The following is a 56,029-nucleotide window of genomic DNA, read 5'->3' on the forward strand; positions in this document are numbered from 1 at the left end:
CCGCGACGCGGCTCGGGAGTCCCGAACTCTTCGACAAACCTAGAGCAATTCCAGGAAAAGTGTGAGCGGTTTTCCGCCCGGAATTGCGTAAAAACAAAGAGATAGAGCAGTTCGCCGTTTCCGTGAAACGGTGAAATGCTCTAGAATTTGAGATCGGCGCCGGCCCGCAGCAACAGCCAGTAGAACAGCCCGGTCGCGCCTCCCGCCAAGAGCATCGCCAGCAGGAAGCCGCCATGCGTGTGCGTCAGCGGCAGTCCCTCGGTGTTCATGCCGAAAATGCCGACGATCAGCGTTCCCGGCAAAAGCAGCGCGCTCATCACCGCCAGCGCCTTCAGGCTGCGGTTGGATTCGTCCGCGAGTTCCGCCGCCACCTCTTCCTGCAGCAGCCTTGCCCGGTCATTGACCATGACAACTTCGCGGTCGAGCCTTTTGAGGCGGGCCGACAGTTGCGAAAGGATGTCATGCGCGCCTGCCGACAGCTCCCACCCGGCCCGGTTCTCCTCCAGGAACAGCGCGGCCTGCGCCGAGATCGGCCGGTGCAGCGAGACTCCCAGGCGGCGCACTTGCTTGATCCGCCTTCGTTCGTCGGCGAGGCGTTCAGTGACGAGGTGGTCCTCGACCTCATCCAGCTGCTTCGTCGCCAGCGCCAGCCGTGCGCTCGCGCTTTTGCAGAATGCCTGCACGATCGCACCGAACAGCTCGAACCCTGTCGACGGCCCAAAACCTTCCGAAAGCGCCTTGTTCACCGCTTCCACGGCTGCCAGCGGGTGGCGCCGGCCTGTCACCAGCAACCGGTCCGTCACGGCGAAATGCAGCCTGCCGATAGTGGTTGACCTGCGCCCGATCTCGCCATGCAGATCGGCGGCGATACCGTGCACGACGCCCCTCTCATGCGCCAGCGCCATGCTGTCCTCATGGCCTTCGAGGATGGCATGCGCCGATTGCGGCAGCGCGCAGGTGTGGCTGATCCAGGAATGCGCCCGCTGGTCGATCAGGTCGACATGCAGCCACACCCAACCGTCCGGCTCGCCAAGCGCTGCCTCGATATCCTTCGGAGCGATCGGCTCGGTCGGCATGCCGACGCCGCCGCGATAAGCCCAGATCAGTCCCGGCGCATGATGGCGGCTGTCGTCCCAGGCAAGCAATGCCGGATGTGATGCGTCATTCATCGCCGCCGCCCCTGCTCATGCCGAAAAAGCAGACGGCGCCAGAACAGGCGCCGTCATCGTTGTTACCGGTGCATCGACCGCCGCTCAGAACACCTGGCGGAAGATGATGAACAGCACGAAAGCCAAGGCGATCGAGCAAGGCAGCGTCAGCACCCAGGCCAGCAGCAGGTTGCGCACGGTCGACCACTGCAGGCCGGAGCCGTTGGCCGCCATCGTGCCGGCGACGCCCGAAGACAGCACATGGGTGGTTGACACCGGCAAGCCGAAACGATCGGCCATGCCGATGGTGACCATCGCCACCAGCTCTGCCGCGGCGCCCTGGCCGTAGGTGAGGTGGCTCTTGCCGATCTTCTCGCCGACGGTGACGACGATGCGCTTCCAGCCGACCATGGTGCCGAGCCCCAGCGCCAGCGCCACGGCAACCTTCACCCAGAGCGGGATGAACTTTGTCGCGTTGTCGACCGCCTTGTGGTAGTCGGTCACGGCCTTGAGGTCGTCGGGCTGCATCGGCAGCAGCTGCTTCTTGTCGATCAGCTTCAGCGCCTCGCCGATCAGGTAGATGTCGTTGCGCGCGTTGCTGACCAGGTCGGTCGGCACCTTCTCGACCGTGGGGTAAGGCCCCAGTTCGGCGGTGGTGTTGTGGATGTAGGTCTGCAGCGCGATCGTCGTCTGATCGTTCCACGTCTTGGTGCGCACGGCTTCCTGCACGGCAGCCTTTGCGGCATTGGCGTCCGCGACGGTGACGCCGGGCTTGGCGTATTTGGCCAAAGCCGTCTCCACCCCGACCGAAGCCGTCTTGTAGGCGTCGAGATAGTTGATGTCGGGCGTGCGGTTGAGCGCGTAAGCCGTCGGCACGACGCCGATCAGGATCAGCATGATCAGGCCCATGCCCTTCTGGCCGTCATTGGAGCCGTGCGCGAAGCTGACGCCGGTGCAGGTGAAGATCAGCAGCGCGCGGATCCACCATGGCGGCGGCGTGTTGCCCTTCGGCGCCTCGTAGAGAGCCTTGTTGCGAACCAGGAGCTTCATCGCATAAAGCAGGATGAAGGCGGCGAAGAAACCGACGATCGGCGACACCAGCAAGGTGATGCCGACATTGGTCGCCTGCCCCCATTCGACGCCGCTGGTGGCGCTGCCGGCCGGCGCCATGAACTGGTTGGCGAGGCCGACGCCGATGATCGAGCCGACCATGGTATGCGAGCTCGAAGCCGGCAGGCCGAGGAACCAGGTGCCGAGGTTCCACAGGATGGCGGCGACCAGCAGGGCGAACACCATGGCGAAACCGGAGGACGAGCCGACCTGCAGGATGAGCTCGACCGGCAGCAGCGACAGGATGCCGAACGCCACCGCGCCGCTCGAGGTCAAGACGCCGAGGAAGTTGAAGAGACCCGACCACATGACGGCGAATTCGGCCGGCAGCGACCGCGTGTAGATGACGGTGGCGACCGCGTTGGCGGTGTCGTGGAAACCGTTGACGAACTCGAAGCCCAGCGCAATCAGAAGGGCGATGCCGAGCAGGATCCACGGCACCGTCTTGGCGATGGCCAGATCCTGGCTGAGCGCATAGCCGACATAGATGATGCCGACGAGCACCAGCACGCCGAAAGCCGGCAGGAACCACTTGGCCCCGCCTGATTGTTCTAGGGGATGATCCGGTCTCGGGATCCCCGCCTCACTGGAAACTACGTCTACCATTGTCCCACTCCGTTTGCATTGCAGCAAAGAACCGGGAGGGACGCTATGTCGCCAGGATGAAGCTGGTGTGACGCTCTTAACCGTTTGGTCACTACCAAACCGTTTGGTCACCACCAAACCGTTTGGTGGCTTATCCCGCTATCTTCAGCAGGGAGGACACCAGAAGCTTACGCTCGTCTTCGGACAGCACGTCTGAATCAAACAGATTCATGCTGCGCATCCCCTCGATGGCGAGAAAGCAGACCAGCAGCGAGCCGAGGTCGTCCGTCTCTGCCTTCAGCCGTTCGAACAGCTGGTGCTTGAAGGCCTTTATCGGCGTCAGGAAATCGGGATCTTCGGCGATCGCCGAGAACATCCATGACGCCGAGGGTTTCGGCTGCTCGCAGTCGTCGGCCGACAGCTTGATATAGGCCGAGAGCACGCTTTCGTGGCCGGCCTCGGCGGCGCGTGCTTCCAGCGCCTTCTGGAAATCGCTGAGATAGTTTTCGACCAACCCCTGCATCAGCTTGGCCTTGGTCGGGAAATTATAGAGCAGGCCGCCTTTCGATACTCCGGCGCGGCTGGCGACGGCATCGAGCGACAGGCTTCCCGGGCCTGCCTCGCGCGCCACATCGGCGGCGGCGGCTAGTATCTTCTCGCGTGAGTTCGCCCTGGGTACTCTCATCGCGCTTCCTCCTGCATCAGCCTAGGCGGAATTGACAAGACCGTCCAGCCGGTACAGTAAGGCGCGCCATTTGAAATCGGGGCCTATCGTCGATATGTGTCCCGGCATCGATTGATTTGCCGGTTGCCGGCTCGAGGGGACCATCCGTGAAGCGCTTTTTCATCATCGCCGGATTCTTGCTGCTGCTCGCCCTCGTGTGCGTCGGCATCGTTGGTTTCAACTTCATGCGCGACGCCGGCATCAAGCAGTATTTCGCCACCATGAAGCCGCCGGCCGCGACGGTCTCGACCGTGACCGTCAAGCCGTCGGAATGGACCCCTGGCATCGAGGCGATCGGCACCGTCAATGCCGTGCGCGGCGTCGACCTTACCGTCGAGACCAGCGGCATCGTCAAGGACATCCTGTTCCACGCCAACCAGAAGGTCGCCGCCGACGCGGTGCTTTTGCAGCTCGACGACGCGGTCGAGAAAGCCGATCTGGTGGCGCAGAAGGCGCAGGCCGCCTCGGACCAGGCGGCGCTGACCCGCGCGATCGAATTGCAGCGGCGCGGCGTCGGCACGGACGCGACGCTCGACGCCGCGCGCGCCGCGGCGGACGCCTCGGCCGCGCAGGTCAACAAGATGCAGGCCGTGCTCGACCAGAAGCAATTGTCCGCGCCCTTCGGCGGCACGGTCGGTATCCCGAAGATCGACGTCGGCCAGTATCTGGCCCCGGGCAACTCGGTGGTGACGATCCAGGACCTCGACACGATGCGGGTCGATTTCACGGTTCCCGAACAACAGCTGCCGCTGCTCAAGATCGGCCAGACCGTCAAGCTCGGCACCAGCCTTGCGGACATGTCCTTTGCCGGCTCCATCCGCGGCATCGACCCCAAGATCGACCCGGCAAGCCGGCTGGTCTCGATCCGCGGCGAGGTGGCCAATCCGGAAGGCAAGCTGACGCCTGGCCAGTTCGTCCAGATCCGTGTCGAGCTGCCGCAGGAAAACAACGTCATTTCCGTGCCGCAGACGGCGGTGACGACCAGCCTCTATGGCGATTACGTCTTCGTGGTCGAGCCGGCGAAGTCCGCCGAAGGCGTGGCTCCGGCTCCGGCAAAGCCGGACGAGCAGAAGGCCGACGCCGCCAAGCCCGCCGACGGCGCTGCGAAACCGGCTGACGCGAAGCCGGCCGACAAGGCGGCTGGCGACGCCGCCAAGCCGGCCGAGGCCGCGCAGCAGCCGGCGCTCACCATCTCGCAGGTCTTCGTGAAGCTCGGCCGCCGCAACAACGGCATGGTCGAGATCGCCGAGGGCCTCAAGGACGGCGACCAGGTCGTCACCGCCGGCCAGAACCGGCTCTTCAATGGCATGTCGGTTGCCGTCGACAACACGATCGACCCCAGCAAATCGGCGAACAAGCAGGTTCAGCAATGAGCTTTTCCGACCTCTTCATTCGCCGGCCAGTGCTCTCGACGGTGCTGGCCTGCATGATCCTGCTCCTGGGTTTCCAGGGCATCTTCGGCCTGTCGATCCGACAGTATCCCAAGGTTGACGAGACGGCGATCACCATCACCACGGCCTATCCCGGCGCCAGCGCCGACCTGATCCAGGGCTTCATATCGGCCCCGATCGCGCGCGCCGTCGCCTCGACCGAAAACATCGACTACGTGACCTCGTCCAGCCGTCCGTCCTCGAGCACGGTCACGGTGCAGATGAAGCTCGGCTCCAATCCGGACGTCGCGCTCGCCGAGGTGCTGTCCAAGGTCCAGGGCGTGCGCGGCACCCTGCCGGACGCCTCCAAGGATCCGGTGATCGTCAAGGGCACCGGACAGCAGTTCGCGATGATGTACATCTCGATGCAGAATCCGAACATGACGAAGGAGCAGCTCACCGAATATATCGAGCGCGTCATCCGGCCCCGCATCTCGACCGTGGAAGGCGTCGCCGACGTCCAGATCTTCGGCGCCCAGGAATATTCCATGCGCATCTGGATCGATCCGATCCGGCTCGCCGCGCGAGGCGCCACGGCCGTGGACGTGCTGACCGCGATCAACAACTCGAACTTCCTGTCGGCGCCCGGCAACACCCAGAACGAGTATGTGGTCTCCTCGATCAGCGTGCACTCGACCCTGCAGACGCCGGAGGCCTTCGCCCAGCTGCCGATCCGCTCGACGGATGGCCAGGTGGTGCGCCTGCGCGATGTCGCGCGTGTCGAGCTCGGCGCGGAGAACACCGACACCAGGGTGAGCTTCAACGGCAAGCCGGGAACCTTCCTGGCCATCTTCCCGACGCCGGCGGCCAACCCGCTGACGACGGCGGCGGCGCTGACCAAGCTTGTGCCGCAGGTCCAGGACACACTGCCGAAAGGCATGACGATCGAGATCGTCTACGACGCCACCGGCCAGATCAGCGCCTCGATCGAGGAGGTGTTCAAGACCATCGGCGAGGCCGTCGCCATCGTCGTCGTGGTCATCCTCCTGTTCCTGGGATCGTTCCGCTCGGTGATGATGCCGATCGTCACCATCCCGCTGTCGCTGATCGGCGTCTGCTTCATCCTGTTCGCGGTCGGCTACTCGATCAACCTCCTGTCCTTGCTGGCCATGGTGCTGGCGATCGGCCTTGTCGTCGACGACGCCATCGTGGTGGTGGAGAACATCCACCGCCACATGGAGGAGGATCACATGTCGCCGATGCAGGCGGCATTCAACGGCATGCGCGAGATCGCGACCGCCATCATCGCCATGACCATGACGCTGGCGGCAGTCTTCGCGCCGCTCGCCTTCACCGGCGGCCTGACCGGCGCGCTGTTCCGCGAATTCGCGGTCACCCTGGCGGGCTCCGTCGTGCTGTCGGGCCTTATCGCCATCACCATTACGCCGATGATGTCGGCGCGCTTGCTGAAGGCGGGCCAGCACGGCCGCTTCCAGCGGATCGTCGACGGCACGTTCACCCGCGTCGAGCACGTCTATGAGCGGGCCGTCACCGCTTCGCTCAGGAACAGGCCGGTGACGCTGATCATCGTCATCGCGCTGGTCGCCCTTACCGGCTTCATGTTCACCAAGACCTCGACCGAGCTCGCGCCGGAAGAAGATCAGGGCTTCCTGCTCTCGATCGTGACCGCGCCGCGCTATGCGACGTCGGATTACACCGAGACCTACGTCAACCAGATCCTCGGCCTGGTGAAGGACATCCCCGAGACCAGGGCGCAGTTCTCGGCCGTTGCCTTTGGGGGCGCCACCAACAGCGCCTTTGTCGGCTTCGCCTTCAAGGACTGGGCGGAACGCAAGCGCAATTCGAAGGCGCTTCAGGCCGACATCCAGGGACGCATCTCCAAGGTCGCCGGCGTCGAGGCCTTCGTCTTCGCGCCGCCGACGCTGCCCGGTTCCGGCGGCGGCCTGCCGATTTCCATGGTCGTGCGCTCCACCGGCGACCCCTCGGAAGTCTTCGAGCAGGCGGAAAAGATCAAGAACAAGGCGCAAGCCTCGGGCCGCTTCATCGTCGTGCAGAACTCGATGGCTTACGATGCGCCCCAGGTGACCGTCACCATCGACCGCGAGCGCGCGGCGGCGTTGAACCTGCCGATCGCCGATATCGGCAACACGTTGACGCTGCTTGTCGGCGGCGCCGAGGTGGCGCAGTTCGACCGGGATTCCAACAGCTACGACATCATCCCGCAGGTGCCGCAGGAATTCCGCGACAATCCCGAGAAGCTCGGCGAATATTTCGTCCGCAGCGTCGACGGCAAGATGGTGCCGCTGTCGGCGGTCGTGAAGATCTCGACCAACGCCTCGCCCGCGGCCATCGAGCAGTTCAATCAGTTGAACTCCTCGACGATCTCGGCCTTGCCTTTGCCCGGCGTGACCACCGGCGACGGCCTGAAGGTGCTGGAAGACCTCGCCAAGGAGACCCTGCCCGATACCTTCTTCGTCGACTATTCGGGCCAGTCGCGGCAGGAGAAGGAGCAGGGCAACACCATCCTGATCGCCTTCGCGGCGGCAGTGATCGTGATCTACCTGGTGCTGGCGGCGCAGTTCGAGAGCTTCCGCGACCCGCTGATCATCATGATGGCGGTGCCGCTGTCGATCTTCGGCGCGATCGTGCCTCTCAACATCGGCCTGGGAACGCTCAACATCTACACCCAGGTCGGTCTGATCACGCTGATCGGCCTGATCACCAAGCACGGCATTCTGCTGGTGGAGTTCGCCAACCAGCAGCGTGAAATGCATGGCATGCGGCGCCGCGACGCCATCATCGCTTCGGCCAAGGTGCGCCTGCGGCCGATCCTGATGACCACGGCCGCCATGGCGCTCGGCGTCGTGCCGCTGATCGTCTCCAGCGGCGCGGGCGCGGCCGCGCGCTATTCGATGGGCCTGGTCATCTTCACCGGCATCCTCGTCGGCACCATGTTCACGCTCTTCGTCGTGCCGATGTTCTACACCTTCATCGCCAGCAAGGACCTGCCGCATCTCGCCGAGAAGCCCGATCCGAAGCTGATGCCGGCGCTGCCGAGCTGAAGCAATAGCGAGTAGCGAATAGGGAGTAGCGAATAGTAGAGAATGGCGTTCGCGCCACGGCACGTCTCCTACTCGCTATTCGCTACTCCCTACTCGCTCCGGAACGAAAAAGAGGCCGGAAATTCCGGCCTCTTTTTTTGGCGGCTGTCCCCACGGCTTCGGCGCTATTCCGAAGGCGGCAATCCGCCCGCTACTTTGTCCAGCTCGTTACTTGACGATCACGATGCTGGTGTTGCCGGGACCGAAGGCCTCGACGAGCTGGTAGAAGTCGGCCGCGGCATCGGGATGCAGCCGCACGCAGCCATGCGAGGCAGGGCGGCCGAGACGGTTGATGGCGTAGGTGGCGTGAACGGCGTAGCCGCCGCTGAAGAAGACCGAATGCGGCATCGGCGCGTTGTCGTATTTCTTCGAATACCACATCTCATGCATGCGGGTCGGCTTGAACGAGCCGGTCGGCGTGATGTGCCCCCTGTCGCCGGTCGACACCTTCCAGGTGTAGGTCGGGCGGCCGTCGACCGTGACTTCCATGACCTGCTGCGACAGCGAAACCTTGGCGACGATCTGATTGGCATAGGCGGCTTTGCCGGCGCCGAAGAGCAGCGCAGCACCCGCGAGCGCGACGGCGGTGATGTTGATGAGCTTGGCGGAAATGGCGGTGTGCATGACGATCCCTCTGTTTTTGCCATTGTGTCCGGCTTCAATTTCAATGGGGCTCTTATCGTGCTCGTCCGTTTCAGATCTATTTCGCTTGATGCTCGTTTCTGTTTCGAATTCGTTTCTAAAAATTAACAGGACATCCCCGGTGGCGGATGGCGCCAGACCTTCGACGAGTAACCGATCGAGCGTTGGACAATGGGCTCAGACCGGAAACGAAAGTTCATTTCACACATATATGAAAGAGACGGGGCCGTTTTCGAAACCTATCTGCAACAAAGTGCGGCCACGGCGGCATGATGCGGATACAGGCCGGCGTCAGATTTGACGCAACGGGAACAGACATCTGCAAACGAAAATGGACAGGAAATTGAAACTCCGCTCCTGGTTTCTCAGGATCAGCGTCGCGGCGATCGTGCTCGGCGGCGCCGGCTCGGTGGCCGGCAACCCGGCGACGACGCTGGCGGCGATGAATTCCGGCGAGGTTTCGACGCTGCACATGGCTCTGTTCATCGCCACGGTCTGGATTGTTTCCAACCTGCGTGTCCACCGGCTGAAGGCCCTCTGGCGGGTCGGCCTCCGGCTGATGAGGACACGCGGCCCCTCCGGCTACTTGCTGCCGAGAGGACCGAAGGCCCGCGCCGCCGCGGGGGGCTCCGTCAGCGGCGCGGGCGCTTCGGGAGTTTCCTGAGGCGCCGACGATATCGAGATTGGGGATAAGACATGAACACGAAACTTGCCGCCTCGGTGCTTTCCGCGCTGCTTTACGCGCAGGGCTTGCTCGGTTTCGCGGCGCTGGCGACGGTGCTGCTGAAGGAGCGCGCCCAGGCCGAGATCACCGTCAGCGCGAACGTTCCAACTGGACCCTCGGTCATCGTGGTGCGCTGAGCGCCCGGCGTCGGACCCAAAATGACCAACGCTCGGGGGATCCGATGCTCGACGGGCTTGCTGACCTGAACTCACTCGTTCCGCGAGGCCGGCGGATCGAAGCGATAACCGGCGCCTCGGACGGTCGTGATGGTCTCGGTATCAAGCTTGCGGCGCAACCGCACGATGCGCGAGTCGATCGAACGGTCGAAGGCGTCGGCATTCTCGGCCGGGGCCGCAGCAATGATGTCGTCGCGCGTCAGCACCTTGCGCGGGCTCGCCAGGAACAGCTTGAGCAGCGCCACCTGGCCAGGAGAGAGCTGATCCTCAGTGCCCGAGCGGTGCATGACCATGGCCGACCGCAGGTCGACGGTGGCGTTTTCCAGCACGATCAGTTCCCCGGCGGCCCTGCCGCGTCGCATCAGCAGGCCGCCGATGCGCGCGGCAAGCTCGCGCACGTTGAGCGGGCTTTCGATGACGTCGGCGGCGCCCAGCTCGAGCGCCAGCACCTTGTCGACAAGGTCGCGCGGCCGGCAGATCAGGATGAAATCCGGGCCTCCCTCGCCGCCCTGGCCGCCATAACGCCGGAGCAGTTCGCGGCCCTCGGCCTGGGTGACGTCGTCGCCGACCACCGCGACATCGATGCCGCCCGCCGAAAGCAGCGTCTCCGCCTCCCAGGGCTGGCGCGCCTGCCGCACGTCGTGGCCGCGCCGTTCGAGATGATCGGCGAGATCGCCCGCCACCACCTCGGCGACGGACACAAGCGCAATGACGGACCGTGCGGCCATTTTCTCCACCCCGCCACAGACAACTCGAGATGAGTGCTGGACATCATGTTTATACCCAATCTACTTTCCGCTGAAAGCGGGAGCGAGCGCGTCGTGAAGGCACGCATCATCGTCGTCGAGGACGAACCGGATCTGAGGGAGGCCGTGGCCGAGTATCTCGGCGCCAGCGGCTATGACGTCGTGACGGCCGAGAATGCCGCGGCCGCGCGCGCTCTGTTCGAGGCGCAGTCCTTCCACCTCGCCATCCTCGACATCGCCATGCCCGGCGAGGACGGGCTGTCGCTCGGCCGCTGGCTGCGCTCGAAAACGCCAATCGGCGTCATCTACGCCACCGCCGCCGGCACCGCGCTCGACCGCATCGTCGGACTGGAGCTCGGCGCCGACGACTACATCGTCAAGCCGTACGAGTTGCGCGAGGTGCTTGCGCGGGTGCGCAGCGTGCTGCGCCGCGTGCCGCAGCCGGCCGAGCCGCAGGTGCAGAAGGCCGAAACCGGCAATCGCCGCTTCATGAATTTCGGCGGTTTCCAGGCCGATTTCGACGGCCGCCTGGTCATCGGCGCCAATGGCGCGGTGATCGAGATGGCCAAGAGCGAGTTCGACGTGCTCGAGGTTTTCCTCACCCGCGCCAACCGGCTTCTGACAAGAGCGGCGATTTCGGAAGCCATCGGTTTCGTCGAGGATCCGGAATCGTCTCGCGCGGTCGACATCCGCATCATGCGGTTGCGGAAGAAGATCGAGGCCGACCCCGCCAATCCGAAATTCCTGCGCACGGTGCGCGGCGAAGGCTATATCTTCTCGTTGCCGAGCGGCGACGCCAACTAAAGCATGTATCCCGAAAGTGGGAACCGGTTTCGGGGCAAAGACATGCGCAAAATCAAAAGCCTAAAGCGCAAGGAGCGAATCTGAAAGATCGCGACGCGCTTTAGAGCAGTTCCAGGAAAAGTGTGAGCGGTTGGGCTCGGCGGTTTCGCCGTAGCCTTCCGTCCGGAATTGCGCCAAAACAAAGCTATGGAGCGGTTTGCCGTTTCCCGCGGAGCGGAGGGACGCTCTGAACGACCGACGTCCGGGCCTGGAATAAACCATGACTGCTGATACAGCACGCGCCGACATGCATGGCTCGCGCCCGGGCGGCGCCGCGATGGCGGCTGTCCATGTCGTGCGCCGCCGGCGCGAGGCAGGCGACTGGCGGCGCGAGATGGACGACATACTGGGGACGATGTGCCGCAAGATGGATTGCCAGCGCGGCATCCTCTTCCGGCTGCGTGAACTGCCGGGCGAAGGCTTCGCCCAGTCCGTCGCCGCCTACTGGATCGACCCTGGCTTCGGCGGCGAGCTGGCCTCGCCCACCGTGATCATGCAGTCGATCATCAACTCGGACTCGCTCCTGGAACGGCTGCAGGAAGACGAACGGCAAGGCAAGATCTTCTCCGGCCACACGCGCGACCTCGACGGTTTTCTGCGCGCCGACTTCGAGAAGCAGAGCATCAAATCGTTCCTGTCCGTCTCCGTTTTCGCGCATGGCCACCTTTGGGGCACGCTGGCCGTCAACGATTGCGCCGCCGAGCGTGAGTGGACGGATGAGGAAGAAGCGACGCTGCACATCATCGCCTTGGCCATCGGCGACGCCATCGAGCGCTCGCCATCCGAGGCGCATGCCAGCGAAGTGATCCGCCGCACCATGCTGCAGGCCTCGCTCGACGCCATCATCGTCATCGACGAGACGGGTTCGATCATCGAGTTCAATCCGGCCGCCGAGAAGATGTTCGGCTTCCAGCGCAGCGCCATCCTCGGCAAGGACCTGCTCGATACCATCGTTCCGGTATACTACCGCAAGGGCTATGCCTCGGGCGCCGAATACATGGCCGGCCGCGGCGCGCCGATGGTCGGCCAGCGGCTGGAGACCGTCACTCAGAACGCCGCGGGCGAGATTTTCCCGATCGAGCTGACGGCGACCGAGATGCGTGTTGCCGACCGCCGCCTGATCTTCGGTTCGATCCGTGACCTGCGCGAGAAGCTGCAGGCCGAGGAGGAGATCAACCGGCAGCGCGAGAAGCTGCACCAGAACGAGAAGATGGCGGCGATGGGCTCGCTGCTTGCCGGCGTCTCGCACGAGCTCAACAACCCGCTGGCGGTGGTGGTGGCGCAGTCGACGCTGCTGCACGAATTCGCCGGCGACCCGCAGACCAAGGTGCGTGCCGAGAAGGTGCGCGCCGCCGCCGAGCGATGCGGCCGCATCGTCAAGAGCTTCCTGTCGATGGTGCGGCTGCACCCGACCGAGCAAGCCGAGACGGATCTCAACCAGGTGATGCGCTCTGCGCTCGAGGTGACCGCCTATGGCGCTCGCTCCAGTGGCATCATCATCGACACCGACTTCGCCAGCGGGCCGCTGCTTGCCATGGCCGACGCCGACCACATCACGCAGGTGGTGGCCAACTTCCTCATCAACAGCCAGCATGCGCTGGCCGGCGTCACCGGCGAGCGGCACATCAAGGCGCGGACGTTCCGCAACGAGGACGGCAATCCGGGCTTCTCCGTCGAGGACAACGGCCCGGGCATTCCCGAGGCGATCCGCGCGCGCATCTTCGAATCCTATTTCACCACCAAGCCGGTCGGCGTCGGCACCGGCATCGGCCTGTCGATCTCGAAATCGATCGTCGAGCGCCATCACGGCAGCATCCGGTTCGAGGAAGTGCAGCCGAGCGGCGCGCGCTTCGTCGTGCAATTGCCGGCGATCGCGGGCAGCAGCGCCGCGCCCGGCGAAGGCCCGGCGCGTCCGAGCGGGCTGCGCCATGCGCTGGTGATCGACGATGAGCCAGACGTTGCCGCCTCGTTGTCCGACATACTCGAACTGATGGGCGTGAAGTCACGCGTCGTGGCGAGCTGGACATCGGCCGCCGACGTCCTGAACGGCTACATGCCGCCCGACATCGTCTTTTCCGACCTACGCATGCCGGGCATAAGCGGCATTGCGATCTACCGCGAGTTGCTTTCCAAGCAGCCTCCGCTCGCCAAGCGCTTCGTGCTGGTGACCGGCGACATGATCGGCGCCAAGGCCGAGATCGAAGCGCTGCCGCCGCAACAGCGCCCGCATATCCTGGAAAAACCTTTCTCGACGCTCGACGTCCGCGGCATCCTATCGACCGTCGCCGACGAAGCCGCAGCCGACAACGGCGCCCACATCTGAGCCCGAGATCGCGACAAGAGGCATCGCCGATTTGAAGCTCGCGCCCATAGGCTCGGCCGAGAATCAGGTCAGGCTGAGCTGGAGAAAGGCGCCTGCGCGGGGTCTATTCAGATTCAGGTCAGGCCGAGTCGAAAATGGCGGGTTCCGAGCACCGGAGCGGAGCGTACTTGAAGTACGCGAGCACCGGAGCGCAGGAAGCCGCCATTTGCAGACCGGCCTCACCTGAATATGGATAGACCCAAAAAAAAGAGGCTCCCGACCGACTTTAGCGGCGGGAGCCTGACTGGAGCGCAGGAGGGTGCGCTCAGGGGAGGTCTTAAAAAACGTTCGGCGTGTTGGCGAGCGGCGCCGCGTTGGCGATCATGCGTATCGCACGCTCCCGGTGCTGGCCGGACTGCTCGGCGATGGCGCGCAGGCAGTCGACGCTCTCGGCGCCCCAGTTCTGGCCCTTGCAGGCAAAGTCGATCGAGGGTTCCGGCAGGCGGGCGGTCTTGAGCGTGGTCTGCGCGCCCTCGACGACATTGGCCGGCGGATTGACAGAAGCGAAAGCCGGGCCTGAAGCAGGTGCCGCCAGCATGCCGACAAAGGCGCAGGCGCCGATCAGCATGAACATCGCCATCGGATGGTCGCTGGCGCGCTGGCGCAGCGCCAGCTTCGGCCGGCGATCATTGCGTTCCGGCCCATCAAGGCGGCGATTGGCGTCGGCGGCGCGAGCTTTCGCAAACATCGTTGTTCCCTTCGTTATCTTTCTTTTTTGCTATGAAACGAACATAATCGCACCAGGTAACGGCCGGATGATCGGCGGTGGTTGCCTGTGTAACAGGATTGAAACAGACGCTGGACGCGGCAGCATCCCAATCCGCGGCAACCATTCGGCCGGCCATTGAAGCGGTCGGCGCAGATGTGCGCCTGTCGCGCCCGGCCGACTGTAAGCAGCCTCACACAGCAGTACCTGAACAGAACCAGCCACCGCCGTCTGCCGCACGCTCGACATCAATCGAGACATGCTCTCTTCGAGGCAGTCTTCAGCGCTCGGAATCGCTGTTCCGCTTCCTCGATTAAGACCCGGATTTTCCGGGATTTTTCCGGCTCAGGCGAAGTCGGGCTCGCCGCCACGGAACTTCCATATTTCCGCAAGCCGTTGCATTTCAATGAAAAATATGCGTATATTGAATGAGTATTCAACAAAAAGAAGAGCATGCCCATGAACCCGCACCTCCGTGACGTGGCGATCCCCAACGATTGGGACCGGCGGGGTTTGCCGGGGTGGAGCTACCATTCCAACGCCCTTCTCGAGCTCGAGAAGGAACACGTCTTCCGCAATCACTGGCAGATCGCCGGCCATGTCTCCGACGTGCCTAACACCGGCGACTATCTGACCATGGATGTCATCGGCGAACGCGCGCTGATCGTGCGCGGCAAGGACGGCGTCGTGCGCGCCTTCAACAACATGTGCCGCCACCGCGGCAGCCGCGTCGTCGCCGACAGCCAGGGCACCTGCAAGAACGCGCTGGTCTGCCCATTCCACGGCTGGGTCTACAATCTCGACGGCACGCTGCGCGGCGCCGCCCGTCCGCTCTCCTTCCCCGAGCTCGACAAGACCGAGTTCGGCCTGATGCCGCTCGACCTCGAAATCTGGATGGGCTTCATCTTCATCCGCTTCCGCAAGGGCGGTCCGCAGCCTTCGGTGGCCGAGCTCTTGAAGCCGATCGAAGCCGAGATGGCGCATTACAATATCGCCGACATGGTGCCGTCCTGGGGGATCTGGACACAGAAATCGCCGGTCAACTGGAAGTCGGTGCGCGACGTCGACAACGAAGGCTATCACGTCGCCATGGCCCATCCGGCGCTGCAGGACCTCTATGGCGCGACCTATTTCGATGAGCCCTTCATCAACGGCGTGTCGCGCTCCTTCGCGACCTACAATCCGCATGCTGGACGGCGCTGGAGCGTCAACCAGTATATCAAGCTCTCGCCCGAGCCGACCCACCTGCCCGAGCACTTGCGCGAGGCCTGGATCTATTACGGCATCTTCCCCAACAACGCGCTGTCGATCATGCCGGAATCCGTCCAGTTCTATCAGGAGTTCCCGCTGTCGACCGGCGAGACGCTGCTGCGCGGCGCGATCTACCGTTACAAGGACGAGACCAGGGAGCAGGCGGCGGCGCGCTACCTCGCCTATCGCATCGACCGCGACACGATGAACGAGGACGTGCAGCTTTCCGTGTGGTCGAACGAATCCATGCTGTCGGAAGCTTTCGAGGGCTTCTATCTCTCCGACCTCGAATACGGCGTGCGCACCCACCACGACCATCTGCGCAAGCAGGTGCCGGTGCTGAACCTCGAGACCGCGCCCGAGGAAAAGGACATGTGGGGATTGAACGACGCGCTGCGGTCGAGGGGTTAGAACCTTTTTCCTTCTCCCTGTTCAATGTTTGGACTGGGGACATCGCGAACAGGTGTGCGAGGACATCGCGAACAGTTTTGCATGCTATCGAGCGAGTGCATTGAGGTCGATGGTTTCTATTTTCTGATGTCTGAACCAGGCGTCGAAGACGCCGTCTAAGTTGGTAGGCCTGAAGGCGACGGACTTTCCCGCGAAGGCTCTGCACAAGCGCATTGAGCGGCCAAGGATTGAGACGAAGCCGTGCTGCTGAACGCGGCGGATGAGATCGTCCTTGGCATATTCGAATGGCTCGACAGTTTCGCGATACTGGCGCGGCGAGGCCTGGTAGCGATCGAGCGGCACGCCGCCGCCCAGCGCGTCGTGGGGACGCTGGGCGTTGTAGACGTGACGCCACTGGTCGAATGCATCCTGGGCCTCGGCGAGATTGGCGAAGGGCGGCCCCTGCAGCGCCTCGGCCTTGAGCGAACGATGGAAGCGCTCGTCCTTGCCGAGCGTTTGCGGATGGCAAGGCCTGGAGTGGCTGACGGCGATGCCAGTCTCGATCAGCCAGACGGTGAGTAGCGTGAAGTCGTTGCGGCCGCCATCGCCCCAAGGCGGACCATTGTCGGTGGCGATGCGCCACGGCAGGCCGTAGCGACGGAAGGCTGTGATCAGCCGGGCTTTTACGGTCTCGGTGGTCTGGTCGGCGCAGGCCGACAGCGCGATCGAGAAGCGCGAATGGTCGTCGAGCACGGTAAGCGGATGCAGCCGGCCGACGCGCAAGGCAACGTGGCCCTTGAAGTCCATCTGCCACAGGTGGTTGGGGGCGGCATGCTCGAAGCGAATGAAAGGCTGGGCTGCGCCGCCCAAAGCCCCCAACTCGATACCGTTGCGGCGCAGGATGCCGGTGATCGTCGAGGCCGCCGGCGCGCCGATGCCTTCGCGGGCAAGCACGCGCGCGATCTTGCGCCCGCCCCAGGCCGGATGCGCCACGCGCACCGAAACGGCTGCTGCTTCCATCTCCGGCGCACTGCGTGCCGGGCTCGACAGCGGTCGCCGAGACTGCTCCGCCAGGCCGGCCGCGCCTTCCAGCCGATAGCGCGAAAGCAACTTGTAACCACAGGTCCGGCCAATGCCGAAGCGCCGGCACAACGCGCTCACATTGGCGCCAGGCGCCAGCGCCAATCTCACGAACTCTTCTTTCTGGCTCATCACGCTTCTGGCCTCGAATGGCATCCCGAACCCCCTCGCGCAAAACGCGCAAAACTGTTCGCGATGTCCTCGCACACCTGTTCGCGATGTCCCCAGTCCAAACATTCAACGGGGAGAAGGAAAGAGGCGCTCACCCCCGCCACACCCCTTCCTTCCTCAAATCATCCATAGTGCGCGAAATCCCTTCGCGCAGGATCGCCACCATATCGTCGACCTGCTCGCGGCTGATGATCAGCGGCGGCGACATCACGCACATGTTGATCAACGGCCGCACCAGAAGGCCGAGCTCGTGGCAATGCGCGTCGATGCGTTTTCCGACATCCTTGTCGAGCTGCAGCGGATCCTTGCTTTCGCGGTCGGCGACGCACTCGACGCAAGCCATCAGGCCGAGGCCGCGCACCTCGCCGACCAGCGGCAGCTCTTCCAGCGTCTTCAGCTGCGCCTGGAAATAGGGCGCGATCTCGCGCGTGTGGGCAAGCACACCCTCTTCCAGCAGGTCGAGATTCTTCAGCGCCACCGCGCAGCCGATCGGATGGCTGGTGTAGGTCAGCCCATGGCCGAACAGCGCATCCGGGTGGTTGGAGCGGCGCAGCTCTTCCAGCAGCCGCTCGGAGATGATCACGCCGCCGAGCGGGAAATAGCCTGACGTCACGCCCTTGGCGAAAGTGATCATGTCCGGATCGATGCCGAACACGTCGCCGGAGGCAATGACATGGCCGAGCCGCCCGAAGCCGGTCACCACCTCGTCCGAGACATAGAGGATATCGTTCTCGCGGCAGATCTCGCGGATGCGCTTCAGATACCCATCCGGCGGCACGATGACGCCGCCGGAAGCCTGCACCGGTTCGCCGACAAAGGCGCCGATGCGCTCCGCGCCGACGCGCGCGACGGTGTCGCGGAACTGGTCGACCAGGAAATCGGTGAAGGCGGCGACATCCGTGCCTTTCGGGCGCCGGAAGGGATCGGGCGAGGACAGCTTCACCACCAGCTCGTCGGCGCCGTCCATCCAGTCGCGGTCGCGCGGCCGGCCGTTGAGCGAGGCCGACAGATAGGTCGAGCCGTGATAGGCGCCGCCGCGGCTGAGGATCAGCTTCTTCTCCGGCCGGCCGCGCACATTGTTGTAGAACTGCATGAAGCGCAGCGCCGTCTCCACCGCCGACGAGCCGCCGGTGGTGAAGAAGGTATGGCTGAGGTCGCCAGGGGCCACATCGGCGATGCGCTTGGCAAGCTCGGCCGAGGGGGCGTTCATCGTATACCAAGGCGTGTTGTAGGACAGCGCCATCGCCTGGTCGTACATGACCTTGGCCAGCTCCTCGCGGCGATGGCCGACATTGATGCACCACATGCCGGCCGGGCCGTCGATCAGGCGCTTGCCGGAGCCGTCGGTGATGTAGATGCCGTCGCCTTCGCCGATCAGCGCACGGGCCTCGTTGCCGACCGAGCCGGCATAGGGCCAGGGCTGCACGAGATGGCGCTTGGCGAGCTCGACCGCGTCGTCGTCGCCGGGCTCGATGAGTTCGTTTGCCTTGATCTTGCTTTGAGCCGCCATTTTCGCCTCGCATCGCCAGGGTTATCGAATTTTCGCCGGGCATCAAATGACGTTGAAAACCATGGAAATTCGGCTTTTCATCACTTCATTTTGAATATCCGTTCAATCAATATCGCAGAAATAGCGCTTGATTTCAATCGGCGGATGCGCTCATGATGAAAGAAAGTCGGCAAGCCAGGGAGCGATCGCGCTCCGAGCATAAATCGGGAACAGGCGGCCGGCGCCAAGGCATGATCCCGAAAAGTGGGAACCGGTTTTCGGATAAGATCATGCTTCAACGAGGAGTTAGGCCAGGATAACGATCCAACGGAACGTTATCATGGTCTAGCGAATGGGAAGGCCGCATGGCGGGACAGTCCGAGCCAGCTACTGAAATCACGCCCGGAGCGCTGCAATGACGGCGGCGGCGGAAGGGTCGCCCCCGCTGCGCGTGGCGGGATCGAGACGAAGTCCCCTTCTGCAATCGGAAGCCGCCCAGGGCTTTGCCCTGATCAGTCCCACCTTCGTTTACGCCCTCATTCTCCTCGTCCTGCCGATCCTGGTCGTCATCGCGCATTCCTTCTGGACGCAGAACTATCTCACCATCGACCACACATTCACGCTGGAGAACTACCGGATCGCGCTGACCGAGCCGATCTACCGCGACCTGCTCTGGCGCTCGCTCTACATCTCGCTGACGGTCAGCCTGCTGACGGTGGCGCTTGCCTACCCGATCGCCTATTTCATTTCCTTCCATGGCGGCCGGCACAAGAGCCTGTGGCTGTTCCTCATCACCATCCCGTTCTGGACCAGCTACCTGCTGCGCGTGATGTCGTGGAAGGTGATCCTCGGCTATAATGGCGTGCTCAATTCCGGCCTGATGGGCCTCGGCATCATTCAAGAGCCGTCGGACGCGCTGCTCTACAATTCCACCGCCGTCATCATCACGTTGACCCATGCCTGGGCGACCTTCGCCATCCTGCCGATCTTCGTTTCGCTGGAGAAGGTCGACCGCACCCTGGTGGAAGCGGCGACCGATCTCGGCGACGGGCCGCTGCGCTCCTTCCTGCGCGTCACCCTGCCCTTGTCGGCGCCCGGCGTCATCTCGGCCGCGCTGATCGTCATGATCCCGACCGTCGGCGACTATGTCACGCCGAAACTCGTCGGCGGCAAGGACGGCGTCATGATCGCCAACGCCATCCAGGCGCAATTCGGCAAGGCGTCGAACTGGCCGCTGGGGGCCGCGCTCTCCGTCACCACCATGATCATCGTCTCGCTGATGGCCGGCGCCACCGTGCTGGTCTTCCGCGCCCTGCAGAGGCTGGCACGATGACGGCGATAAGACGTTTCCTGCCCGGCTGGCTCTCGAGCTACGCCGTCCTCTATCTGCTGTTCCTTTATCTGCCGGTGATCTTCCTGCCGATCTTCTCGATCAACACGGCGGCGACGCCGAAATTCCCGCTCTCAGGCGTCACGCTGCATTGGTACGAGGACCTGCCCCGCACGCCGGCGCTGATCGACGCCACCTGGAACAGCCTGATCGTCGGCGTCTCCGCCGCGATCCTGTCGACGGTGCTGGGCATCCTCGCCGCCCGCTCGATCACCCGCTACCGTTACCCGGGCCGCCGCGCCATCAACGGGCTGATCATGGCGCCGCTGGTGCTGCCGGAGGTGATCGTCGCCATTTCGATGCTTTTGGTCATGCTGCAGCTGGGCCTGAGCCTGTCGCTGTTCACCGTCGTGCTCGGCCATGTGCTCGTCTGCATCCCCTATTCGATGACCGTGCTGACCTCCGGCTTCGAAGGTTTCGACCGCAGCCTGGAGGAGGCTTCCGCCGATCTCGGCGAGAGCGCCTTCGGCACCTTCCGGCGCGTGACGCTGCCGATGGTCGCGCCGGCGATCATCTCCAGCCTGCTCGTCTGCTTCACCATCTCGCTCGATGAATTCATCATCGCCTTCTTCCTCACCGGCACCGAGGCGACGCTGCCGATCTACATCTGGGGCCAGCTGCGTTTCGCGGCCAAGCTTCCCGGCGTGCTGGCGCTCGGCACCTTGCTGCTTTTTGCGTCCTTCCTGCTGATGACCGTCGCCGAAATCCTGCGCCGCCGCGCGGCGAGACGCACCCAGAACGAGGGAGGCCTCTATGCTTGAGCGGGTCCAATCCGAGCGCACGCAACCCGATCGCACCATGATCGAGATCCGCGACGTCACGCGCAGCTACGGCGCCTTCAAGGCGCTGGACAATGCCTCGCTCTCGATCAGGGAGGGCGAGTTCTTCTCCCTGCTCGGGCCTTCCGGCTGCGGCAAGACCACACTCTTGCGCATGATCGCCGGCTTCGACACGCCGACCAGCGGCTCAATAGCCGTCGACGGCCAGCCGATGGACGGCATCCCCGCCAACCGCCGGCCGACCAACATGGTCTTCCAGAGCTACGCGATCTTCCCGCATCTCAATGTCGAGCAGAATGTCGCCTACGGGTTGAGGCGGCTGAGGCTCGACGCCGGTGAGGAGAAGCGTCGCGTCGAGGAAGCGCTGGCGCAAGTATCCCTGACCGGCCTCGGCAAACGCCGCGCCACCGAGCTTTCCGGGGGCCAGCGCCAGCGCGTGGCCTTAGCCCGCGCGCTGGTCATGCGACCCAAGGTGCTGCTGCTCGACGAGCCGCTTTCGGCGCTGGACAAGAAGCTGCGCGAGCAGATGCAGGTCGAGCTGCGCCGCCTGCAGCAGGCTGTCGGCATCACCTTCGTGCTGGTTACCCACGACCAGTACGAGGCTTTGGCAATGTCGGACCGCATCGCCGTGATGTTCGGCGGCCGCATCGCGCAGGTCGCTTCGCCGAAGGAGATCTACCAGCGCCCCGTCAACCGCCAGGTCGCCGACTTCCTCGGTGGCATGAACTTCGTCAAGGCCGAGATCGTCGAGGAGAACGGCGCCTCGCTGGTGCTCGACACGCTGGGTTTCGGCCGCGTCAAGACGGACAAGCCGAAGGCCTTCGTGCGCAATGGTGGCAATGCGACACTTGGCATCCGCCCGGAGCGCCTGCGCGTGTTATGGGACAATGCGACGGCGAAATTCGAAGTCGCCGGCAAGGTCGTCGAGCGCCACTATTTCGGCGAGATCACGCATCTGATCGTCGAGATACCGGGGCTCGAAAAGCCGCTCTCGGTGACCGAGACCAACGATTTCGGTGCCGACGACATCCCGGTCGGCACCTCGATCCGTCTCGGCTACGACCCGGAGGCGCTGGTGGCGATGGCCGACTGAATCTTGCCGGCCGCGATGCGGCCAGCGACGATCGCGCCTTCGACATAACCGGGGAAAGACGGCGACACTTCCGAAGCAGCGAAATAGACGGGCGGCGCGCCGGCGAAGATGACGCGCTCGGCATCGCGCGCCGTCACATCGACGATGAGGTCGCTATAGGCGCCGCCGCTCCAGCGGTCGTGCGTCCAGTCGCGCGCGCTGAAATCGACGACGTCGGCGGCCCGCGGCCCGAGCGCCTCGACAAGCCGCGCCGTGACTTCCGCGCGCAACGCCGCCGCGCCGAGCGGGTGCCAGCGCAGCGCCAGCGGCCCGCCGACAAACACGACAAGCGCGGCATGATCGGCGTCCGTGCTGGCGTCGCAGGCGAACAGCCCCGGCTGGTCGCGCCACAAGACCATGCCGCACAGGTCCCGCTCGCGCCAGAACGGGCTGGCATAGCGCACCAGGATCTTGATCACCGCGCCGCTTTCCCAGACGCCGAGCGCGCTTGCGAGCGCCGGCGGCAGGGCAGGGGCGAAGTCGAGCTTCGCGGCCGTCGCCGGCGGCAAGGCGACCAGCGCCGCGCCCGCCTCGATCACGCCGCCGGTCGAGACGACGCGGACGCCCTGCCGCCCGCGCTCGATCCGTGTCGCGGCTTCGCCGAGCCGCAGCCGATCGCCAAGATCTCGCGCCAGATCGTCGACCAGCGACTGCATGGTCTCGCGCAGGAAATATTGCAGCTCGAACACCTCGTTGGTGATGCGGCGATCATTATCGATCAGGTACCACAGCGGCACCTTGTCCAGCGCCAGGCACCACAGGCCCTCGATCATAGACCGGAAGGCCGCCTTGGCGTCGGCCGTGTCCCTCTGCCGGTCGAGCCATGCCGCGACGGTCAGCCCGGCGATCGACGGATCGTCCGGCTCGATGCGGTTCATGCGCTCGCGGATCGCCATCGCGACCTGGTAGGTCCGCTCGGCTTCCTCGACCGACATCGAAGGATGGGTGATGAACTCGCCCTCGACATAGGTTTCGACGAAGGTCTTGCCGCGCGCCTTGGCCAGCGCCATCAGCTCGGGCATGTCCTGGCACAGGAACTGGCCGCCGCTGTCGATCAGCTCGCCAAGCCCGTTTGGCCTGGCTTCCACGCGCCCGCCGACGCGGTCGCGTGCCTCGAGGACAAGGAAGTCGACGCCGGCGCGCTGAAGGTCGAGCGCGGCGGACAGGCCGGTGAAGCCGGCGCCGACGATGACGACGTCGGTCTTTTCGATGACATTGCTCAATAGCCGGCCTTGATCTTCTCGAACTCGGCGACCATGCGCTGCTTGAGGTCCGGCGCCACCGGCTGCTGGAACAGCGTCTTGTCGAGGAACTTGTCGAGATTGTCGAAGCCGCGTTCGGTGAGCAGCTTCTGGTCCATCGCCGCCATGCCCGCGCTGTTGCCGTGACCGTAGCCGAAGGTCTTCACCATATACTCCGAAACATCCGGCGCGTTGACGGCGTTGAGGAAATCATAGGCCTGATCGAGCTTGCCCGGCGCGTCCTTCATCAGCACATAGCCGCACACCCAGGTCGAGATGCCTTCCTTGGTGTCGCGGTTCATGGCGATCGGCATGCCCTGCCCTTTCAACGTCACATAGGTCTCGTTCCAGCCCCAGACCAGGTCGACCTCGTTGCCCGTGAAAGCCTGGTTGAGATCGGTGTCGTCGGTCCAGTAGAAGCGGATGTTCTTGTGCACGTCGCGCAGGAAGGCGGAGGCTTGGCTGAATTGCTCGTCCGTCATCTTGGTCCAGTCCTTCAGGCCTATGACTAGGCTCGCCAGCGCATAGGCGTCGTCGACATTGTCGCCGATGGTGACGCGGCCCTTGAATTTCGGATCGGCGAAGATCTTCAGCGACTGTGCCTCGTCCGCCGTCACCTTGTCGGTGCGGTAGAGCAATGAGGTGTTGCCCCAGTCGAAAGGCATGAACCAGGCCTTGCCATCGGCGGTGGTGGCGAGATCCTTCATCGCCATAATGCCGGGATTGAGGTCCTTCCAGCCGGCGATCTTCGAGGTGTCGAGCGGCTGCAAGAGGCCGGCTTCGCGCCACTTCACCACGCTTTGCGAGCAGGGATGCGCGACATCGGCCTTGAAGCCGGCGCGCATCTTCTCGAAGGCCTCGTCCTCGTCGCCGAAGAAGGAGAAGGTCGGCTCGGCGCCATATTTGGCGGCATAGGCGGGGTGCAGCAGCGGATCCTCGTAGCCGGACCAGTCGAAGACGACGAGGTCGCCGCCACCTTCGGCAAGCGCATGGGCGGAGCCCGCGCCAACAGTGACGACGGCGGCAAGGACAAGGCGGCGAAGCATGGTTTTCATGGCGCGAGAAACTCCCCCATCGCGAACATATCGAGGGAGGTTAGCGCATGACCTCGAAAACCGGAACTCGGTTTTCGGAAGGGAAGCATGCGCCAGGTAGGAAATCCTCCAGCGCCCCTGGGGCGCTGGAGGAGAATTCCCGGGCTTTGGCGAGCCCGCTCACCTTGCTCTGCTTTGCAAGTGGGCGTGCCGCTGAAATTCGGCCTAATAGCCGGCTTTGATCTTCTCGAACTCGGCGATCATCTTCAGCTTGAGGTCCGAAGGCAGCGGCTGCTGGAACAGCGTCTTGTCGACGAACTTCTCGACATTGTCGTAGCCCTTTTCCTTCAGGATCGCCGGGTCGACGCCAGCCATGCCCTTGGCATTGGCCTGGCCATAGCCCCAGTCCTTGACCAGCGTCTTGGCGACTTCGGGATCGTTGACGGCATTGAGGTAATCATAGGCCTTGTCGACGTTGCCGGGCGCGTCCTTGAATAGCACGTAACCGCACACCCAGGTCGAGATGCCCTCGTCGGTGTCCTTCTTGGACTTGATCGGCACGCCGGCCTTGACCGACTGCACCGTCGCATCGTTCCAGGCCCAGGCGAGATCGACTTCGCCGCCGCTCAAAAGCTGGACGATGTCAGTGGTGTCGGTCCAGTAGGAGCGCACATTCTTGTGCACCTGGCGCAGGAAGTCCGACGCCTGCTTGAACTGCTCGTCCGTCATCTTGGTCCAGTCCTTGAGCCCGATGGCAAGGCTGGCCAGCGCGTAGGCGTCGTCGACATTGTCGCCGATCGAGACCCTGCCCTTGTATTTCGGATCGGCGAACACCTTCAGCGACTGCACGTCCTTTTCGGCGATCTTGTCGGAATTGTAGGTGAGCTGCGTATCGCCCCAATCCCACGGCATGAACCAGGCCTTGCCGTCGGATGTCGTGGCGAGATCCTTCATCGCCATGATGCCGGGATTGAGATCCTTCCAGCCGGTGATCTTCGACGTGTCGAGCGGCTGCAGCAGTCCCGCCTCGCGCCACTTCACCACGCTCTGCGAACAGGGATGGCCGATATCGGACTTGAAGCCGGAACGGATCTTTTCGAAGGCCTCGTCCTCGTCGCCGAAGAAGGCGAAGGTCGGCGAGTCGCCGTTCTTCTCGACATATTTCGGATGAAAGCTCGGATCCTCGTAGCCGGACCAGTCGAACACGATCAGGTCCTTGTCGGCGGCGACGGCGAACGCTGCCGCGGAAGCGGCGAGCGCGCTGCCAAGCGCCAAGGTCAATGTCAGGCGTCGGCTGAGTTTCTTCATGCTGTTCCATCCTCTTTTGGTTTTGCCGGTCTTGTTTGGCCGGCTGTTGCTAAGCCTGGCTTTTGCTAGCCCCAGTTCTCGCTAGTCATAGTGTTTCGGGAAGGCAGAGGCCAAAAATGCGTTGGCCGACTGCAGCGCGGTTTCGCGGGTCGTGTCCTCCGTCCCCATCATCAGCCGCAGCCACAGGCCCTCGAGCATGGCGCTGAGCGCCAGCGCGATGACCTGGGGATCATAGGCGTAGCCGCCGCTCTGTTTGAGCGTCGTGCATAGGTCGATGAAGACCTGCTGGTAATAGGCGTCGCGCGAGCTGCTCAGCGCCTGGTAGGTCGGCCGCGACTTGGCCTCGCCCCAGAAGGCGAGCCAGGCGGCAAGCTTGCGCTTGTTGCAGATCGAGCGGTCGAAATCGGCCCACACCAGATGCTGCAGCTGTCGCGCCGGATCGTCGCCCGCCTTCTGCAAGGCCGTGCGCCAATGCGCCGAGTACTCGTCATACATGTGCTGCAGCGTGGCGATGAGCAGCTTTTCCTTGCTCTCGAAGTGGAAGTTGACGATGCCGCGCGACAGGCCCGCGCCATCCGCGACATCGGCCATCGTCGTTTCGGCATAGCCGCGCTTGGCGAGGGAATCGATCGTGGCCTCGATCAGCTGCAGCTGCCTGACCTCTTTCGAGGCCTTGCGACCGCGTCTTTCGGCATCGCCTTTTTGCGCCGTTTCGGAGAGAGCATCGCTCGCCTCAGTCTTCATGGGTGTGACGGTCTCCAGCATCGCCGGCTATCCAACCGGCTTCCAACCGCGCAGATGAGTGGGGCGGTGCTCGCCACTGTCAAGCACCATCTGCATCGCCTCCCAGGTCTTGATGTTCTTGTCGACATAGGCCGCCCCGACCGCCGCCGTGGCCTGCGCGTAAAGCGGCCCCTTGAGCCGCGAAAGCTCTTCGCGCGCGACCTCGCGGTACCATGGATTGCGGTCGCGCACCGTGATCTCGGTGAAGCCGGCCCTCCGCATCGCTTCCGCATAGCGCGCCGGCGAGGCCATGGCGAAGGAGAGCCCTTCGGCCGCGATATAGGCCTTCATCTCAGGCGACGGCTCGCCGTCATGCCCGATCATCCAGTTCGACGCCGCAAACACTCCGCCCGGCTTCAGCACACGGAAGATTTCGGCGAACAGCGCGTCCTTGTCCGGCACGTGCAGCAGCGCGTCCTTGGAGAAGACGACGTCGAAGGACGCGTTCGTGAAAGGCAGCGGCCCCGGCGGCGTCTGGACGAAGCTGACGCGGTCCTCAAGACCTTGCCTGATCGCCCCTCGCCTCGCCGTTTCGATCACCGGCTTCTCGACATCGAAACCGGTGGCTCGAGCCGCACCGTGCTTTGCCACCAGATGCAGCGTGATGCCGCCGGCGCCGCAGCCGATATCGAGGATCGTCTTGCCCTTGAGCGAGAGGCCTTCGACCACGCGGTCGACCTCGTCCGGACCGCCCGGCGACAGGTAGCCCTCGCCCCACAGCGCTTCGAGGAAGCGAATGGCGGTGTCGTCATATTCCGGCTCGGCGTCAGCCGTCGCGATCATCGGATCCTTAACCCCAAATGCCGATGCGGATCAGTCCAGAAATGCTGGCAAAGCCTAGCGCATCAATAGGAAAACGCAACACCATTTGTTGAACATTCATTCAATATGACTGGACAAAAAACTGTGATCCGTGCCAAATTCGGCTGATCAGGGAACAAATCGCACCGAGCAATTCCAGGAAAAGTGTGAAGCGGTTTTCCGTCCGGAATTGCGAGAAAACAACAAGATAGGGCGGCCGGATGGAGGGTGAGCGCGTATGAAGGCATGGGACGCGATCGTCATTGGCGGCGGTCACAACGGGCTGGTCAATGCCTGCTATCTGCAGCGCGCCGGGCTGGATGTGCTGGTGGTCGAGAAGAACGACTGGGTCGGCGGCGCGGCCACCAGCCGCGAGCTGACGCCAGGCTTTCTCTACTCCAACTGCTCCTATGTCTGCTCGCTGTTCCGGCCCGAGATCATGCGCGATCTCGATCTGCCGCGTTTCGGCCTGCAGGTGATCTCCTATGAAGGCGGCGCGGTGTTCACCCGCGACGGCGACTACCTTGCCAACTACCGCGACCACGACGCGCATCGCCGCGAGTTCGCCCGCTTCTCGAAGCGCGATGCCGAGGCCTATGACCGCTATTCGCGCGACGTCACGAGGCAGTGCCGCTTCATCCAGCCGCTCTTGATGCGCACGGCCCCCGACCCGACCAGCTTCAGGCCGCGCGACCTTGGCGAGTTGCTCTATCTCGGCAAGAAATTCGCCGGCCTTTCGGCCGAGGAGATGGCGCTGACCCTGCGCTTCTGGACGATGTCGATCTCCGACTTCCTCGACGAATATTTCGAGACCGACGTCATCAAGGCGAATTTCGCGCTGTCGGGCATCATCGGCACCGCGCTGGGGCCGATGTCGCCCGGCACCGCCTATGTGCTGCTGCACCATTATATGGGCGAGGTCGACGGCTCGGTCGGCGCCTGGGGCTATGCGCGCGGCGGCATGGGCGCCGTCACCAGGGCGCTGGCCGCCTCCTTCAAGGCCAGCGGCGGCACCATCCGCACCGGCGCCGAGGTCGACCATGTGCTGATCAGGAATGGCAAGGCCAAAGGTGTGGTGCTTGCCGGCGGCGAGGAGATCTACGGCAAGCTCGTCATCTCCAATGCCGACGTCAAGCGCACCTTCCTGAAGCTGGTCGAGGAGAAGGAACTGCCCGACATCTTCCTGCGCCGTGTCCGCAACTTCAAGATCCGCGGCTCCTCCGGCAAGGTCAACATTGCGCTGGATTCCCTGCCCGAGTTCCCGGCTCTGCCGAAGGATTCGCCGGTCTACCGCGCCGACATGCATTTCACCGATTCCATCGAGCGCATGGAACGCGCCTATGACGACTGGAAGGCCGGGCGCTGGTCGGCCGATCCCTTCCTCGACATGATGATCCCGACCACGCTCGACCCGACCATGGCGCCGCCGGGCAAGCACTTCATGAGCTGCTTCGTGCAGTATGCGCCGCCCAAGATAAACGGGCGCGACTGGACCGACGCCGACCGTGACGGCTTCGCCGAAAGCGTGATTGCGCAGATCGCCGAATACTCGCCCGGCTTCCGCGACCGCATCGTCCACATGGAGGTGCGCACGCCGCGTGAGATCGAGGCCGAGGTCGGCCTTACCGAAGGCAACATCTTCCAGGGCGAGCTCACCTTCGACCAGCTGCTCTTCAACCGCCCGGTGCCGGGCTACGCGCAATATCGCTCGCCGGTCGGCGGACTCTATATGTGCGGCTCCTCCACCCATCCGGGCGGCGGCGTCATGGGCGCGCCCGGACGCAACGCCGCCGCCGAGATCCTGCGCGACCTCGCCAAGCCAACCCTGCATATGAGCCCAGCCCATGACGTCATCTGATTTGAACTGGGACGCCATCGTCATCGGCGGCGGCCATAACGGCCTCGTCGCCGCCGCCACGCTTTCGAAGTCGGGCCGCAAGGTGATGCTGCTCGAGGCCGGCAACGAGGTCGGCGGCGCCGCGCGCACCGAGGAATTTGCGCCGGGCTTCCGCGTCTCCGCGGTCGCCCATCTGCTCAACCGCCTGCATCCCGATGTGGTGAAGACGCTGGAGCTGGAGCGGCACGGGCTGACGGTCGAGCGCGGCGATTTCGTGCCCTCGGTCGCGCTATCCACGGACGGTCCGCTCACGCTGCACGGCGCCTATGGCGAGGTCCTGACCGGCGCCAGCACCTCGGAGCAATCCGCCTGGAAAGAGCTGCGCGCGCAATTGCTGCGCTATGCCGGCGTCCTGAAACCATTCCTGTCGCGCCGGCCGCCGAATCTTGGCGACATGTCGCTCGCCGAAATGACCGGGCTCGGCCAGACCGCGCTGGCGCTGAAAGGGCTCGGCAAGGAAGACATGCGCGACTTCCTGCGCGTGCTTTTGATGAACGTCTACGATCTGCTCGACGAGCAGCTTTCGGACGACCGGCTGAAGGGCCTGCTTGCTTTCGACGCCACACTCGGTTCGCATCTCGGCCCGCGCTCGCCGACCTCGCTGCTCGGCCTCTACTATCGGCTTGCCGGCGAGATCGGCGGCCTTGCAGGCGCGCAGATGCAGCCGAAAGGCGGCATGGGCGCCGTCGTCGCCGCCATCCGCTCGGCGGCCGAGAAAGCAGGCGTTTCGATCCGCCAGGCGTCGCCGGTCGCCAAGGTGATCGTCGAAAAAGGGCGCGCCGTCGGCGTCATCACGCAGAAAGGCGAGACGCTACGCGCCAGGACCGTTGTTTCCGCCATCAACCCGGCGACCACGATCCTCGACCTGGTCGGCCCGCGCGAGGTCGATACCGGCTTTGTGCGAAAGGTGAAGAACATCCGCATGAAGGGCGATGCGGCGAAGCTTCATTTGGCCCTCGACCGGCCGCCGCAATTTTCAGGCGTCGACGCCGCCGGCCACAAGGGCCGCCTCGTCATCGCGCCGTCGCCCGACCATGTCGAGCGCGCCTTCAACCCGTCGAAATATGGCGAGTTCTCGCCCGAGCCGGTGATGGAGATCACGCTGCCCAGCCTCGCCGATTCCTCGCTTGGCCCTTCCGGCGCCTGCGTGCTGTCGGCGGTGGTGCAATACGCGCCCTATGCATTGAAAGAGGGCTGGGCCGCTGGCAAGCCGCAATTCCTGAAGGCGATCATGGCGCAACTCGAAGCCTATGCGCCCGGCATCGGCGCGACGGTGCGGCATGCCGAGCTTCTGACCCCCGCCGACATCGAGGCGCGCTACCGCATGCCCGGTGGCCATTGGCACCATGGCGAATTGCAGGCCGACCAGATGCTGATATCGCGCCCGGTCTCCGGCTGGTCGGGCTACGACACGCCGCTCGAAGGACTGTTCCTGGCCGGCGCCGGCTCGCATCCAGGCGGCGGCATCTCCGGCGCCCCCGGCCTCAACGCCGCGCGCCGCATCATCGCGATGAGGGCATGACCATGGCACAGGCAACCAGGAAGAAGCCCGTCGACACCGAAATCGACACCGCGCTCGAAGCACGCAGCGCGGCCCAATCCCACTTCCGCACGCTGCGGCTCGGCACGCCGTTCCAGCCGCGCATCGACGCGCTGGGGCTAAAGCAGGATTGGTACAGCTGGGCCGGCTACCGCGCGCCGCATTCGCTGTGGGACGAGGAGCTCGAATATTTCGCCATCCGCAGCCAGGCGGCGCTATTCGACATCTCGCCGATGACGAAGTACCGGATCGAGGGTCCGGACGCCGAAGCCTATCTCGACCGCGTCACGCTGCGCGACGTGACCAGACTGAAGCCCGGCCGCGTCCACTACACCGCCTGGTGCGACGACGAAGGCTTCGTCCTCGACGACGGCACCTTGTTCCGGCTCTCGCCGACACGCTTCCGGCTGTGCTCGCAGGAGCGGCATCTGCCCTGGCTGCTGGACAGCGCTTTTCGGTACGAGGTAAGCGTCGAGGAAGAAACCGAAGCGGTCGCTGGGCTGGCGCTGCAGGGCCCGACCTCCTTCGCCATCCTCCGCGACGCGGGCTTTGCCGGCGTCGAGCGGCTCAAGGTCTTCGACCTCGCCGAATTCGCGCATGACGGCGCGACCGTCACTATCTCGCGCACCGGCTTCACCGGCGATCTCGGCTATGAATTGTTCGTGCCTGCGGACAAGGCGCTCAGTCTGTGGGACCGGCTGATGGCGGCGGGTGAGCTGCGCGGCATCCGCGCCATCGGCTATACTGCGCTGAACCGCGCTCGGCTGGAAGCCGGGCTGATCGTCGCCAATGCCGACTTCACCACCTCCGAGCATGCCATCCGCACCGATCGCCTGCGCATGCCCGACGAGATCGGCCTCGGCTTCATGATCGATCCGGACAAGGGTCATTTCAACGGCCGCCGCGCCATCCTCGAAGCGCGCGCGAAGAAGAAACTCCGTCATGTGCTGGTCGGGCTGGAGATCGAAGGCAATATCCCGGCCGAACACGCCATCGTCTACTACAAGAAGGGTCAGGAAGTCGGATTGGTCAGCGCGGCCATGTGGTCGCCCATGGCCAAGCGCAACATCGCGCTCGCCTCGCTGCAGCGGCCCTATGGCGACACGATCGTCGACGACCTCTGGGTCGAGATTTACGCCATGCGCGAGCTGCAGTACCAGAAGCTGATGAAGAAGGCGAAGGTGGTGCCGCGGCCCTTCATCAAGCTCGACCGCCGCACCGCCAACCCGCCGGCGGATTTCTGAGATGGCAGGCGAAGCGGAAGACCCGGACACGGAAACAGCAGAGCAGTGGCAGCTGGTCAACACGCCGCTCGGCGAGATCTGGTCCGGCCGCACCCGCTACGCGGCGGCCATGTTCTTCTTCAAGCGCGGCGAGATGAACGCCGAGACGCTGGAGGTCTACCGCATCTGCGCCCGGCTCGACGCGGAAAATCCCTTGCCGATCATCCGCGATCGCGGCATCGGCAAGGAATGGCTGAAACGCATGGGCCACTGCTGACAGCGCGCCAAGACCCTGCCGAGATTAAGGTCAGGCCGAGTCGAAAACAGCGGCTCTCGAGAACCGGAGCGGAGCGTACTTAAAGTACGTGAGCACCGGAAGCGCAGAGAGCCACTGTTTGCAGGCCGGCATCACCTGAATATCGGCAGGTCTCAGCCGATCGTGCGTTCCAGCACACTCAACCAGTTCCGATAGGCGATCTTCTCGATCAGCACGCGCCCGAAACCGCGAGCCGCCAGCGCATCGATGAGCTTGGGCAGGCCGGCGACGTCGCCTATGGGGGCCGGGATCATGGCGCCGTCGAAATCGGAGCCGAGACCCACGCCGTCCTCACCCAGCGCCTGCAAGAGCGAGTCAATGTGGCGCACCATGATGTCGATGCTGGTGTCGGCGTTCATGCGGCCATCCTCGCGCAGGAAGCCGGTGGCGAAGTTGAGGCCGACCATGCCGCCCGTTTCGCGGATCGCGCCGAGCTGCCAATCGGTCAAATTGCGTGAATGGCCGCAGATCGCATGCACATTGGAATGGGTCGCGACCAGCGGCGCGTCGCTGAGCGCGGCCACGTCGCGAAACCCCTTCTCGTTGAGATGCGAGAGGTCGATCATGATCCTGAGCTGGTTGCAGGCTTTGACCAGCGCCTTGCCGGCATCGGTGAGGCCAGGCCCGGTGTCGGGCGAGGAGGGAAAGCGGAACGGCACGCCGTTACCGAAGGCGTTCGGACGGCTCCAGACGATGCCCAGCGAGCGCAGGCCTGCGGCGTGCAGCACGTCGAGCATGGCAAGCCCGGGATCAATCGCCTCGACGCCTTCGATGTGGAAGACCGCCGCGATCGACCCCTTAGCCATCGCGTCCCGCACATCGCCGGCGCTGCGGCAGACGGTGAGCGCGCCCGCACGCTCCAGCCGGAACAGGATCGAAGCCATGCCGATGGTCGAGGTGATCGCCTCCGCCTGCGGCAGTTCCGGCGGCAGCGGCTCGTTGTCGCCTGGCGCCGGCGGCACGGCGCTGCGCTTCGACTTCTCGACCGGCGGCGGAAAGATCGCGAACATGCCGCCGGCAAAGCCGCCCTTCCTGGCGCGCGGCAGGTCGATATGGCCGCCCGGTGTCCCCTCGATGAACAGCTTTTCAACGTCGGCTTCCTTCGACTGGTAGAGTCGAAGCAGCGTGTCGTTATGTCCGTCGAAAACGGGGATCAGGTCGGTATCGGTCATCAGGGGGGCCATTCAAATCGGTGACGGGCGGGACGACAGGTTTCGTCCGAGCGAACCGTCAACTTAGGCAAGATGACCGGGCGGTGCAAATGCCAAGGCCGGCTCTTTCCCTTCTCCCTTGTGGGAGAAGGTGGATCGGCGCGTTAGCGCCGAGATGGATGAAGGGTGCTCCAGCGGAGTAAGACGTTCGCGTTTCCTGGAACACCCCTCATCCGGCCGCTTCGCGGCCACCTTCCCCCACAAGGGGGGAAGGGAAAAACCTTACTGCTTCAGCACGTCCGCCCATTCCGGATGACGGCGGAACTGGGCGTTCGCGAACGGGCAGAGCGGGATGATCTTCTTGCCGGCGGCACGAGCATCCTCGACGGCGCGGGTGACGAGCCGAAGCCCGGCGCCTTGGCCGCGAAACACGTCCGGCACCTCGGTGTGGTCGATGATGAGCTGGTGCTCACCGATCTTGGTGAAGGTCATCTCGGCCTCGGCGCCGCCGGGGCCGCGCAGCACGTAGCGTCCCTTGGAGCCGCGGTCTTCCAGTTCGATCTCGGGCAGTTGGTCAGCCATTTTGTTTGCCTCCTCAGAGCATGATGCCGAAAAGTGTGAAGCGGTTTTCGGACGACATCATGCTCTATCTTTTAGAGCCGGCGCCGGCGCGAAAAGCCGCCGCACCGCTTCGGTTTCATTCGGCCGAACCTCATGCCCGCCGTCGTGCCATTCCACAGTGACATCGGCGCCGTCGGCGCGCAAATAGGCCTCGAGCCGCGACGTCAAATTGGGTGGGCAGATCGGATCCCGCTTGCCGGCCGTGATCAATATATGGCGTCCGGCAAGGCTCCCTTGCACCTGCGGCTCGAACGGGATCAGCGGATGCATCAGCGCCGTGGCATCGAACAGGCCAGGCTCCGCAAACACCACCGAAGCCAGGACATTGGCGCCGTTGGAATAGCCGAGGCCGAATACCGCCGAAGGCTTCACTGCCTCGACATACGCCTTGACGAAGCCCGCCATCTTCGCTGTCGCGCGCGCCAGGTCGTCCATGTCGTAGACGCCCTCGCCGGTCCGGCGGAAGAAACGCGCAGCGCCATGCTCCGACACGTCGCCGCGCGGCGAGATGATCGTCGCGCCGGGCAACAGCTCGCGGCCGAAGGTCAGCAGCTGGTTCTCGTCCGCGCCGGTGCCGTGGAAGACGAAGAGCAGCGGGCTGCCCGGCGAACCGGGCAGCGTCTTGTGGATGTAAGCGTCCTTGCTCATGGCTTAGCCTTCCAGCTTCTGCAGGTGCTCTTCGAGATAGGGCCTCAGATGCTGGTGCTGCGACGGCAGCTTCAGCGCCTCGCCCAGATGCGCGGTGTCCTCGTCGCGGTCGAAGCCCCGCTCGTTGGTCGCCACCTCGAACAGGACGCCGCCCGGCGTGCGGAAATAGATCGCCCAGAAATAGTCGCGATCGATGACCGGCGTCACGCCATAGCCCGTGTCGATCAGCGCCTTGCGCACCTCGAGCTGCTTGGCGCGGTCCTCCACCGCGAAGGCGACATGGTGCACCGAACCGGCGCCGAGATTGGCAAAGCCCGCGCCCGGCAGCGATTCGATGTCGACGACATCGGCGCCATTGCCGTTCTTGATGGCCAGCCGGCGGACGTTGCCGGACTTGTCGACTTCCTCATAGCCCATGAACTTCAAAAGCTCCTCGGTGGCGCCGCCATCCTTCAGCCGGAGCGAGACGGAGTGGAAACCACGGATCGCCTCGTCACCGGGAACGCCGCCCTTCACCCAGGGCGCTCTCTTGTCGGCCTTGTCCTCGACGAGCGCGAAACTGTCGCCGTCAGGTCCAGCGAAGGTCAGCCGCTTCTCGCCGAAACTTTCCGAGCGGGCGACGTTGCCCACGCCCTCATCGGCGAAGCGCTTTTCCCAGTAGGCGAGCGTGCCTTCCGGCACCGAGAACACCGTGGTGCCGACTTCGCCGACGCCATGCCGGCCCTTGCCGATGTCGGGGAACGGGAAATAGGTCATCACCGAACCCGGCGTGCCGACCTCGTCGGCATAGTAGAGATGATAGACGTCCGGCGCGTCGAAATTGACGGTCTTCTTCACCCGGCGCAGGCCGAGCTTCTTGGTAAAGAACTCATTGTTGCGGCGTGCGTCGCTCGCCATCGAGGTGACGTGATGCAGCCCCTGGATCTGATTGAGCATGACGTGCTCCTTCCCTTGTCTTTGTGCGGCCCTCGCCGCTGTCCACGCCAATATGAGGATAGGCGGGCCGGCGGCAAAGCGGGCAAACACAGAATGGACTGTGTCATAAAAGTGAACGACTGTTCAAAATATGTTCACCAATCCATCACCGGCATTGACTTGCAACCCCGGTGATTTCCGTTCCATCTGGGCGCTTCCACAAGGAGACGATCTTGGACCATCCGACGAACCGCCCGAATGTTCTCCTCATCACCTGCGACCAGTGGCGCGGCGACTGCCTGTCGGCGGCCGGCCATCCGACGCTGAAGACACCGAATGTGGATGCGCTCGCCTCGGAAGGCGTGCTCTTCCGCCGCCACTATGGCGGGGCAGCACCCTGCTCGCCGGCCCGCGCCTGCCTCTACACCGGGCTCTACCAGATGAACAATCGTGTCTGCCGCAACGGCACGCCGCTCGATGCGCGCCATGGCAACATCGCGCTTTCGGCGCGCGCGGCGGGCTACGATCCCACTTTGTTCGGCTACACCGATGTCTCGCTCGACCCGCGCCCGCTTGCGGCCGGGGATCCGCGCCTGCGCAGCTATGAAGGAGTGCTGCCGGGCTTCGCCGTGCGGCAGGCCCTGCCCGAGCACCAGAAGCAATGGCTGTCATGGCTGCGCGCGCAGGGCATCGATACCGGCGCCGGCAGCCCCGGCATCCATCGCCCGGCCAAAGGACAAGCGGGACGCGACGCGACCAACGCGCCGCCAGTCTATTCGAAAGACCAGACGCCGACCGCTTTCCTGGCCGGCGAATTCATCCGCTGGCTCGGCGAGCAGGAGAAGAGCGCGCCGTGGTTCGCGCATATCTCCTTCATCAGCCCGCACCCGCCCTTCATCGTGCCCGAACCCTACAACGCCATGTACGATCCTGCCGACGGTCCGGCTTTCCGGCGCGCTGCAAGCTGGCAGGCCGAGGCGGAAGGCCACCCCTATCTCGCTTACGATCTCGACCGGCAGAAGCGGACAAAATTCGTTCCCGGCATAGAAGGCAACGTGCCGGACTGGAGCGAGGAAAACTTCCGCCGCATCCGCGCGATCTATTACGGCATGATCTCCGAGGTCGACGCGCAGCTCGGCCGTATCTGGCAGGCGATCAGATCGGCGGGCGCCTGGGACGACACCGTAATCGTGCTCACCTCCGACCATGCCGAGATGATGGGCGACCATTTCATGCTCGGCAAAGGCGGCTTCTTCGACGCCAGCTACCATATCCCGCTGATCATCCGCGATCCGCGCCGCAGCGCCGCGGCCGGCTCGTCCGTGGGCCATTTCACCGAGGCCGTCGATATCTTCCCGACCCTTCTCGACCTGATCGGCGCCGCGCCACAGCGCCATCTCGACGGCTGTTCGCTCGAGCCCTGGATCGACGGCAGGCAGCCGGCGAGCTGGTGCGACGCCGCGCATTGGGAGTTTGATTTCCGCACGGTCGCCAAAGGCGAAGCCGAACGCCATTTCGGCATCGAATCCCGCGCCTGCAACCTCGCCGTCATCCGGACGGCCGACTTCAAATACGTCCATTTCGGCGGCGGCCTGCCGCCGCTGCTGTTCGACCTGTCGAAAGATCCCGACGAGCTGAACAACGTGGCCAGCGATCCGGCCTACCTGCCGGTGCGGCTGGAGTTCGCGGAGAAAATGCTCGCTTGGCGCGCCGCGCATCTCGACCAGGCGCTGGCCTTGGCGGAACTGACGGACGAAGGCGTGGTCGGGTATGTGAGTAGGGAAGTAGGGGGGTAGGATCAATGCAATGGCCGTTACCCGGCCAGCCTCCTTTTTCCTACTCCCTTACTCCCCTACTCCCTTACTTCAGCATCATCCGCTGCTGGTCGCGGTTCGCGGCATAGCTGCTCTTGTCATAGGCCGTCTGCGCCTGCAGCTGTTCCTTGGTGAAGTTGGTGTAGAGATATTTCTTGCCGTTCTTGTCGGTCATGAATTTGAGTTTGTCCATGCCGACCGCCACTTCCTTGGCACCGATGCCGAGGAAGCCGCCGACGTCGATGACCACCGCGTCCGGCTTGTTGTCCGGCGTCAGCACGACATCGCCGATCGAGCCGATCTCGGCATCGTTGGCGCCATAGACGGTGGCGCCCTTGAGATCGTCGCCACGGATGTCGCCCATCGGCATCTCGGTCAGCGTCGACTTGTCGATGGACGCCGTCTTGGTCTGGTCGGCGGCGGCGGCGTCGTTGTCGGCAGGCTTGTTCTCGGCCGTGCTCGAAGCCGGCGGCGTTGCAGGCTTGGCCTCGGCCGTCGGCTTGGCAGGCTCTGCCGGCTTGGCGCCCTTGTCGGAGGTCGTATCCGAAGACACCACCGCGGGCGTGGTCGCCGCAGGAGCGTTGTTCGCGGCCGTTGTCGTGCCGGGCGCCGGATCATAGGCCTTGCGGTTGAAGTCGGGCTGGGCCTGCAGCTCCTCCTTGGTGGTCTCGGCCACCAGCCAGCGGTTGCCGTCCTTCTCCGCCCATTTTGCCTTGGCGAAGTCATAGGTGACATTCTTCGTGCCGATGCCGAGGAAGCCGCCGACGCCGATCACCAGCGACTCGGCCTTGCCGTCCTTGGCAAGCACGATGTCCTTCACGTCGCCGATCTTCTGGGCATCGTCCGCAGTGCCGTTATAGACCGAGGCGCCCATGATGTTGGTGGCGAGATTGCCGTCCGCCTTCTTCACCGGTTCGGCGGGTGCGGCCGCCGGGGCCTGCGCCGTGGTCGTGTTGTTGGCGGGCTGCGTCGCGTCGGCCGGCTGCGCCGGCGCCGGATCATAAGGCTTGCGGTCGAACGCCGGCTGGGCGTTCAGCTCGTCCTTGCTGGTCTTGGCCACCAGCCAGCGGTCGCCATTCTTCTCGGCCCATTCCAGCTTGCCGTAGTCGAAGGCGACATCCTTCGAGCCGACGCCGAGAAAACCGCCGACCCCGATTATGGCCGACTTGGCCTTGCCGGCGGAATCAAAGACGATGTCGTCGACCTTGCCTATGTTCTGGGCGTCGTCGCCGGTGCCGTTATAGACCGACTCGCCGATGATATTGGTCATGAGCGCGCCGTCCGAGCGCACGACCGGAGCCGGATTTTCGGCTGCCGGGGCCTGTTGCGCCGGAGCGGGCGTCGTCTGTGCAAAAGCGCCGGTCGCGAGCAGCGTCGCGATCGCGGTCGTCGCAAAAAGAGTGCGGATCATCATGGTCTCTCCTCGTGCCTGATCTGTGCATGGCGCTCGCTCGGCCAGCCTCTGAACGGCGGGTCGGGAGCGGCATTGTCGACAGGTTCACAACGTCGTGACCGGGGTCTTGTTCCAACAGCGCGCGCTTCCGGCAGCCGATTCCTAAAACCTGCGGTGGAACCTTTGCCGGCGCATCCCCGTTTCAGCCAGTGGCTGAGGGGTCTGTCGGCTCGAAGCGACTTGAAGACACGGAGCGGGGTATGCGGTTTGCTGCAGTGCTGAACCAGGACGGCGGCACCTTGCGCACCATCGACATGGAAGCATTTTCAAAACAGCTGCGTCAGACACTCGAAGCGGCGGGACATTCGGTCGAGGTCGAAATCGTTGCCGGCCGCGATGTTGCTTCGGCGCTGGAAAAGGTTATCGCCAGGCGCAACATCGACATTGTTCTTGCCGGAGGCGGCGACGGCACGATTTCCACGGCGGCGTCCCTCCTCATGAACAAGAAGAAGGCCTTGGCCATCTTGCCCGCCGGCACGATGAACCTCTTCGCACGGGGCTTGGGCATTCCGCAGACACTCGAGGCGGCACTGCAATCCTTCGCCGAGGGCGAGGTGATCGCGGTCGATATGGCGAGCGCCAACGGCCAGCCTTTCGTGCATCAGTTCTCGGTCGGCATGCATGCCAAGATGGTTCAGCTGCGCGAGAAGATGGATTTCGGTTCGCGCCTTGGGAAGATGCAGGCATCCGTGCGCGCGGCATGGGTGGCGATCAAGAACCCGCCCGCCCTGAAAGTGAGCCTGAGCGTCGGCAAGGCGGAGATCGTCACCCGCACCACCGGCATCGGCATCTCCAACAATCTGTTTGGCGAAGGCCATCTTCCCTATGCCGACAACCCGGCCGGCGGCGTGCTTGGCATCTATGTCAGCGTCGCGCGCCGGCGCCATCATCTGGCAAAGCTTTTGCTCGATATGCTGCGCGGCAGGCTGCGCCAGAGCGCGCATGTCGAAGTGCATCAGGCAGGCAGGGCTGTGCTGAAGATCCACTCGCCCACCCGCAAGTTCAGCGCGGTGCTGGATGGCGAACTGATCAGGCTCGAGCGCGAAACAACGATCGAGATTCACCCGGGCGCGCTGAAAGTGCTCGTTCCGGCAAGCCATGCACAGGCAAAGGCCGCGTGATGGGGGATCAGCCGCCCTGGACGGATTTCTGGGCCGCGGGCGGCGCTTTCGGCACGGTCTGCTGCGTCGTCGGCGATTTGATCAGCTCGCCATAAATCTCGACCGCCCCCCACGCGATGAAGGCCAGCAACAGCCCGGCGATGAGGATTCTGAGCGCGTGCCAGCCCCAATGCCCCTGGCGTGCTTTGTCTTCGGGTACGATCTTGGTCACTCTTGGCCTCCATACTGCGCGGCGGCGGGCGCTTCGGGAACGATACGTTCGGGTAACGGAGGCTGTTCGGGAAAGTTCCGCATCGGGAGACGTGCCGGCCGCGGCCGATTGCGTGAGGCTTTGAGGGAAAGGTGACCAACAAGGCTGAAAGTTTGCCGACGGACGTCAGCCGCGTCGTCATGGATGCGGAACGGCTCGCCGTGCTTCAGGGCTTGGACGCCATGGACACGGCGACCGATCCGGACTTCGACCGTATCACCGGTCTTGCGGCGGCAATCGCCGAAGCGCCTGTCGCGCTGGTGAGCCTGGTCGACAGCGATCGCCAGTGGTTCAAGTCGCGCATCGGTCTCAACGAGACGGAGACGCCAACCAGCGTCTCTTTCTGCGCCCATGCCATCGCTGCCGGCGACGATCCCATGGTGGTGACCGACGCCACGCTCGATCCGCGTTTCGCCGCCAATCCCCTGGTCACGGGCAAGCAGCACATCCGCTTCTATGCCGGGGTGCCAATGGCGGTGGCCGGCGCCCGGATCGGTACGCTCTGCGTGCTCGATCACGAGCCGAGACCGTTTCCGACCGAAAACGCCCCGAGGACATTGAAGACGCTTGCCGCCCTGGCTGCGAGCCTGTTCGCGCTGAAGGACGCCACCCGCAACGGCGCCATTGCCAAGGCGGAACTGGCGCGCGAGGAAAAACGTCGCGCCATCGCGCTCGACGCTGCCTCGCTGGCAAGCTGGGCGTGGGACATACGCACCGATATGATCGACTGCGACATTCTTCTGGCCGAGCTCTTCAACCTGCCGCCGTCGAACCGGCTGAAAGGCGCGCGACATCCTGCGCGCCATCGACCCGCGCGACGTCTACCAGACCGAGACGCGTTTCCGCGACGCGCTGAGCGGCAGCGACGACTATTTTGGCGAATACCGGGTCAAGGGTCTCCATCCACCCCGCCGGATCGCCACGCGCGGACGCGTGGTCGAACGCGACGGCGAGGGCAAGCCGACGCTGATCTTCGGCGTCAACTACGACATCACCGAGCGCAAGCTGGGCGACGAGCGGCAGCGCCTCCTGCTGCGCGAGCTCAACCATCGCGTCAAGAACACGTTGGCGACCGTGCAGGCGCTGGCGACGCAGACGGTTCGTCACGCCCGCCAGCCGAGTGAATTCCTGGAAGCCTTCGGCGCCCGGCTGCAGGCGCTCGGCACTGCTCATAGCCTGCTGTCCGACCGCGAGTGGCGCGGCATCGGCATCGGCGAGTTGGCGCGCATCGAGGTCGGGGCTTTCGATACCGGCGACCAGCCGCGCATCGCGATCTCAGGTCCCGAGCTTCTGCTCTCGCCGGACCAGGCGGTGGGGCTGGGCTTGATCCTGCACGAACTCGCCAGCAACGCGCTGAAATACGGTTCGCTCTCGGTGCCGTCGGGCAAGGTAAACCTCGACTGGAAGGCGCAGGGTCGCAAGGGCGCGCGGCGCCTGGTGCTGACCTGGCGTGAAAGCGGCGGGCCCGAGGTCGAGCTCCCGATCGCCAGGGCTTTGGCTCGATCCTGATCCGCCGCAGCCTTGCCAAGGTCATCGACAGCGACGTCAACCACGAATTTCGCCCCGGCGGCGTCTTTGCCGGGATATCGATGCCGCTCGAGCCGTTCTTGAAGTAAGCGGTGTCGTGGCGTGAGCAGCCGAACGGTCTACGGCATGTCCTTCGGGTCATGCGTCGGTGGCGTGGGCTTGGCGTTCTCGCGATAGATGGCGTAGGCAACGACCGCCAGGGCGGGCGCGATGACGGCTCCCAGCCCGCCCTTGCTCTTCGCAAGCGCCGGAAGCAGGGCGAGTGCCGCGGTAACGCCCAGCGCCGTCATGTCGGCCTGCCGCCGTTTTGCGCGCCGCCTGCTGCGCATGCTCGTCGTCAGCTTGTGGATGACCAGGACGAGCCCGGCAAGCACCAGGAAGCCGATGCCGAAGCCGAGGCTGGTCGCCAGCGGTCCGTAGCGCGCCGCCAGCCAGATATAGGCGGCGCCGATGAGGAAGCCGACGCCGCACAGGGCAAAAACGGCGGCAAGTCCGTAAAGGATTGCCGTCGTCCGCGCCCTGTGCACAGCGGCCATGGCCTCGCCCGAGGCGAGGGCCGAGATCAGCGAGACAAGCGTCCCCATCTGGGGCTAGCGGCGGGAAAGCAGGGCGAAGAGAAAGCCGACGCCTGCCGCGATCGCCAGCGACGTCACCGGCTTCTCGCGCACTTTGGCGATCAGCTGTGCTTCGATATCCTCGGCACTTCCCCGCATGCTCTCGAACGCGGCTTCGCCCTGGGCGCGCAATTGCTCGACGCCGCCCGCGGCGGCGCGACGGGCCGCGCCATAGCCGTGTTGGCCGGTCTTGGCGAGCTGCTCCGTCAGTTTCTGGATATCCGCCTTCAGCTGCTCGATATCAGCCTCGAGGTCGGCGGTGGTCGCTTGATCCGTTGCGGATTTGCCTGCGGCGGTTGCCATTCTCTAACTCCTTGCGTTTGCGTTGATTTCAACGCCCGTTCAGCGCCATAGTTCCGGTCGTCGCGAGCCTAAACATCCTAGATCAGCGGCCTGCGGTCCTCGCCGAGCCCTTCCCAGCGGGCAAGCTTCTTCAACCCGTCATAGTCGATCACTTCACAGCCGCCATCTCGCCACATAACGAGCTTGCGGTCCATCAGCTTGCGGATCGTCTTGTTGGTATGGACCAGCGAGAGGCCGAGCGTGTCGGCGATGTGCTGTTGCGTGATCGGAATCTGCACCGGTGTCTTGCCGTTGAGTCCGGCGCTGCGCGCCCGACTGGCGATGAAGGCGATGAGGTAGGCCGCTCGTTCGAGCGCGGTGCGGCGGCCGATGCTGAGCAGGTTCTCGTCCAGCATGCGTTCCTCGCGCGACGCGATCCAGGTAATGTCATAGGCAAGGCCGGGATGGTTGCGATAGAGTTCCTGCAACTGGTCGCGTTCGAAAACGCACAGCAGCATCGGCGACAAGGCCTCGATGGAATGCTGCATCTCGCCCATCAGGCTGCCTTGCAGGCCGATGAGGTCGCCGGGCATGGAAAAATTGAGGATCTGCCGACGTCCGTCGGGCAGAAGCTTGTAGCGGAACGCCCAGCCGGACAGCACGGTGTAGAGATGCGCGCTGTGGCTGCCTTCGACCAGGACTGTCGCTCCCTTGTCGACCGCAAGTTCACCGCGCTTGAAGGTGCTGATGAATGACAATTCCTGCTTGTCGAACTCGCGGAATCCCGGCAAGGGCCGCAACGGGCACTTTTCGCAAGGATATTGGCGGCTGGCAGCCGGACGTGCGTTTTGGCCGGACATTTCGACCCCTCTTCGAAATTCCTGCCCTTATGGGCGCAAGGAAACGCTTGAGACCGGCAGGGGTTCCGCGAGGCCTGTATCCCATGTCTTTTTTAAATGACATGGGGTCCAATTCCGCGCATGAGTGCGGCCAGCCGAGGAGACACTGATAAGTGCCAGCACTGCTTGACGGACTGCGTATTCTCGTCCTGGAAGACGAATTCCTGATCGCGATGGATGTCGAGCAGCTTTGCCGCGACCACGGCGCCGCGGATGTGACGATCGTCCGGAAGATCGCCGAGGTCGAGGGAGAAGCGCTGCCTTCGCGCTTCGACGCGGCGGTCGTCGATCTCATGCTCGGCGGCGTCTCGACCCTGGATTTCGCCTCGCGGCTGCGCAGCGAGGGCGTGCCCTTCGTATTTGCCTCCGGCTATTCGGATTCGGACGAGGTCAAGGACTCGTTCCCGGATATCCGGCTGGTCGCCAAGCCCTACTCAGGCGACGATCTGATCGAAGCCGTGGCCATGGCCTGCGGCCGGGTCGCCCCGGCCTGACACCATCCTTGCAATCGGAATCATAACCGATCGGCTTACGCCGCGTTCGACCCTGTGACCTGCGCCGAGATCGCGTCGGGCCCGAACTCGTCCTCTCCGGAAATCTTGAGGATCTCCTGCAGCCTGGCGCGCGCCCGGCTGACCCGGCTCTTGATCGTGCCGACCGCGCAGCCGCAGATCTCGGCGGCTTCTTCATACGAGAAGCCCGAAGCGCCGATCAGGATGATGGCTTCGCGCTGGTCCTCGGGCAGTTGCTCGAGCGCGCCGCGGAAATCCTTGAGGTCGAGCTGGCCGTGCTGGGCCGGATGAACGGCAAGCCTTGCCGTCATGATGCCGTCGCTGTCCTGCACTTCACGGCCGCGCTTGCGCATCTGCGAATAGAATTCGTTGCGCAGGATGGTGAACAGCCAGGCCTTCAGATTGGTGCCCGGCTGGAAGCTTTCATGCTTGTCCCACGCCTTGACCAGCGTTTCCTGGACAAGGTCGTCGGCCCGGTCGGCATTCTGCGTCAGCGACACGGCAAAAGCCCGCAGGCTCGGGATCGCGCCGAGCAGCTCGGTCTTGAAGTTCTGGGATACCGCCGCCATGCCTCAGTCCTTTTTCTGGGCAGGTTCGGTTTGTTCCAGCTGGCTGAGCAACTGAGCGAAACGGTCCGGCACATGGTCCGAGACCAGCTCGTCATAGTATTGCTTTAGCTTGCGCGCTATCTCGGAGTTTGCCCCAAGCGGATTGCCATCCCCGTTCCGATGCCGGCCTGCGGCATCAGCCATCTGTTTTTTCGTCATTTCTTTCATAATCGCCCTAGTTTCCAGCGCCTGAACCGCTCTTCGACTTCACACCACAACGCAAGCGGAACCGTCGTCTGGTTGCCCATCCCGAGACCCGAAACGCCCGCCTGCTAATTTAGTTCCACAGCCGGCGGAACTTTTTCCGAAAGCCGGCGTTGATTTTCCGGGGCGTGCAATCAGCGTGGGCCTCAAACGTGCAACGTCATCTGAGGGAGACGTCAATAATGAGTTTGTCCGCTACCATCGCTCCGCATCTTCCGTTCCTGCGCCGCTTCTCGCGGGCGGTATCGGGATCGCAGGAGAGCGGTGACGCGCTGGTCGCCGCGATGCTGGAAGCCATCATCGCCGACACCAGTATTTTCCCCGAAGCCTCGAGCGACCGCATCGCGCTCTACAAGGTTTTCGCCAGATTGTTCACGTCCGTGGCCATCCGCGTGCCGCAGGAACAGGCGCAGACCGCTTGGGAGCAGCGGGCAGCAGCCAATCTGAACGCGCTCGCCCCCCTGCCGAGGCAGGCTTTCCTTCTGGTTGCCGTCGAAGGCTTCAGCGAGGACGAGGCGGCGGAAATCCTCGACGTCGACGAGGATGAGTTTTCGGAGCTGCTTGCCCAGGCGAGCAACGAGATTTCCCGCCAGGTCGCCACCGACGTGCTGATCATCGAGGACGAGCCGCTGATCGCCATGGACATCGAGGAGATGGTCGAAAGTCTCGGCCACCGCGTGGTCGGCACGGCGCGCACGCATGCCGAGGCGGTGGCCTTGTTCGGCAAGACGCGGCCGAAAATGGTCCTGGCCGACATCCAGCTCGCCGACGGCAGCTCGGGCATCGAGGCCGTGAACGAGATTTTGTCCTCGACGCCGGTGCCGGTGATCTTCATCACCGCCTTTCCGGAACGCCTGCTGACCGGCGAACGCCCCGAGCCGGCCTTCCTGGTCACCAAGCCTTTCAATCCCGACATGGTCAAGGCCCTGATCAGCCAGGCCCTGTTCTTCGACCGTCAGGCCAAAGCCGCCGCCTGATCCCTGTCGAAGTTTAGCCCGTCGAGCGTCATGCGAGGCCTTTGCGCCGCGCGTGACGCTTGGCTGCTTGCGGTCTGAAAAGCCCCTTCAAGGGGATCGTCTTTTTCGGCAAATGGTGGAACAAACGACACCGAGCCACGTTCTTTTCCCGACGCAAGAAGGAGACGCATCATGCTGTACTGGGCGCTCGTATTTCTCGTAGTTGCGATCATCGCCGGCGCGCTTGGGTTCGGCGGCATCGCCGGCACATCGGCAGGCATCGCGCAGATACTGTTCTTCATCTTCCTCGCCTTCCTGGTGATTTCGCTCATCGCGGGTCTCTTCAGGAGAGCCTGACCGCAACACTGGAAGCCGCACCCCTCAAACGGTTTCCAGCCACCGCCGGGCGGCGCCTCGAAAGAGCACCGTCCGGCGGACCGTTTTTGGCGGGTCGTTTTTGGAGAGCCCCGCGATTTCAGGACGTTGGCTCGCGCGGAACCAGTTGCGGATTGAGCCGTTCAAAGACGAAGTGCGGGAATATTTCCAATGCCTTCCGAGGGTCCCACGAAAGACAGGGCTGAAAAGCAGGACGGCGAAGTGATCGCGATGCATCCCGCGGAAAATGGAATGCAGCTGGGGCGGGCCCTGCTTCATGCTCTGCACAATGCTGGGATTTCGGTCCTTTACCAGGATCGGCAGATGAAGACGGTCTGGGCGCGCAACATGAGAGCGCCGTGGGCGTCCGAAACCGCCGACGGCAAGGATTTGCTTTCGCGGGCGCAGGCCGAACGCATACAAGCCGCCAAGCTCAAGGTGGTCGAATCCGGCAGCGCCGATCAGCTCGAACTCAGCATTCCGGGAAGCCAGGGTGTCCGCTGGTTCCAGCTTTGGATCGATGCCGACCGCGGCGACGCCGGCGACGTCCTCGGCGTCGTCACCACCATGGTGGAGACGACGGAGCAGAAACGCCGCGAGCAGACGCTGAAGACATTGCTGCGCGAAGTCAGCCATCGATCGAAAAATCTCCTGGCCATCATCCAGAGCATCGCCACCCAGACCGGGCGCTATACGGAGACGCTCGGCGAGTTCCTGGCGCGGTTTCGTGGCCGGCTGCAATCGCTTGCGTCCTCGCAGGACCTGGTCACATCCTCCAACTGGCGAGGAGCGGCATTGCAGGAGCTCGTATCCGGCCAGGTCGGCCGCTACAGCAGCGATCTGGCCAACAGCCTGCGGTTCGTGGGTGAGAATCCCTATCTCAACCCCAACGCCGCCCTGCATATCGGCCTGGCGATGCATGAGCTGGCCGTGAATTCCGTGAGCTATGGCGCGCTGTCCCGGCCCGACGGCCATGTCGAGGTGCGCGCCAGGCTCGAGGCCGAAGACGCAAGCGCGCCCAACCTTTTATTGACCTGGACGGAGGAGGTTGGCGACGCGCCGCGCAACGAGAAGCGCTTCGGCAGCGTGGCGCTGGAACGTGTCGTGCCGATGTCGCTGAACGGCTCCGCGACGCTGGAGATCGGCAAGGACCGCATGGAATACCGCCTCACCGTCCCGCATGGGAATTTCGAGACGGATTGATAGCGCCGCCGATGGCGCGAGAGCAATTCCAGGACAATGTGAAACAGCCAGGCTTGGCGGCTTCGCCATAGCCAGGCTCGGCGGCTTCGTTCACCGGATTCGGGTCGGAACGGAGCCTTGCCGGCAAAGGTTTTAACCGGCTGTTCACCATAAAGTCCGATCCTGTGCTCCCGGCTGACAATGCGCCGGAAACCCATCCGCGCCCGGCGCGCGACCTGGGAGACTGAACGATGGTTGCCGACATGAACAGGCTGGAGCAGGCCGCCCGCGTCTCGATGAGCGGGTTCCAGGATGCCGAGCCGGCGCCGGCGCCGCGGTCATCCCATCTTTCGCCCCGGCTGGGCGCGATCGCGCTTCTGGCGGCAGTGGCCTTGACCGCGGCCTGGCAATTGTTCTGACCCCGCATGCGGCTTTGACGCCAAGACTTTAGCGCCGCCATTTCGCGCCGAGCGCCTCAGGCTCCGGCCCCGGAACTTTTGTTCGCCGAGAATCGTTGTTTGCGGCGAGAGGTTTGGAGGCATGGAACACATCGTCGCATTGCTCTTCGTCGTCGGCTGTTCGAGCACGATGACCGACTGCCGGGAACTCGAGGTGCCGGTCAGCGTCTTTGAAATCGCACAGGCATGTGTTGCCGAAAGGCCGTTCGCCCTCGGCGACCTGCAGGGCCAGGCGCCCCGCATCATCGGCAAGTGCCTCGCCGTCGATCCGGCGCTGGAGGACGATTACGACCAGATCGTCTGGAACGTGAAGTCCGACGGCACGCTGGCCGCATCCCTTGAGGTTTCCCGCACACTTCTCGCGTCAAACCGCGAGCACCCCGAAAAAGACTATGTTAGGCAACAGTAAAATCGAGCAGGCAAAGCAGGTTTTTTCATGCTAAATGATTGCTGGCATTGCCAAAAGTGAGGACAAATTGAGGAGCAATTCTATGCGGAAGATGATCATTGCCATGGTTGCCGTGGTCGCTGTCAGCGGTTGCACAACGACCGAGCAGGACGTCGTCGGCGGCGGCCTGATCGGCGCCGGTGTGGGCGGCCTGGTCGGCGGCGGCAAGGGTGCGCTGATCGGCGCGGCCGTCGGTGCCGGGTCGGGCCTCCTGGTTCGCAACCTGCGCAACGGCTATTGCGTGTATCGCCACCGTGACGGCACGACCTACCGGGCCCGCTGCAACTAGTTCAGTACCGAAACCGGAGGCCGGCAGCCGGCCTCCGGTTCTTTGAGTCAGATCGCTGTTCCCCGCCACCAGCGAGTCTTGCGCCGCTCACACGGCCAGCGGGATTCTGATTTCCACCTTCAATCCGTCGGCGTGGTAGTCGCGCGCGATCGTGCCGCGCAATTCGCGCGTGACATTGATATCTATCAATTTGGTGCCGAAGCCGGTCTTGACCGGCGCTTCCAGTTCCTTCTGACCCGCTTCGCGCCAGTTCAGCACCAGCGTCCGCTCGCGGTCGCGGCCTTCGACGCTCCAGTCGACCTTGAGGGCGCCCACCGAATTGCCGGCCTCGCCATATTTGAGCGCGTTGGTGGCGAGCTCGTGAAAGGTCAACCCGAGCGCCTGCGTCGTCGTCTCGTCGAGCAGCACTTCCGGCCCTGACAACACGCCTTCGGGAAGGTCCTTGCCGAACACCTGCCCGAGCTCGATGCGCAGCAGGTCGCCGAGATCGGCCTTCTGCCAGCGCGAGCGCGTCAGCATGTCCTGCGATGCGGCCATGGCCTGGAGGCGTGCCGAGAATGAAGCCGAAAACTCCTTGACGTCGGCGGCTTGCGAGGCCGTCTGCCGCGCGATCGCCAGCACGCGTGTGATCGAATTCTTGATCCGGTGCTTCATCTCCTGCAGGATCAGGTCCTTTTCCAGCAGGCTCTTTTCGGTCGCCTCGTGCAGCGCCGATTTCGCGTCATAGGCACGCTCCTGGTAGCGCGCCACCAAGGCGATGGCGCCGGCGAGCAGCAGGCCGAACAGCCCGAGCATCACCGGAATGGCGCGCGAGGACGGCGGCTCGAAGGCGCTTGTCGGCCTGAGCAGCAAGGTCCATGGGCGGCCCGCCACGACAATATCGCGGCGTGCCAGAAGCTTCGCGCCGATACGTTCCTCCGGCGGAGCCTCCGAGCGGAAAAGCAGATTGCCGGCCTCGGGCTTGCCGTCATAGACCTCGAGGTTGACCGGCAGCAGCGGCGAATGGCTGAGCGCGACCTGGAACAGGTCCTGAGCGCGGAAGGCGGCATAAAGAAAGCCGGCCGTGGTGGAGCGGCTTGCGTTGATCACCTCGGGCGCCGTTTCGACGTTCAGCCGCACGAAAACCAGGAACCCGGTGAAGGTCTGCGCCACGCCGGCGCCCTGGCCGAGCTGGACCATGCCGCTCGCATGCTGCCGGTCGTCGGCCATCGCCTTTTCGATCGCTGCGCGCCGTACCGGCTCGGTGAACATGTCGAAGCCGATGATCGATTGGTTGGACGTATCGAGCGGCTCGAACAGCACGATCGGCGTGCGCCATTGCTCGGTCGTCGCGGGATAGATCGGGTGCGCCGACCCGAGGTCGTGCAGGATATCGCGTTCGACCGCCGCCTCGTCGCCGGTCTTGGCGAGCCTCAGGAAGCCGATGCCGCGCAGCCCCGCGAAATTGTCGTCGATGTCGAGCGCGGTGAAGAAGGCCTTGAATTCGCCACGGGTGATGTCGCCGTTGCGGGCGTCGAACAGCGCCTGCGTCGAACGCAGCAGCGACAGATGCAGGTCGATTCGGCTCTCGATACGGCCGAGCGCATCGTCGGCGGTGCCCTCGAACTTGATCCGAGCCGCCTCCTGCGTCGCGAAATAGGCGAACCCTGCCATCGTCAGGCTGATCAGCGCAACGGCGACAAAGGCAACGATCGGAAAGAGCTTCTTCAAATCTAAGATGCGGCCCGTGGACGGTCGCGACCTTTATGGGCAAGTCTCCGCGTCAACACAATGGCGCGGCCAAATCATCACCGGGGCTGGTACATCACGCAGTCGTCAATTAGCCGGCTATCTTTCTGGCTCAGGCCGCGATCTTCAGCGCGCCTGGACCCGGAATGGCGCCGGGCGGGCATTTGCCCAGGATGATCATGCCGAGCACCTCGTCCTGGGTGACGTCGGTCGTGCGCGCGGTGCCGACCACCTGGCCGTTCTTCATCACGCAGACCCGGTCGGCGAGCTCGAAAACGTCGTGGATGTCGTGGCTGATCAGGAAGATGCCGATGCCATCGGCCTTGAGCTGCTTGACCAGTTCGCCGACCTGCGCCGTCTCCTGCGGGCCGAGCGCCGCCGTCGGCTCGTCCATGATCAGGATGCGGGCATTGAACAGGATCGCGCGGGCGATCGCCACCGACTGCCGCTGTCCGCCCGACAGCTTGATCACCGGCTCCTTGAAGCGCTGGAAACGTGGATTGAGCCGGCCCATCACCTTGCGCGCCTCGGCTTCCATGGCGACGTCGTCCAGCGTGCCCCAGCCGGTCATCAGCTCGCGGCCGAGGAAGAGATTGGCGGCGGCATCGACATTGTCGGCCAGCGCCAGCGTCTGGTAGATCGTCTCGACGCCGTATTTCTTGGCGTCGCGCGGGTTGGAGATCGAAGCCTCCTCGCCATTGATGAAGATCTGCCCGCCGTCGCGCTTGTAGGCCCCCGACAGGATCTTGATCAGCGTCGACTTGCCGGCGCCGTTGTGGCCGAGCAGCGCCATCACTTCGCCAGGGAAAAGATCGACGGAGGCGTCATCGACGGCGCGGATGCCGCCGAAGGCGATCGAGATGCTGCGCATATCGACCAGCGGGACGCCGGCGGGAGCGGATTTTTCTGCCACGATCGTTCTCCTCAGACCCGCTTGCGATAGATGGTGTCGAGCCACACCGCGACGACCAGCACGGCGCCGACGACGATGCTCTGCAGCGGCGAATCGACGCCGAGCAGCACCATGCCGGACTGCAGCGACTGCATCAGCAGCGCGCCGAGCATGGCGCCGAGCACGGTGCCGGAACCGCCGGCGAGCGAGGTGCCGCCGATGACGGCCGCGGCGATGACCAGAAGTTCGTCCAGCGTCCCCAGCACGTTTGTCGAGGAGTTCTGCCTGGCCGACGAGATCGCCGCCGCGATCGTCGCCAGCACGCCCATGATCATGAACACCTTCATGGTGATCCAGCGCGTGTTGATGCCGGCAAGATTGGCCGCTTCCGGATTGCCGCCGATGGCAAAGACATAGCGGCCGAAGCGCGTGCGCTTGGTGACGAAGGTCATGATCAGGCCGACGGCGACAGCCATCAGCACAGGTATGGCGATGCCATGCGCGATGAACAGCCCGCCTTCGGGCACGGTGATGTTGTTGGCGGCGGCGTAGCGGTTCACGATACCGACCGGCCACGGATAGGAATTGGCGAGCCACACCGCGCCCAGGATGACCGCGCAGGTGACCGTGGCGAGCAGCGTCTCGGCCCAGACCGGACGCAGCGGGAAGCGGAAGCGCTTGCGCTGCACACGGCCGTTGAAATGCATGAAGATAACCGCCAGGCAGGCGACGATGCCGACCATCCAGCTCCATTTGGCGCCTATCGAGCCCGCCGGGCCGCCGCCCATCAGCTGGAACGTGGCGTCGAGCGGCGCCACCGTCTGTCCGCTGGTGACCCACCACGCAGCGCCCCGCCACACCAGCAATCCGCCCAGCGTGACGATGAAGGCCGGCACTTCGAGATAGGCGATGATGAAGCCCTGGAAGGCGCCGATGATGAGGCCGAGCGCCAGGCCGATCAGCAATGCCAGAACCCAGATCCAGGGATTGCCCAGTTCAAGCCCGACGAAGCGAACCAGGAAATGCACCTGGGCAAAGCCCATGACCATGCCGATCACCCCCTCGGCCGATCCGACCGACAGGTCGATGTTGCGCATGACGATGACCAGCACCATGCCGGAGGCCATGATGGCCACGGCCGACGTCTGAACCGACAGGTTCCAGAGGTTGCGCGGCGTGAGGAAGGTGCGGCTGTCGAAGTCGAGCGGATTGACGCCAAGCCGCAGGCTGGAAATCACATGCAGCCCGATCCAGATCAGCAGCAGCGCGCCGATCATGCCGAGCATGCGGGTGTCGAGCTCGGTCGCCTTCAGGAACCGGGCGACAGCGCCGAGTTCCGACGCGCGCGCGGTGTCCGCCGGTTGCGTAGACGTCGTGTCGGTCATGATATCCTCCCGCCGGCCTGCCGTCTGGCGCGGATGCCGGAACTCAGCCTAGAAGCTACCCGCCTGAGGCGGAACCGCAAATCTTTTTGAGAAAACGCCGCGGCCTTCAGGCCGCGGCGCAAGGGCTTTGAACGATCGTCGGCAAAGCTTAGTTGCAGACCTTGACGCTGCCGGCGGGCACGCCCGCGCAGACTTCGTCCTTCTTGATCCAGCCGGCGTCGATGACGACGTTGAGATTGTCCTTGGTGATCGCGATCGGGGTCAGGAACAGCGACTTGACGGTGTTGCCGCCAGGCGTCGTGAAGTCCTTGGCGCCGGCGATATCGCCCATCTTCTTGCCACCGGCGAGCTGCGAGGCGATCTCGGCGGCGTTCTTGCCGAGCTCGCGCGCGTCTTTCCACACCGACACGGTCTGCGTGCCGAGCGCGATGCGGTTGAGCGCCGCGTGGTCGCCGTCCTGGCCGGAGACCGGAACGGTGCCGGCGAGACCCTGCGCCGTCAGCGCCGCGACGACGCCGCCGGCGGTGCCGTCATTGGCGGCCACGACCGCGTCGACCTTGTTGTCGTTGGCGGTCAGGAACTGCTCCATGTTCTTCTGCGCGTTGGCGGGCAGCCAGCCGTCGGTATAGGCCTCGCCGACATTCTTGATCTTGCCGCTGTCGATGGCTTCCTTCAGCACTTCCATGGAGCCCGAGAACAGGAAGTCGGCATTCGGATCCGAACCCGAGCCCTTGATGAAGACGTAGTTGCCCTCGGGCTTGGCCTTGAACACCTCGCGGGCCTGCATGCGGCCGACTTCCTTGTTGTCGAACGTCAGGTAGAACACGTCCTTGTTCTCGATCAGGCGGTCGTAGCCGACGACCGGGATGCCCTCGTCGAGCGCCTTCTGCACCGCCGGGCCGATCGCCGAGGCATCCTGCGCCAGGATGATCAGCGAATTGGCGCCCTGCGAGATCAGGCTTTCGACGTCGGTCAGCTGCTTGCCCGGATTGGACTGCGCGTCGGCCGAGATATATTTGTCGCCGGCGGCCTCGATGGCGGCCTTCATCGCCGCTTCGTCGGTCTTCCAGCGCTCTTCCTGGAAATTCGACCACGAAACGCCGATCACCTTGTCCTTCGCCTCGGCGACCGAGGCCAGCGTCAGCGACATGGCAACGCCCGCCAGAATGGCGGCTGCGAATTTCTTCATGATATCCTCCCTGCGCCCCGTGCGGCGCGACCCAGACTGGCCCGAAGGCCGGCACAGAGGCTTTTTTTCGAGCCTCAAAAAAATAGTGATCCAGCAAAACGACGCTGTCAACTGCGATTCTGATGGGTTTTGATGGGTCCGAGCATTTTTTTCGACATCCGCAATAAATAATGACATGGACCTTGGCTTCTGCCAGTATCGCTGGCGTGTCACCGGTAGGCCATGGCATCATCATCACAAGGCCGCGATGACCGGGAGGACGTGCGAGGACAATGTCGGTCGGGATCCGCCACGACGATTTGCGCCGGCGCAACCGCGCCATGGTGATTTCGGCCGTGCGCCGCGCCGGCCAGCCCTCGCGGACGGAGATTGCCGCCTCCACCGGGCTCAGCCACTCGACCATTTCGGCGATTTCCGCCGATCTGATCCAGGAGGGCATTCTCACCGAAAGCAAGGCCAGCGAGCCGACGGCGTTGAAACGCGGCCGGCCGCAGATCGGCCTGGCGCAGAACCCCGAAGCCGCCGCGGTGCTGACCGTGGTGCTGTCGCTGAACTTCCTGTCGGTCGCCGTCATCGACTACGCCGGCCAGGTGATTGCCGAGGAACAGCAGCGCCTGGACACGCTTGTCATGCCCCGCGACGAGCTGATCGGCGAATGCGTTGCGATCGTCCGGCGCCGGCTGCAGGATCCCGACCTCGACCTGGGCAGCGTCGCCCGCATCGCCATGGGCATTCAAGGCATCACCGATTCCCGTTCACGCGCCATGCTGTGGTCGCCGATCACGCCGCTGACCGACATTCCCTTCGCCGATATCCTCGAAAAGGAATTCGGCATCCCGGCCACAACGGAGAACGACTGCAACATGATGGCGGTGGCGCTGCAATGGCGCGATCCCGAGCGCTATCGCGACGACTTCATCGCCATCCTGCTCTCGCACGGCATCGGCATGGGGCTGGTGCTGAAAGGCGCGCTGTTCACCGGCACGCATTCCTCGGGCGGCGAGTTCGGCCACATGATCCATCGTCCGGGCGGCGCGCTTTGCCGCTGCGGCCGGCGCGGCTGCGTCGAGGCCTATGCCGGCAATTATGCGATCTGGCGCAGCGCCATGGGAATAAGCGAGGATGCCGCGCCAACCGACGTCGGCGACGCCGACATGCGCGCCCTTGCCGCAAAGGCCCGTCAGGAGGACGGCCCCGAACGGGAGGCTTATCGCCGGGCCGGCGAAGCGCTTGGCTTCGGTCTCGGCAGCCTGTTTGCCTTGATCGACCCGGCGCCCGTCGCCATGGTCGGCGTCAGCGCGGCCGCCTTCGACCTGATCGAGCCGGCGCTGAGGGAGGCGATCGCCCAGACCGCCGGCGGCCAGCACTCCAAGTCGATCTCCTTCGACACCGAGCCGAACGAACTGCCGCTGATCCGCGAAGGCTGCGCCATGCGCGCGCTGACCTTCGTCGACCAGGAGATTTTCGCGCCGGGAGGCCAGGCGCGAGCGGGCAAGCACGTCGCCTGATCAACCTTGATCGTTGGTTTCCGTGCGAAGCCCCCGCAGCTTCGTCATTCCAGGGCGAAGCAGGAGCGAAGCTCCGTCGCGAAGACCCTGGAATCCATGCGCAGCGGAGCAGAATTCTGCACCGCCGCGGCGCGTCGACGTCACGGCATGGATCCTCGGGTCTGCGCCGCGTCGCTGCGCTCCTTGCTCCGCCCGTGGATGACGAAGCACAAGCGTCTCGGCTACTGACCAGCGTAGATGTTGGAAGTGCCTAGCTGTCAGGACTTCGGCGCGCCCCGAGACTAATCTTCCCTGATCGCGTAACCCGCGCCACGGATGGTGCGGATGACGTCCGGCATGCGGCCGTTGTTGACGGCCTTGCGCAGGCGCCCGACATGCACGTCCACGGTGCGCTCGTCGATATAGATCGTCTCGCCCCAGACATTGTCGAGCAGCTGGCTGCGCGAGAACACGCGGCCGGGATGGCGCATCATGAATTCGAGCAGGCGGAACTCGGTCGGGCCGAGCCTGATCTCGCTCTTCTTGCGGTAGACGCGGTGCGATTCGCGGTCGAGCACGATGTCGCCGACCTTGAGCACGCTGGACAGCACCTCCGGCTTGGCGCGGCGCAGCAGCGCCTTGACGCGCGCCATGAACTCCGGCGTCGAGAACGGCTTGACCAGATAGTCGTCGGCGCCGGTCGAAAGGCCGCGCACGCGGTCGCTTTCCTCGCCGCGCGCCGTCAGCATGATGATCGGCAGCCGCTCGGTCTCGGGCCGCATCCTGAGACGCCGGCAGAGCTCGATGCCGGAAACCGCCGGCACCATCCAGTCGAGCACGAGCAGGTCGGGAACGTTTTCTTGCAGGCGGATTTCGGCCTCGTCGCCGCGGGTCACCACTTCAACCTGGTAACCTTCGGATTCGAGGTTGTAGCGGAG

At 64.2% G+C, this 56,029-nt stretch carries 53 protein-coding genes and 1 pseudogene (1 of these 54 cut by a window edge); 25 read left to right on the forward strand and 29 right to left on the reverse strand.

Annotation, left to right across the window (positions count from 1 at the left end):
- Positions 1-140: 140 nt before the first annotated feature.
- The 3 genes from LB572_RS30520 to LB572_RS30530 form a co-directional block, all read right to left on the reverse strand.
- Positions 141-1,169, reverse strand: coding sequence for a transporter (locus LB572_RS30520; protein WP_140804733.1), 1,029 nt, complete (start codon positions 1,167-1,169; stop codon positions 141-143).
- Between the two features lie 84 nt (positions 1,170-1,253).
- The gene (locus tag LB572_RS30525; protein ID WP_224670380.1) at positions 1,254-2,864 is read right to left on the reverse strand and encodes an inorganic phosphate transporter; all 1,611 of its coding nucleotides are present in this window, start codon (positions 2,862-2,864) and stop codon (positions 1,254-1,256) included.
- Positions 2,865-2,994: 130 nt separating this feature from the next.
- Entirely contained in the window at positions 2,995-3,528 is a 534-nt protein-coding gene (locus tag LB572_RS30530; protein WP_224670381.1) for a TetR/AcrR family transcriptional regulator, read from the reverse strand.
- Between the two features lie 146 nt (positions 3,529-3,674).
- Here LB572_RS30530 and LB572_RS30535 point away from each other — a divergent pair, with 146 nt between their 5' ends.
- Positions 3,675-4,940 carry an efflux RND transporter periplasmic adaptor subunit gene (locus LB572_RS30535; protein ID WP_224670382.1) on the forward strand — a complete coding sequence of 422 codons (1,266 nt, stop codon included), beginning with the start codon at positions 3,675-3,677 and terminating at the stop codon, positions 4,938-4,940.
- Positions 4,937-8,020 carry an efflux RND transporter permease subunit gene (locus tag LB572_RS30540; RefSeq protein ID WP_224670383.1) on the forward strand — a complete coding sequence of 1,028 codons (3,084 nt, stop codon included), beginning with the start codon at positions 4,937-4,939 and terminating at the stop codon, positions 8,018-8,020. The genes LB572_RS30535 and LB572_RS30540 overlap by 4 nt, the downstream gene beginning before the upstream one ends.
- A gap of 207 nt (positions 8,021-8,227) precedes the next feature.
- Here the strand turns inward: LB572_RS30540 and LB572_RS30545 are convergent, their stop codons facing one another.
- The gene (locus LB572_RS30545) at positions 8,228-8,683 is read right to left on the reverse strand and encodes a L,D-transpeptidase (RefSeq protein WP_224670384.1); all 456 of its coding nucleotides are present in this window, start codon (positions 8,681-8,683) and stop codon (positions 8,228-8,230) included.
- A 361-nt stretch (positions 8,684-9,044) separates the two neighbouring features.
- On the opposite strand from LB572_RS30545, the gene LB572_RS30550 reads away from it, so the two are divergent.
- The gene (locus tag LB572_RS30550) at positions 9,045-9,365 is read left to right on the forward strand and encodes a hypothetical protein (RefSeq protein ID WP_224670385.1); all 321 of its coding nucleotides are present in this window, start codon (positions 9,045-9,047) and stop codon (positions 9,363-9,365) included.
- A gap of 32 nt (positions 9,366-9,397) precedes the next feature.
- Positions 9,398-9,562 (forward strand): hypothetical protein, encoded by a 165-nt coding sequence (locus tag LB572_RS30555; RefSeq protein WP_181179732.1) that lies wholly within the window; start codon positions 9,398-9,400, stop codon positions 9,560-9,562.
- 71 nt (positions 9,563-9,633) lie between these two features.
- On the opposite strand, the gene LB572_RS30560 is transcribed toward LB572_RS30555, so the two are convergent.
- On the reverse strand, positions 9,634-10,329 hold the full coding sequence (locus tag LB572_RS30560; RefSeq protein WP_140807550.1) for a response regulator transcription factor: 696 nt from the start codon (positions 10,327-10,329) through the stop codon (positions 9,634-9,636).
- 93 nt (positions 10,330-10,422) lie between these two features.
- Here LB572_RS30560 and LB572_RS30565 point away from each other — a divergent pair, with 93 nt between their 5' ends.
- Both LB572_RS30565 and LB572_RS30570 read left to right on the forward strand, forming a co-directional pair.
- Positions 10,423-11,151, forward strand: coding sequence for a response regulator (locus tag LB572_RS30565; protein WP_224670386.1), 729 nt, complete (start codon positions 10,423-10,425; stop codon positions 11,149-11,151).
- 259 nt (positions 11,152-11,410) lie between these two features.
- Positions 11,411-13,513: a sensor histidine kinase gene (locus LB572_RS30570; RefSeq protein ID WP_224670387.1), complete on the forward strand. Its 2,103-nt coding sequence runs from the start codon at positions 11,411-11,413 to the stop codon at positions 13,511-13,513.
- Between the two features lie 316 nt (positions 13,514-13,829).
- On the opposite strand, the gene LB572_RS30575 is transcribed toward LB572_RS30570, so the two are convergent.
- Positions 13,830-14,240, reverse strand: coding sequence for a hypothetical protein (locus tag LB572_RS30575; RefSeq protein ID WP_140807549.1), 411 nt, complete (start codon positions 14,238-14,240; stop codon positions 13,830-13,832).
- Between the two features lie 477 nt (positions 14,241-14,717).
- Here LB572_RS30575 and LB572_RS30580 point away from each other — a divergent pair, with 477 nt between their 5' ends.
- Positions 14,718-15,920, forward strand: coding sequence for an aromatic ring-hydroxylating oxygenase subunit alpha (locus LB572_RS30580; RefSeq protein WP_224670388.1), 1,203 nt, complete (start codon positions 14,718-14,720; stop codon positions 15,918-15,920).
- An 84-nt stretch (positions 15,921-16,004) separates the two neighbouring features.
- On the opposite strand, the gene LB572_RS30585 is transcribed toward LB572_RS30580, so the two are convergent.
- Together LB572_RS30585 and LB572_RS30590 are read right to left on the reverse strand one after the other, a co-directional pair.
- Positions 16,005-17,135, reverse strand: a complete 1,131-nt coding sequence (locus tag LB572_RS30585) for an IS481 family transposase (RefSeq protein WP_224670389.1) — start codon at positions 17,133-17,135, stop codon at positions 16,005-16,007.
- 106 nt (positions 17,136-17,241) lie between these two features.
- Positions 17,242-18,660 (reverse strand): aminotransferase, encoded by a 1,419-nt coding sequence (locus LB572_RS30590; protein ID WP_224670390.1) that lies wholly within the window; start codon positions 18,658-18,660, stop codon positions 17,242-17,244.
- A 394-nt stretch (positions 18,661-19,054) separates the two neighbouring features.
- Here LB572_RS30590 and LB572_RS30595 point away from each other — a divergent pair, with 394 nt between their 5' ends.
- Genes LB572_RS30595 through LB572_RS30605 form a run of 3 tightly spaced genes read left to right on the forward strand, consistent with a single transcriptional unit; the run spans position 19,055 to position 21,901 of the window.
- The gene (locus tag LB572_RS30595) at positions 19,055-19,972 is read left to right on the forward strand and encodes an ABC transporter permease (protein ID WP_140807546.1); all 918 of its coding nucleotides are present in this window, start codon (positions 19,055-19,057) and stop codon (positions 19,970-19,972) included.
- Complete coding sequence (locus LB572_RS30600; RefSeq protein WP_224670391.1) at positions 19,969-20,790, forward strand: ABC transporter permease; 822 nt, start codon at positions 19,969-19,971, stop codon at positions 20,788-20,790. Before LB572_RS30595 ends, LB572_RS30600 begins: the two co-directional genes overlap by 4 nt.
- A 37-nt stretch (positions 20,791-20,827) precedes the next feature.
- Positions 20,828-21,901 (forward strand): ABC transporter ATP-binding protein, encoded by a 1,074-nt coding sequence (locus LB572_RS30605; RefSeq protein ID WP_140807556.1) that lies wholly within the window; start codon positions 20,828-20,830, stop codon positions 21,899-21,901.
- On the opposite strand, the gene LB572_RS30610 is transcribed toward LB572_RS30605, so the two are convergent.
- The 5 genes from LB572_RS30610 to LB572_RS30630 all read right to left on the reverse strand — a co-directional run bounded on the left by LB572_RS30610 (position 21,865) and on the right by LB572_RS30630 (position 27,089).
- Entirely contained in the window at positions 21,865-23,163 is a 1,299-nt protein-coding gene (locus LB572_RS30610; protein WP_412033610.1) for a flavin monoamine oxidase family protein, read from the reverse strand. The genes LB572_RS30605 and LB572_RS30610 overlap by 37 nt on opposite strands.
- Positions 23,160-24,236 carry an extracellular solute-binding protein gene (locus LB572_RS30615; protein WP_224670392.1) on the reverse strand — a complete coding sequence of 359 codons (1,077 nt, stop codon included), beginning with the start codon at positions 24,234-24,236 and terminating at the stop codon, positions 23,160-23,162. The genes LB572_RS30610 and LB572_RS30615 overlap by 4 nt, the downstream gene beginning before the upstream one ends.
- A 204-nt stretch (positions 24,237-24,440) precedes the next feature.
- On the reverse strand, positions 24,441-25,523 hold the full coding sequence (locus LB572_RS30620) for an ABC transporter substrate-binding protein (RefSeq protein ID WP_140807542.1): 1,083 nt from the start codon (positions 25,521-25,523) through the stop codon (positions 24,441-24,443).
- Between the two features lie 81 nt (positions 25,524-25,604).
- Positions 25,605-26,288, reverse strand: coding sequence for a transcriptional regulator BetI (gene betI, locus LB572_RS30625; protein ID WP_140807541.1), 684 nt, complete (start codon positions 26,286-26,288; stop codon positions 25,605-25,607).
- 6 nt (positions 26,289-26,294) lie between these two features.
- Positions 26,295-27,089: a class I SAM-dependent methyltransferase gene (locus tag LB572_RS30630; protein ID WP_224670393.1), complete on the reverse strand. Its 795-nt coding sequence runs from the start codon at positions 27,087-27,089 to the stop codon at positions 26,295-26,297.
- A gap of 256 nt (positions 27,090-27,345) precedes the next feature.
- Between LB572_RS30630 and LB572_RS30635 the strand changes: the two genes are divergently transcribed.
- Genes LB572_RS30635 through LB572_RS30650 form a run of 4 tightly spaced genes read left to right on the forward strand, consistent with a single transcriptional unit; the run spans position 27,346 to position 32,044 of the window.
- The gene (locus tag LB572_RS30635; protein ID WP_224670395.1) at positions 27,346-28,965 is read left to right on the forward strand and encodes a phytoene desaturase family protein; all 1,620 of its coding nucleotides are present in this window, start codon (positions 27,346-27,348) and stop codon (positions 28,963-28,965) included.
- Positions 28,952-30,526 carry a phytoene desaturase family protein gene (locus tag LB572_RS30640; protein ID WP_224670396.1) on the forward strand — a complete coding sequence of 525 codons (1,575 nt, stop codon included), beginning with the start codon at positions 28,952-28,954 and terminating at the stop codon, positions 30,524-30,526. Before LB572_RS30635 ends, LB572_RS30640 begins: the two co-directional genes overlap by 14 nt.
- A 2-nt stretch (positions 30,527-30,528) precedes the next feature.
- A complete protein-coding gene (locus LB572_RS30645; protein WP_224670398.1) occupies positions 30,529-31,788 on the forward strand; it encodes an aminomethyltransferase family protein in 1,260 nt (419 codons plus the stop codon).
- Between the two features lies 1 nt (position 31,789).
- Complete coding sequence (locus tag LB572_RS30650) at positions 31,790-32,044, forward strand: hypothetical protein (RefSeq protein WP_224670400.1); 255 nt, start codon at positions 31,790-31,792, stop codon at positions 32,042-32,044.
- A gap of 152 nt (positions 32,045-32,196) precedes the next feature.
- On the opposite strand, the gene LB572_RS30655 is transcribed toward LB572_RS30650, so the two are convergent.
- The 4 genes from LB572_RS30655 to LB572_RS30670 form a co-directional block, all read right to left on the reverse strand.
- Positions 32,197-33,255, reverse strand: a complete 1,059-nt coding sequence (locus LB572_RS30655) for a dipeptidase (RefSeq protein ID WP_224670401.1) — start codon at positions 33,253-33,255, stop codon at positions 32,197-32,199.
- Positions 33,256-33,516: 261 nt separating this feature from the next.
- Complete coding sequence (locus LB572_RS30660) at positions 33,517-33,816, reverse strand: GNAT family N-acetyltransferase (RefSeq protein ID WP_027166574.1); 300 nt, start codon at positions 33,814-33,816, stop codon at positions 33,517-33,519.
- Positions 33,817-33,873: 57 nt separating this feature from the next.
- Positions 33,874-34,503 (reverse strand): alpha/beta hydrolase, encoded by a 630-nt coding sequence (locus tag LB572_RS30665; protein ID WP_224670402.1) that lies wholly within the window; start codon positions 34,501-34,503, stop codon positions 33,874-33,876.
- Positions 34,504-34,506: 3 nt separating this feature from the next.
- On the reverse strand, positions 34,507-35,439 hold the full coding sequence (locus LB572_RS30670; protein ID WP_224670403.1) for a VOC family protein: 933 nt from the start codon (positions 35,437-35,439) through the stop codon (positions 34,507-34,509).
- Between the two features lie 212 nt (positions 35,440-35,651).
- Between LB572_RS30670 and LB572_RS30675 the strand changes: the two genes are divergently transcribed.
- A complete protein-coding gene (locus LB572_RS30675; protein ID WP_224670404.1) occupies positions 35,652-37,214 on the forward strand; it encodes an alkaline phosphatase family protein in 1,563 nt (520 codons plus the stop codon).
- 64 nt (positions 37,215-37,278) lie between these two features.
- Here LB572_RS30675 and LB572_RS30680 read toward each other — a convergent pair whose 3' ends face one another.
- Complete coding sequence (locus LB572_RS30680) at positions 37,279-38,643, reverse strand: PRC-barrel domain-containing protein (RefSeq protein WP_224670405.1); 1,365 nt, start codon at positions 38,641-38,643, stop codon at positions 37,279-37,281.
- Positions 38,644-38,885: 242 nt separating this feature from the next.
- Here LB572_RS30680 and LB572_RS30685 point away from each other — a divergent pair, with 242 nt between their 5' ends.
- Positions 38,886-39,806 carry a diacylglycerol/lipid kinase family protein gene (locus LB572_RS30685; protein WP_224670406.1) on the forward strand — a complete coding sequence of 307 codons (921 nt, stop codon included), beginning with the start codon at positions 38,886-38,888 and terminating at the stop codon, positions 39,804-39,806.
- Between the two features lie 7 nt (positions 39,807-39,813).
- Here the strand turns inward: LB572_RS30685 and LB572_RS30690 are convergent, their stop codons facing one another.
- Positions 39,814-40,017 (reverse strand): hypothetical protein, encoded by a 204-nt coding sequence (locus LB572_RS30690; RefSeq protein ID WP_224670407.1) that lies wholly within the window; start codon positions 40,015-40,017, stop codon positions 39,814-39,816.
- 179 nt (positions 40,018-40,196) lie between these two features.
- Here LB572_RS30690 and LB572_RS34670 point away from each other — a divergent pair.
- Positions 40,197-41,672, forward strand: a pseudogene (locus tag LB572_RS34670) (sensor histidine kinase).
- A 30-nt stretch (positions 41,673-41,702) separates the two neighbouring features.
- Here LB572_RS34670 and LB572_RS30705 read toward each other — a convergent pair.
- From LB572_RS30705 to LB572_RS30715, 3 genes are all read right to left on the reverse strand, one after another.
- Positions 41,703-42,167: a phage holin family protein gene (locus tag LB572_RS30705; protein ID WP_140804084.1), complete on the reverse strand. Its 465-nt coding sequence runs from the start codon at positions 42,165-42,167 to the stop codon at positions 41,703-41,705.
- Between the two features lie 6 nt (positions 42,168-42,173).
- Positions 42,174-42,500, reverse strand: a complete 327-nt coding sequence (locus LB572_RS30710) for a DUF883 family protein (RefSeq protein ID WP_140804086.1) — start codon at positions 42,498-42,500, stop codon at positions 42,174-42,176.
- 77 nt (positions 42,501-42,577) lie between these two features.
- Positions 42,578-43,339 (reverse strand): Crp/Fnr family transcriptional regulator, encoded by a 762-nt coding sequence (locus LB572_RS30715; protein ID WP_224670410.1) that lies wholly within the window; start codon positions 43,337-43,339, stop codon positions 42,578-42,580.
- Between the two features lie 152 nt (positions 43,340-43,491).
- On the opposite strand from LB572_RS30715, the gene LB572_RS30720 reads away from it, so the two are divergent.
- Positions 43,492-43,872 carry a response regulator gene (locus LB572_RS30720; protein WP_140804090.1) on the forward strand — a complete coding sequence of 127 codons (381 nt, stop codon included), beginning with the start codon at positions 43,492-43,494 and terminating at the stop codon, positions 43,870-43,872.
- A gap of 35 nt (positions 43,873-43,907) precedes the next feature.
- On the opposite strand, the gene LB572_RS30725 is transcribed toward LB572_RS30720, so the two are convergent.
- Together LB572_RS30725 and LB572_RS30730 are read right to left on the reverse strand one after the other, a co-directional pair.
- Positions 43,908-44,459, reverse strand: a complete 552-nt coding sequence (locus tag LB572_RS30725; protein ID WP_140804092.1) for an RNA polymerase sigma factor — start codon at positions 44,457-44,459, stop codon at positions 43,908-43,910.
- Positions 44,460-44,462: 3 nt separating this feature from the next.
- A complete protein-coding gene (locus LB572_RS30730) occupies positions 44,463-44,666 on the reverse strand; it encodes a NepR family anti-sigma factor (protein ID WP_140804094.1) in 204 nt (67 codons plus the stop codon).
- A gap of 218 nt (positions 44,667-44,884) precedes the next feature.
- On the opposite strand from LB572_RS30730, the gene LB572_RS30735 reads away from it, so the two are divergent.
- The 6 genes from LB572_RS30735 (at position 44,885) to LB572_RS30760 (ending at position 48,410) form a co-directional block, all read left to right on the forward strand.
- On the forward strand, positions 44,885-45,679 hold the full coding sequence (locus tag LB572_RS30735) for a response regulator (RefSeq protein WP_224670412.1): 795 nt from the start codon (positions 44,885-44,887) through the stop codon (positions 45,677-45,679).
- A 171-nt stretch (positions 45,680-45,850) separates the two neighbouring features.
- A complete protein-coding gene (locus LB572_RS30740) occupies positions 45,851-46,015 on the forward strand; it encodes a DUF1328 domain-containing protein (RefSeq protein ID WP_018429836.1) in 165 nt (54 codons plus the stop codon).
- A 189-nt stretch (positions 46,016-46,204) separates the two neighbouring features.
- Complete coding sequence (locus tag LB572_RS30745; protein WP_224670414.1) at positions 46,205-47,236, forward strand: sensor histidine kinase; 1,032 nt, start codon at positions 46,205-46,207, stop codon at positions 47,234-47,236.
- 230 nt (positions 47,237-47,466) lie between these two features.
- A complete protein-coding gene (locus LB572_RS30750; protein ID WP_224670416.1) occupies positions 47,467-47,634 on the forward strand; it encodes a hypothetical protein in 168 nt (55 codons plus the stop codon).
- A 121-nt stretch (positions 47,635-47,755) separates the two neighbouring features.
- The gene (locus LB572_RS30755) at positions 47,756-48,082 is read left to right on the forward strand and encodes a hypothetical protein (RefSeq protein WP_224670418.1); all 327 of its coding nucleotides are present in this window, start codon (positions 47,756-47,758) and stop codon (positions 48,080-48,082) included.
- An 82-nt stretch (positions 48,083-48,164) separates the two neighbouring features.
- Entirely contained in the window at positions 48,165-48,410 is a 246-nt protein-coding gene (locus LB572_RS30760; RefSeq protein WP_224670420.1) for a YMGG-like glycine zipper-containing protein, read from the forward strand.
- 87 nt (positions 48,411-48,497) lie between these two features.
- Here the strand turns inward: LB572_RS30760 and LB572_RS30765 are convergent, their stop codons facing one another.
- The 4 genes from LB572_RS30765 to xylF all read right to left on the reverse strand — a co-directional run bounded on the left by LB572_RS30765 (position 48,498) and on the right by xylF (position 53,604).
- Positions 48,498-50,120, reverse strand: a complete 1,623-nt coding sequence (locus LB572_RS30765) for a CHASE domain-containing protein (RefSeq protein ID WP_224670422.1) — start codon at positions 50,118-50,120, stop codon at positions 48,498-48,500.
- Between the two features lie 130 nt (positions 50,121-50,250).
- Positions 50,251-51,009 (reverse strand): ATP-binding cassette domain-containing protein, encoded by a 759-nt coding sequence (locus LB572_RS30770; protein WP_224670433.1) that lies wholly within the window; start codon positions 51,007-51,009, stop codon positions 50,251-50,253.
- 53 nt (positions 51,010-51,062) lie between these two features.
- Positions 51,063-52,415 carry a sugar ABC transporter permease gene (locus LB572_RS30775; RefSeq protein WP_224670423.1) on the reverse strand — a complete coding sequence of 451 codons (1,353 nt, stop codon included), beginning with the start codon at positions 52,413-52,415 and terminating at the stop codon, positions 51,063-51,065.
- Positions 52,416-52,563: 148 nt separating this feature from the next.
- Entirely contained in the window at positions 52,564-53,604 is a 1,041-nt protein-coding gene (gene xylF, locus LB572_RS30780; protein WP_140804108.1) for a D-xylose ABC transporter substrate-binding protein, read from the reverse strand.
- 272 nt (positions 53,605-53,876) lie between these two features.
- On the opposite strand from xylF, the gene LB572_RS30785 reads away from it, so the two are divergent.
- Positions 53,877-55,112, forward strand: a complete 1,236-nt coding sequence (locus LB572_RS30785; RefSeq protein WP_224670424.1) for an ROK family protein — start codon at positions 53,877-53,879, stop codon at positions 55,110-55,112.
- 281 nt (positions 55,113-55,393) lie between these two features.
- Here LB572_RS30785 and phoB read toward each other — a convergent pair whose 3' ends face one another.
- Positions 55,394-56,029: the 3' portion of a phosphate regulon transcriptional regulator PhoB gene (phoB, locus tag LB572_RS30790; RefSeq protein WP_010911896.1), read on the reverse strand. Its footprint extends 54 nt past the window's final position; the window shows 636 of its 690 coding nt (coding positions 55-690); the start codon falls outside the window, past its right edge; the stop codon is at positions 55,394-55,396.

The sequence above is a fragment of the Mesorhizobium sp. BH1-1-5 genome (assembly GCF_020165615.1).
Lineage (GTDB): Bacteria > Pseudomonadota > Alphaproteobacteria > Rhizobiales > Rhizobiaceae > Mesorhizobium.

Coding starts and splice junctions, on each gene's coding strand:
- LB572_RS30520 (WP_140804733.1), bottom strand. CDS start 1,169: ATGAATGACGCATCACATCCGGCATTGCTTGCCTGGGACGACAGCCGC.
- LB572_RS30525 (WP_224670380.1), bottom strand. CDS start 2,864: ATGGTAGACGTAGTTTCCAGTGAGGCGGGGATCCCGAGACCGGATCAT.
- LB572_RS30530 (WP_224670381.1), bottom strand. CDS start 3,528: ATGAGAGTACCCAGGGCGAACTCACGCGAGAAGATACTAGCCGCCGCC.
- LB572_RS30540 (WP_224670383.1), top strand. CDS start 4,937: ATGAGCTTTTCCGACCTCTTCATTCGCCGGCCAGTGCTCTCGACGGTG.
- LB572_RS30545 (WP_224670384.1), bottom strand. CDS start 8,683: ATGCACACCGCCATTTCCGCCAAGCTCATCAACATCACCGCCGTCGCG.
- LB572_RS30555 (WP_181179732.1), top strand. CDS start 9,398: ATGAACACGAAACTTGCCGCCTCGGTGCTTTCCGCGCTGCTTTACGCG.
- LB572_RS30560 (WP_140807550.1), bottom strand. CDS start 10,329: ATGGCCGCACGGTCCGTCATTGCGCTTGTGTCCGTCGCCGAGGTGGTG.
- LB572_RS30570 (WP_224670387.1), top strand. CDS start 11,411: ATGACTGCTGATACAGCACGCGCCGACATGCATGGCTCGCGCCCGGGC.
- LB572_RS30575 (WP_140807549.1), bottom strand. CDS start 14,240: ATGTTTGCGAAAGCTCGCGCCGCCGACGCCAATCGCCGCCTTGATGGG.
- LB572_RS30580 (WP_224670388.1), top strand. CDS start 14,718: ATGAACCCGCACCTCCGTGACGTGGCGATCCCCAACGATTGGGACCGG.
- LB572_RS30585 (WP_224670389.1), bottom strand. CDS start 17,135: ATGCCATTCGAGGCCAGAAGCGTGATGAGCCAGAAAGAAGAGTTCGTG.
- LB572_RS30590 (WP_224670390.1), bottom strand. CDS start 18,660: ATGGCGGCTCAAAGCAAGATCAAGGCAAACGAACTCATCGAGCCCGGC.
- LB572_RS30595 (WP_140807546.1), top strand. CDS start 19,055: ATGACGGCGGCGGCGGAAGGGTCGCCCCCGCTGCGCGTGGCGGGATCG.
- LB572_RS30600 (WP_224670391.1), top strand. CDS start 19,969: ATGACGGCGATAAGACGTTTCCTGCCCGGCTGGCTCTCGAGCTACGCC.
- LB572_RS30605 (WP_140807556.1), top strand. CDS start 20,828: ATGATCGAGATCCGCGACGTCACGCGCAGCTACGGCGCCTTCAAGGCG.
- LB572_RS30615 (WP_224670392.1), bottom strand. CDS start 24,236: ATGAAAACCATGCTTCGCCGCCTTGTCCTTGCCGCCGTCGTCACTGTT.
- LB572_RS30620 (WP_140807542.1), bottom strand. CDS start 25,523: ATGAAGAAACTCAGCCGACGCCTGACATTGACCTTGGCGCTTGGCAGC.
- betI (WP_140807541.1), bottom strand. CDS start 26,288: ATGCTGGAGACCGTCACACCCATGAAGACTGAGGCGAGCGATGCTCTC.
- LB572_RS30630 (WP_224670393.1), bottom strand. CDS start 27,089: ATGATCGCGACGGCTGACGCCGAGCCGGAATATGACGACACCGCCATT.
- LB572_RS30635 (WP_224670395.1), top strand. CDS start 27,346: ATGAAGGCATGGGACGCGATCGTCATTGGCGGCGGTCACAACGGGCTG.
- LB572_RS30640 (WP_224670396.1), top strand. CDS start 28,952: ATGACGTCATCTGATTTGAACTGGGACGCCATCGTCATCGGCGGCGGC.
- LB572_RS30645 (WP_224670398.1), top strand. CDS start 30,529: ATGGCACAGGCAACCAGGAAGAAGCCCGTCGACACCGAAATCGACACC.
- LB572_RS30650 (WP_224670400.1), top strand. CDS start 31,790: ATGGCAGGCGAAGCGGAAGACCCGGACACGGAAACAGCAGAGCAGTGG.
- LB572_RS30655 (WP_224670401.1), bottom strand. CDS start 33,255: ATGACCGATACCGACCTGATCCCCGTTTTCGACGGACATAACGACACG.
- LB572_RS30660 (WP_027166574.1), bottom strand. CDS start 33,816: ATGGCTGACCAACTGCCCGAGATCGAACTGGAAGACCGCGGCTCCAAG.
- LB572_RS30665 (WP_224670402.1), bottom strand. CDS start 34,503: ATGAGCAAGGACGCTTACATCCACAAGACGCTGCCCGGTTCGCCGGGC.
- LB572_RS30670 (WP_224670403.1), bottom strand. CDS start 35,439: ATGCTCAATCAGATCCAGGGGCTGCATCACGTCACCTCGATGGCGAGC.
- LB572_RS30680 (WP_224670405.1), bottom strand. CDS start 38,643: ATGATCCGCACTCTTTTTGCGACGACCGCGATCGCGACGCTGCTCGCG.
- LB572_RS30685 (WP_224670406.1), top strand. CDS start 38,886: ATGCGGTTTGCTGCAGTGCTGAACCAGGACGGCGGCACCTTGCGCACC.
- LB572_RS30705 (WP_140804084.1), bottom strand. CDS start 42,167: ATGGGGACGCTTGTCTCGCTGATCTCGGCCCTCGCCTCGGGCGAGGCC.
- LB572_RS30710 (WP_140804086.1), bottom strand. CDS start 42,500: ATGGCAACCGCCGCAGGCAAATCCGCAACGGATCAAGCGACCACCGCC.
- LB572_RS30715 (WP_224670410.1), bottom strand. CDS start 43,339: ATGTCCGGCCAAAACGCACGTCCGGCTGCCAGCCGCCAATATCCTTGC.
- LB572_RS30725 (WP_140804092.1), bottom strand. CDS start 44,459: ATGGCGGCGGTATCCCAGAACTTCAAGACCGAGCTGCTCGGCGCGATC.
- LB572_RS30730 (WP_140804094.1), bottom strand. CDS start 44,666: ATGAAAGAAATGACGAAAAAACAGATGGCTGATGCCGCAGGCCGGCAT.
- LB572_RS30735 (WP_224670412.1), top strand. CDS start 44,885: ATGAGTTTGTCCGCTACCATCGCTCCGCATCTTCCGTTCCTGCGCCGC.
- LB572_RS30740 (WP_018429836.1), top strand. CDS start 45,851: ATGCTGTACTGGGCGCTCGTATTTCTCGTAGTTGCGATCATCGCCGGC.
- LB572_RS30745 (WP_224670414.1), top strand. CDS start 46,205: ATGCCTTCCGAGGGTCCCACGAAAGACAGGGCTGAAAAGCAGGACGGC.
- LB572_RS30750 (WP_224670416.1), top strand. CDS start 47,467: ATGGTTGCCGACATGAACAGGCTGGAGCAGGCCGCCCGCGTCTCGATG.
- LB572_RS30755 (WP_224670418.1), top strand. CDS start 47,756: ATGGAACACATCGTCGCATTGCTCTTCGTCGTCGGCTGTTCGAGCACG.
- LB572_RS30760 (WP_224670420.1), top strand. CDS start 48,165: ATGCGGAAGATGATCATTGCCATGGTTGCCGTGGTCGCTGTCAGCGGT.
- LB572_RS30770 (WP_224670433.1), bottom strand. CDS start 51,009: ATGCGCAGCATCTCGATCGCCTTCGGCGGCATCCGCGCCGTCGATGAC.
- LB572_RS30775 (WP_224670423.1), bottom strand. CDS start 52,415: ATGACCGACACGACGTCTACGCAACCGGCGGACACCGCGCGCGCGTCG.
- xylF (WP_140804108.1), bottom strand. CDS start 53,604: ATGAAGAAATTCGCAGCCGCCATTCTGGCGGGCGTTGCCATGTCGCTG.
- LB572_RS30785 (WP_224670424.1), top strand. CDS start 53,877: ATGTCGGTCGGGATCCGCCACGACGATTTGCGCCGGCGCAACCGCGCC.